Below are 57,671 nucleotides of genomic sequence, written 5' to 3' on the forward strand. Positions count from 1 at the left end.
TTTCATTTTAGTCGCAACGATTTTAAGACCAGCTTTTTCGAAACGAGCAAAGATGTCACCGATGTGGTTTTTAGCAACAGCATCTGGTTTTACGATAGATAAAGTACGTTCAATAGCCATGATTGGCTCCTTAAGTCAATGTTGACGCGAAAATTTTGCCGCATTATACCGAATAATGGGCTATTTTCTGCTTTTGATGTGTAAAAAAATTGCTTTTTTCGATATGAAGCGCATTGTGCAGGACCTTGATCGGCAAATCAATCTTGCTTCACACCGCTAGATTAACGTGCTTCGTCAATCCACGCCATTTGAATGGCTTCTAAGATGCCTTCAGTCGATTTTTCGGGATCATCTTGAAACTCTGGCAAAGCACAGACCCAAGCGTGCAAATCGGTAAAACGAATCCATTGCGGATCGACATCGGGATGCGCCTCATATAACTCAATGGCAATGTCGATGCTGTCCGTCCAACGTAAACCCATGTGTATTCCCTATTCTAGTCAAGACAGCGACTACTTTAACAAATTTCGCATGGGCTGCCTGCCATTACTGCACTGAATTTTCGATTTGGTTTTATCCAAGCTTATAAAACAATATTTACATAAGGTGCAGCCAAAATAATCGCACTCGCCACTGAACCGCCAATCATCGCCCCGACCGCCACATCACTCGGATAGTGCAAGCCTAAAATCATACGAGAAATGGCCACCAAAATCGTAAAAGGCAACATCAACATCAACAATACTGGCTGGATATAACCCAAAACCGTTGTGGTCATGACTGCATGCAAAGTGTGACCTGATGGGAAGCTAAAATGATCTAAGGGACGTTCACCCAAACGGATCACTTGGTGTACCTGATACGGACGTGGACGGACGGTTTTTTGTTTTAAATATTTATAAATACCTGTGCCGACAGATCCGCCTAACAACAGATAAATAATTTGTAAACTATAACCAATGCCCTGCATCATCCATGCACTTGCGAGCATGACATACCAGAACACACCATCGCCCAAACGGCTAATAACTTTAAAAAATTGTGCCACCCGCTGAGAGTGGGAAAAATGGTTAAGATACAAACAGCCTTTTAAGTCGAGATCCAGCATTCTTATTTTTGCATTTTTAAACTTCATCAGTTCTCTCCTCTTTGGCGTATAGCTAAGATGGCATGTGTAGCTCCTTCGCCACCAGATATAACGCCTGCTCAAATTGTTGGACTGGATACTGCCAGCCAATATTTAAAGTCGCTTTGCGGGCGTGTTCGCCCATCTGTCTAAGGGTTGTAAGATCGGGAAGTCGGTGGATATGACCGACCAAATCTTCTGGCTGACCGAGTGGACTCAACCAGCCTGTTTCATTCGGTTTTAGATGTAAACGTGCGCAAGCATAGTCATAAGCAATGACAGGCAAGCCACTGGCCATAGCTTCTAACACGACATTGCCAAAGGTTTCGACCTGACTGGCAAAAGCAAACACATCGGCACTGGCATAGGCTTGTGCAAGTGCTGTGCCACTTAAACTACCTGTAAAAATGATATCTCCCTGAGCGTTCATGGCTTCTAAACGTTCACGGTCTGGCCCATCTCCAACAATCACCAATTTCACAGGCTGTTCGGTATTTTTTGGCATACGCTGATAGGCATTAATAATAAGATTGACTTCTTTTTCAGGTGATAAACGCCCTACATACAACATCACCCGCGTATTTTCACTCGCACCCCAGCTTGCTCGCAGTTGGGTAGAACGAAAATCTGGTGAAAAATATTCAACATTGACACCACGCCCAACCACCACCAAAGGCCCTTGCACACCAAACTGACGCAATGATTTTTCAGTATGGCTACTTGGCACACACGTCAGCGAGGTATTGTTATGAAACCATTTTAGATAGTGCTGAATTGGCTTGAGTAAAAATGCCAAATCGAAAAAACGGCTAAAATCTTGAAATGCGGAGTGAAAACCACTTGATACTGGAATATTTTTTGATTTTGCAATATGTAAACTGGCAAGCCCTAAAGGGCCTTCAGTGACGATATGCACCACATCAGGTTGAAACTCATCTAAAGCCTGCGAAAGTTTAGACCACTGCGGCCAGCCAAATTGTAAATTATGATATTTAGGAATGGCTTGTGCTTTTACCAGACATTCTTGATACGGTTGGAATTGAGTGCAGGCTTGTTTTTGTTCAGGGCGAATCAATAAAATTTTGTGTCCAAGTTCCTGCAATCCTTTGCAAAGCTGCAACAGTGAACGTGCCACACCATTAATTTCAGGTGGCCAAGTTTCTGTTACAAGGGCAATTTTTAAACGTGGGCGGACAAGGTCTGAGAGTTCAGAGGTAGGCTGGCTGCTTTTTTGTTTTTGATCTTGTTTGAAATGAAATTTAAATGCATCGCTGTAACGCTCTAATTTACTGCTCTGCTTTGCCAATACATTGCTCATCGCCTTATGCTCAATTCTTATTTTATGCTTGCTAGCATAGAGCAGCAGCATTGCAGTAATATGATGCTTTGGTGACACATTTGTCATTTTTTAAACAACTAGATGACCACTCATACCTAGTTTTATGTATATCCTTTGCTGTCATTCAGCAAAAAATAGATAAAAAAAGCAGATATTGTCTACCTGCCTGCTGAATATCTTGTTTGCTGAATACCTGATCCGCGGCGCATTTTGTCTGGAACTGCCGCACATCTAAGCCCTCTAAAAAAGTAAATTAATATACAACTCATCGGTATAACGCCCTGCTGGCGTTGTCAAACTCGGTTGTTCATCCAAGCGTACCGCGACACTGTATTTATGTCCTGTCGTAGAAACATGCCCTGCTATAGGCGTGTTCCACAAATTTGTTTTTGCTCCCATAATACTCATACTGGTGCGTAAACGGTGTGAACCATTATTCACAAAGCTGCTGCCATGTTTGTCACGTAAATTACGACTGCTGAACTGAATGCTATAACCACGGTCACAGCGCACATTAAAACTGGTTGCGGTCTGGCTACGGTATTGTGAACTCATTTGCAATAAAGATTCACTGACCGAACCAATGGTGCAAGCCTGTGCAGGAAAACAAATCCAGCATCCACACAGCACTAGACTTAATTTTTTTACCATCCCTAATTTTTTCATGTTCTCATCCTCAATCATCCTGCTGATATACTTACTGACAAATCAAATCTAACTGTCTGGTTTGTGGAACAGTGCCTGCTTTAATTTGAGGGACTTCAAGTGAACTATGGCAAACTTTTCCACCTTTGGTTTTAACCTTCAGCGTATAACTGCCTGCTTTCACACCATATAAATGTACTTTTCCATCGCTGCCCACAGGTACAAATTCGGTTGCATCATCACTTAAATACACTTCACTGCCCTGCACAAAGGTCTGCTGATCGGGCGTGAGTAAACGCAATATGATCAATCCTGTACGCTGAACAGGGAAATTCACTTTATAGCCGCGTTGATTCATACCAATCACTTTTTGGCTTGAATATTCAAAGCTGTCATACAAATCTAACTGGTCTTGATCAAAAGACACGTCGTAATTGACGTAAGGCACAATGTCGTGCACAAACACATAACCGTGTTGATTGGTTTTACCAACAGGTGTTAAGGCACGTTGTACTTCCACATTTGGAATATCACCAACATTCACCAAAGCAAAAGCATTATCTACATATTTGGTCATGGCCCATTTACGGTCTAACCACACTACTGCACCCTGATAATTGGCTTGACTGTAGCTAAAGCGTTCACTTTCATCGTGGCTTAAATATAAATTACCCATCGGCATTTTCAGGGCGGTATAGGCATTTACTCCTACATCCCCTTCTGCTTGTTGATGACGCACAGCAAGAGTGTAATCCACACCATTTTGCGTCAGGCTGCTCTGTGCATAACGCAACTGGGTTTGCTCATCAAAATTATGCGAAAGCTGCGCACTGCGGCGTTGGTCAAATTGATAATTCAGTGTTAAATATGCCCCGTCACTATCCTGCACTTTCAAATCTTTATAATAAGAAAACGACAGTGAAGTTTGACGCCCAAACATACGAGAAAAACCAACTGTAAGCATTTGGCTATCTGCAAAGCTATTATTTGCATTGGGATGATAACGGCGCTCTAGATAGTTCACATTTAAGGTATTGATTAAAGGAATATTGAAAATACTGACATAAGCTAAGTTGTCGTATTCCACTGTTTGTGTCATATCGCTATAACCCAAACCACGATATTCAGGACTGTAGTATTTATGACTTGCACCAAGTGCAAGCCGACTTCCATTACGGCTTAACGAAGCGCCAAAGGTATAACCATCGCCCCAATCACTGTGGCTAGACGCAGCATGCGTATCTAACAAGGCATATTTGCTGAGAGATTGCGTCCATAGCAACCCGACATTCTGCATATCTTTGCTATAACTTAAATTGGTTCCTAAAGTCGTGCTGTCTGTAATTCCACGTCTGAAATAAAGGTTGCCAAAAAACTCCCGATAATCATCCGACACGTAGTCGTAGTCATAACGCAGCTTTCCTGCAGAAAAGTTGTATTCGTTCAGTCCTGGTTTGAGTAGTTGCGTGGTGACATAAACTGGAAAAGATTGCACGGTACGATTTCCCAATACATCTTCCACCACCACTTGCGCCTCGCCCGACTGCTGAATATTTGCACCCGTATTTAAGGTATAGTGCCCAGGCGTCACTTGTTGCTGATATAGATTGATGCCATTAATGTATAAATCGACGGTGGATGGCAGTACAGCACTGCCTCTTAAGGTGGGTACATTCCAATAAATAAAGTCTGGATAACTGCTAAAATTTGAACCAAAAGACACACCACCAAATCTGAATGTATCTAATAAAGGATTGTAAACGCTAGTGTTATCACCCAAAGTTAAACGCTGATAACGAGATGGAAATTCTATTTCAAAACTGGTATTCAAACGCAGCAGCTTATCTTGATCTTGTTCTGCCTCTTTGCGATACATCATGCCATTTTTAAAAATCCAGTAATCTTTAAAAATACCAAGCTCCGCCAAGCCATTTAATTCATTGTAATTATCATAACGTGCATACAGCACATCATAATTTAAAAAACCGCCCAACTCTGCTTTAGACGGAATCGCATGGGTTTGGCTCAATTGTGCATCTATAAAATAGCTGGCAGGTACAGTTAATTTAATCGCTTGCAGCGCAAAATCTTGCTCAGACTGAATTTCATTGGTGGTTACAGAACAGAACTGAGTTTGTGCGCTGTGTTTTTGTAAACGGTCTTGCTGTAAACCGAGTTGTTGCAAAACCTCGCATTCCATATAGCGTTGCCCATCCTGCTGCAACACTAGACTTTCAATGACACGATCTACGCCATTTAGCCAGACACTATTCAATGCCATTTCAGTATTGGCAGCATTGGCGGGTAATGGTATCCCCCACAGGACACATTGCAGCGCAAAAAACAGTCGAGTTCTATGCATGATTTAGCCCTTCATTTTTAACTCAATGGCTTGCTCACTTTTATCTGTTTCAAGTTTGAGTATGTAATTTTTCAAATCACTGAGTTTGATTTGCCCCATATCAAAGCTGTGTTTTTGTTGATTTAACAAATATTTCATTTCACGTGTGGTTGCGATGGGTTGTTTTTGTTGGTTTAAAATGCTGATTGAAGAAATTTGCACATGCGATGCAGCATGATTTTCTATCTCTAAAAACAAATGGTCGTTTTGATAACGCGGGGTTGCAGTCACCTGAATGGCATCTTGCTTACCCACAAATAAAGGAACAGAAATCGTAAATAAAAATTGGAGAGCGTCTTCTTCCACCACAGGGGCAATTTCTTTAAAAACAATACGCCAAGTTTTTTCTTGCGCCATTTCTTCCTTAGAAAGTGGTCGGCTAAAACCTACGCGTATCACTTGTTGTGCATTCGGTTGTAAAACAAAGTTTTTAGGATTAATTAAGATGTCTTGTTCTGGTTCTAGCACATCTTCACCCTGTGCATTTTGCGACCATTTGTAGGCAGACATTTCAAAGCTTTTCGGTTCAGTAAGGTCTGTGGCTTCCATGACCACCGTTGCACTGCGTTGTCGTGCTTTATCGCCCAAATACATTTGAGTCGGTGAAATCACCAAATTTGCATAAACTGCCTCTGCACATAAACAACTTGCGACCAGCACATATTTCAATAATTTTTTCATGCATCCCCCAACAATGTCTGATTACGCTTGTCTTTAGACTAAAAAGTTGACTCCACCCTGTCGGTAAAGCCAACTGATTCAGATTGCGTTCAAGTGAATTAGAATGACACTCGAATGTTGTATTTATCGGTATAGGTACCCGCTGGTTTAGAAATACCTACACCGTCACTTTTAACCAAGACATTGTAAGTACTCCAGCCATTGTTGCCTGGCGCAATATTGGTTTGCTGATCGTTTAACTGAATCAAAGATGGTGAACCCGCACGTTTGGTTTCAACCGTTAAGCCCACTGCATGATTACCTGATTTGGCTGCAGATTTGGTTGTTTTGCCTCCACCAACACGGTTGTCGGTATCGACCAATAAGTTGTAGTTTGCATTCGCCCCAACCATAAATTGACCAGAAGCTTCTGCACCATCTTTTAATGAGATACTTGGTGTTTTCACTTTCAGCTCACAGCGCTTAGGCACAATCACTTGAATTGGAATACTTCCTGTACATGGCCCTTCGTTACATACTGGGGTTGGCTTAGGGTCTGGTTTAGGATGATGATTACCACCCGCCATTGTTACCGTTGAAAAAGCTCCGAAAACCATCAAAGCAGCAGCAGTTTTAATAAATTTAGACATGTCACTTCTCCATAACTCTTATAAAAAACCATTTTTTAATCATTCACTCACTTGAGATATCGTTAGAATTATTGAAACTCAATCCTTAGCGAGCTTCTTCATTTTAGGTATTTCTCACAAAAAGCCATCTATACGCCCTAATTCACACAATATTAAATAAACCTTGGAATTCAGCTAATTAGGAGATTAAAGTACTGTTTTAAATGACATCGCAAAAAACTAGGGAGCAGCCCACTCCCTAAAACTTGTGATACCAATTCTAGGGATACCCAAAAAATATATTTATTTACATTTAAACCAACACATTGTTTTTATTTAACTTTAATAACATTTTTATTTTAACTTTTGTTACATTTTAAGTGGATTTATTTTTGAAAGAATGGTCAAAATTCGGTTTCTAGTCTAATTTTTACTACACTTTTCACGTATTTGATTCACTATCTCCTATCACATTCAACAGACTGAGCGTTTTTTAACATCAAATCTCACCAATTACAGGGATTGCCTCTCGCTATAAAAAAGCCATGTTTTGGGCGGCTGAATCTATCCAAAAGATCAAATTTGCACACCACCAACTCAACGAAGAAACAGTTGATCATTCATCTATATCTGTAACGTGAGAGATAAACCTCGCAAGATGTTTAGCTAACTCATAACGCAATAGCAGACAAAATAAAACCCCATTCAAACTATTGCCTGAACGGGGTCATCACACCTGAGTCAATCATGTTGACTCAGGTACACACGCGTGACTTATTTAACGTAAGTCAACCAATGTGCATATTTGTCATTCTTGCCTTGAACTGCGTCAAAGAAAGTTTTTTGAATTTCAGTGGTAATTGGGCCACGTGAACCACAGCCAATTACACGGTCATCGTATTCACGAATTGGGGTAACTTCTGCTGCTGTACCTGTAAAGAAGGCTTCATCGGCAATGTAGAATTCATCACGCGTAATACGGCGTTCAACTACCTCATAACCCAAGTCTTTAGCAATGGTGATCACCGTTTGACGCGTAATACCATCTAAAGCACCGCCTGCGATGTCTGGTGTATGTAAAACGCCATCTTTAATTAAGAATACGTTTTCGCCAGAACCTTGGCATACATAACCTTGTGGATCCATCAACATCGCTTCGTCATAGCCTGCTTGCGCTACTTCTTGGTGTGCAAGAATAGACAAAGTGTAGTTACCAGAAGCTTTAGCTTTACACATGGTCACGTTTGGATGATGATGCGTAAACGATGAAGTTTTAACGCGAATACCTTTAGCCATCGCTTCTTCACCCAAGTATGCACCCCAACCCCAAGCCGCAACAGCAGCATGAATGGTGTTATTGGTTGCAGCAATACCCAGTTTTTCAGAACCAATCCAAATTAATGGACGTAAATAGCACGATGAAAGTTTGTTTTCACGTACCACATCAATTTGCGCCTGTTCTAAAGCTGCTTGATCAAATGGTACTTTCATTTGATAGATTTTTGCAGAGTTTAACAAACGCTTAGTATGGTCCTGAAGACGGAAAATCGCAGTTCCGTTTGGCGTTTCATAAGCGCGGACACCCTCAAACACACCCATACTGTAGTGTAAGGTATGCGTTAAGACGTGAATTTTTGCATCACGCCAGTCAACCAATTGTCCATCTTGCCAAATAAAACCATCACGATCAGCCAAATTCATGGCACACACTCCAAATGTTTATACAATAGTCATTTTAATCCAACGCAGACATTGCAGTCGGATCAATTAATCTTTGCCATAACTTGCAAACGACCTCACGGGTATCGTACCAGTCCGCAGCATTGACTTGCATGGATTGATTTGCAAGGGCTAAGCGGTGGCTTTCGGCTCGTTCACGGAGATAAGCTTGAATCAATGCTGTCGCATCGTCGCTGGATAAGCAACCTGTTCTTGCGGCATCTTCAAGGATTCTTACGTTGTCGGAATAATGGGCGAGATCAGGATTCGACCCACTCCAGGCTAATACCGCATACTGTGCCATAAATTCGATATCAACGATACCACCTGCATCCTGTTTTAAATGAAAAATTCCATCTTTTTTTTGCTCTTTAGATGAACCCAAATGATCTTTCATTTTTTGACGCATTTTCAGCACTTCGCTGCGGACATAAGCTTCGTCACGCGGCTGGGTTAGAATCTGACAACGCAACACTTCAAACTTGTCACGTAAACATTGTTCGCCTGCAATACTGCGTGCACGAACCAAAGCCTGATGCTCCCACAGCCACGCACTTTTCAGTTGATATTGCTCGAAAGCGCGTAAACTGGTCACCAGTAAACCCGCATCTCCCGAAGGACGTAAACGGGTATCGACATCATAAACGCGACCATCTAAAGTTTGCGTGGTCATTAAAGATACAAATTTGCGTGCCACCCGCATGGCAAACTCAAAGCCACTGATCGGTTTAATGCCATCGGTATCGGCTTGTTCATCCATGTTGTGAATAAAAACCACGTCTAAATCTGAGCCGTAACCCAGTTCGATGCCACCCACTTTGCCATAACCAATAATGGCAAAAGCGTTATGCTCCAAACCACAGCGCTGTCCTTCACTGTCTAGCGGATAACCATGTTTTTTGACAATCATCTGATAGGCCAGTTGTAGGGCTGCATTTGCGGTCACTTCGGCAATATCGGTTAACGCATCTGACACTTTCATTAAGTGACTTTCTGCCAGTACATCGCTGGCCGCAACTGTTAATACGTTGGATTTTTTGAATAAACGTAGCACCCGCATGAGGTCTTCAACTTCATCCAGTTCAATGCGCAGCAATTGTTGGCGCAAAGAATCTTCCAAATCGCTGCGTTTTGGCAATTCAAAATCCATAGATAAAAATTCATCCAACAACACAGGATATTGCGTCAATTCTTCACAAATCCACGGGCTGACTGTGGCCATTTTTACCAAGCGTTGCAGTGCCCCCTTGCTTTCAATCAGCATGACCAAATACACGGTACGACGCAGAACAGATTCGACCAGTGGCATTAAACGCATCAATGCCATTTGTGGATTTTCTGACTGCAACACTGCTTCAATCAAGTGTGGCCAAAAGGTTTTTAAACGCTGTAAAGCTTTGGCGGTGAGTTTTTTAATGGCATGTCCATACCAGAACTCATGCACTAAATTTTTCGCTTGATCGTCTAGTACCGCATCGAGCTGTTTTTCTAGCTGACTGTAATTTTCCAGCAAAGAATCGGGTTCATTTTCTTTAATTAAATGCTCAAACTGATAAATGACTTTGACACGCTTTTCATTTAGGGTCTGCATAAAGCTGTCCCAATCGGCAAAGCCCAAAGTATCGCTAATGCGTGCGCGTAACTCAGGTTCAGTCGGTAAAGCTTGGCTTTGCTGATCATTCAAGGCTTGAATGGCATGTTCTACTCGACGCAGGAATAAATAGGCATCTTCCAAATCCAGTACGGCTTGTGGCTCTAGCAATTCAGCTTCGCCCAAATGGCGCAAACTCACCAAACACTGGCGGTCTTGTAATTCTAGTTTTGAACCACCGTAAATCAGCTGAAAAACCTGCACAATAAATTCAACTTCACGAATACCGCCCGCGCCCAATTTAATATTGTCTTCAATATTACGACGCTGCACTTCGCGCTCAATCATGGCTTTCATTTCGCGCATGGCTTCAAAGGCGGTGTAATCGACATATTTGCGGAATACGAAAGGTCGGGTCATTTCCAGCAGTTCATAACCTTCTTGCCCACCTGTGATAATACGTGCCTTAATCCAAGCATAGCGTTCCCATTCGCGTCCATGCTGGCTTAAATATTTTTCCAGTGCGACATGGCTAATCGCCAAAGCAGAACCATCGCCCCACGGGCGTAAACGCATATCGACGCGGAAAACAAAACCATCGGCGGTGATATGATCTAATAGATAGATCAGTTTTTGTCCCCATAAAATGCAGAATTGCTGCACTTCAATACACTTGCGTCCATTGGTTTCGCCTTGTTCATCAAAGGCAAAAATCAGGTCGATGTCGCTGGATAAATTCAGTTCCTGCGCGCCATGTTTGCCCATGGCGACCACAATCAGGTCTTGGACTTTACCGTTATACCCCATCGGTTCGCCATGCTTGGCGACCAACGGAATCCGAGCAAAATCTTTGGCTACTTGCACACAAATATCAGCAAAGTCTGAAAGTTCCTGCGTCAACGTCACCACATCGGTGAGTTGGTTGGCATCTTGCCAAATCCAGCGGAACATTAAACGCGCGCGTAAAATTCGCAGGGTTTTCATCCACAAGGTTTCATCTTGAATGTCTTGTAAAGTCGAAATCACCAATTGATGAATATAGTCTGCGCTCAGCGGTTTTAGAAATTGGTCAATTGCATAATCCTGCTGTAACAGGCTTTCGTGATTTGCCAAGACTTGTTCTGCATATTGACTGGCATGTAACGTTTTTTGCAATTGTTCCGCATTCATTTTTAAGACCTAAAACCCAGTTTTATTTTGAAATATTGTCAACCCATCTATTTATAGCAGCAGATGCGTCAAAGAAGAAAATAAAATTACAGCAATCTGCAAAATACCTCTTACTTAAAATGCAGCGATAAAAAAACCGAAGCCTAAACTTCGGTTTTATCTGCTTGATGCAATGCTTATTCAGCATCTAGCATTAATTCTGCGCTCATACCAACCGTGTTAAAACCTGCATCGACATACAGAATTTCACCAGTAATACCATTCGCCCATGGTGAGCAAAGGAATAATGCCGCATTACCAACATCTTCAATGGTCACGTTACGTTTTAAAGGTGCAACTTTTTCATTCAGGTCTAACATTTTACGGAATGATTTAATGCCCGATGCGGCAAGCGTACGAATCGGACCTGCAGAAATTGCATTCACGCGAATACCGTCAGCACCCAAGCTTGAAGCCAAGTAGCGTACACCTGCTTCTAAAGATGCTTTCGCCATACCCATGACGTTGTAGTTTGGCATCACACGCTCAGAACCTTGATAAGTCAAAGTCAATAAGCAACCTTGGCGTGCTTGTAATAATGGTTTTGCAGCACGTGCCATCGCAATAAAGCTATAAGCACTAATGTCATGCGCAACTTTGAAACCATCACGATCTGTAACATCGGTAAAGTCACCATCTAAAGTATGCGCAGGCGCAAAACCAATCGAGTGAACCAAACCATCCAAACCATCCCAGTGCTTTGCCAAGTCAGCAAAAGCTTGCTCAATTTCTGCATCTACGCCTACATCGCAAGGCAATACAATGCTTGAGCCAAATTGTGCAGCGAAGTCATCAACACGTTTTTTGAGTTTTTCATTCGGATAAGTAAATGCTAATTCTGCACCTTCACGATGCAATGCTTCTGCAATACCAAATGCGATAGATAATTTACTTGCAATACCAGCAATTAAAAAACGCTTACCCGCCAAAAGACCTTGTGCCATGTGAAACTCACCTTGATATATTTCGCAATATCATGCCAATTCTGAACGCATAGTGAAATTGCATAATGCGCCTTTTTTTGCCGTTTATGTAAAAACTCAATGGCGATTCAAGTGAGTGATAGATGACGTCACATGATGATCTGCAAGTGGTGACGTACAATCTTGGTTAAAAACTTGCCCTACCACTTGGCATAATGCTGTTCAAGCAAGCCGTATTCGTTTAACAAAATAATTTCGGTATCGTCTTGTTGAATAGTACCACTAATTTTAGCTTGCCATTGGCTGAACTGACTGCCGACTAGACGCAAATTCAGGTTTTCATAACGGCGCCAACCTGTGCTGACAGTTAAATTCAAACGATGATCCAGTGAGCGAATGCTCCACGAGCCATCATCCTCAGGTTGGAACAACACATCTGTTAAGGGATACAGCACGCCATTAATCCACAAACAGTTTTCGTTGCCAAAACTTTCATTCACACCAGAAGCCAGATTCAAGCCTACACGACGGTCTTCGGTATCCCAAAAGTTGCACGACAACCAAAACCATGCTGTTTCAGGGCGTAAAAAACCGCAGGTATCATCTAAAGAAGCAAAGGTGCGTTCATGGAATTGAATGGTTTGTCCTGTTTTATTAACAAAATAGCCTTCACAGCCGAGTGTGGTCAGTTTTTGGGTGTAAGTCCAACCATTAATACCTGTTGGGCTACACATACTTAGCGGGTCTGTGCCTGCACAAAATATCCGCGCACTGAGTTTAATTTCACCATATTTGGTCACGCGGATATAACGCACACCATTGGCATGTTGAATTTCAATTTGAAATGGCGATTTTTCAAAAAAACTTTGATTAAATAACGGTTGCTCATCTAAAACCGTATTACGCGATAAAAAATTAATCGCATTCCATTCCTGCACTTCGCCCGTCATGTGATTATAAATATAGACAAAACCGTGCCCTGCCCAAGCAATATCGGCAATCGCAAGCCCAATGGTATAGTGTTCGTGCTGAATACTACAAAATTTAAACTTTTTATATTTTAAGCGTTTACGCCAACCCGACAATACTTCACCATACGGTGATTTATATTGATAAGCCTGATAATCAATTTTTTTGGGAAGTTCACTAAAACGTCCATAATGCGGTTGTCCATTCGCCTGAATTAAATCCATTGAAGACATTCCCTATTGTCTAAAAACAATTCATCTTTGGTCGTATTATGCCTACAAATGCATGTACAAAAAACCCGCAGCTTATGATTTTGTTCAAAAAATTATAAAAGCATAGATTGTTTTACTATTTTAAGGCTTGAGCGTTCACTAAATATACAAAATATAAATTAATAGATATCTTCCCCTCAATATTCTGAAGGTATTTAAGCATCAGCATTCAAAGTCAGATAGGTATTTTCCCAACGATTGCCTGAAAATGAGCCTTCAACCAATTGCACATAGCGACCATGCACCTGATCTATCGCAATACAATCATCTACCTCTAAGACCCGATCGGTATGTTGTTTTTGCCAGTGCTGGGCAAAATAGGCTTTACCACGCTGTTTTGCCACCATTGGATTTTGCGCCACCACCAGTACATAACGATGTAACTCGCCAAACTCACGCGGGTCATATCCACCCAAATTAATTAAATACAGTCGGTTTTCTGCCTGATTCGGCTGTGCATCGGTAAATTTTAAATAGTAGGATTTACCTTCAAACTCAACACCATTAATTTGCGCCCATGCGTCAATATGTAAACCTTTCGGCTCTGCAAACCAAGCCTGCTTGAGTTGCGGATAGGTCTGTTCTAAAGAATCACCTACCGCAAGTACCACATCATGCACTTCAGTATTGGCTCGCGCATGACGCCCGCCTAACATCACGATAAATAAACTGGGCATATCCGACTCCTACGCAAATTTCCTAAGCATGATGGCTTTTAAGGTTGATGCTTTTTAAGCATGATTGTTTAAAGTAGCGAGAATTTTTCAATCCTCCAAATAAAAAATCGTGCCGAATTGCTTCAGCACGATTGAATTGAAATGTAGCATGCTTTATTTCAAGCAGCTTGCGATTTACATATCGACCATTTCCACGCCATCAATGCGGGCAACAGTCATTAAGTCTTTATCACCACGACCTGAAACAGTCGCAATAATGATTTGGTCTTTATCCATCGTTGGTGCAAGCTTGCTTACATAAGCCATAGCATGCGAGCTTTCTAAAGCAGGAATAATCCCTTCAATGCGGGTTAAATCACGGAAACCTTGCAAAGCTTCTTGGTCATTGATTGGCACGTAATCGACACGGTGCATATCTTTCAGGAAGCTGTGCTCTGGCCCTACACCTGGATAATCCAGACCTGCAGAAATAGAGTGGGTTTCAATGATCTGACCTTGTGCATCCGACATTAAATAAGTACGGTTACCGTGTAATACGCCCACGTGTCCTGCATTCAATGGTGCAGAGTGTTTGCCTGTTTCAATGCCTAAACCTGCGGCTTCAACACCGTACATTTTCACTTCGGCATCGTTTAGGAATGGATAGAACAAGCCCATGGCGTTAGAGCCACCACCGACACACGCCACAAGTGCGTCAGGTAAACGACCTGCCTGCTCTTGAATTTGACGACGTGCTTCACGACCAATAATAGATTGGAAATCACGTACCAATTGTGGATACGGATGTGGGCCTGCCACAGTACCAATCACATAATACGTTGAATCGACATTGGTCACCCAGTCACGCATAGCTTCGTTCATGGCATCTTTTAAGGTTTTAGAGCCACTTTCTACAGGTACAACAGTTGCCCCGAGTAAGCGCATGCGGTACACGTTCATGGCCTGACGTTTGACGTCTTCCGCACCCATAAACACCACGCATTCCAGACCTAGGCGGGCTGCAATCGTCGCGGTTGCCACACCATGTTGACCTGCGCCTGTTTCGGCAATAATGCGTTTTTTACCAGACAACTTTGCCAGTAATGCCTGACCAATGGTGTTATTCACTTTATGTGAGCCTGTATGGTTCAAATCTTCACGTTTTAAGTAAATTTGCGCACCACCCAACTCTTTAGACCATCGCTCAGCATAATACAAAGGACTAGGACGACCTACATAGTAGGCGAGATCGCGGTCGAATTCTGCCAAAAACTGCGGATCATCTTTCATGCGGAAATACAATTTCTCTAAATCTTGTAAAGCCGCCATCAGCGTTTCTGACACAAAACGTCCGCCATGGATACCAAAATGCCCTTTTGCATCTGGGAATTGGGTATAGTCAATCACTGGGTTATTGTGATTTGTACTTTGCTGATCCACGTTGGACTCCTTGCATGAAGTTTTCTATGAGTTGTTGGTCTTTAATACCTTTTGCAGACTCAACTCCGCCACTGACATCAACGGCATAGGCTTGAGTCGTCTGAATTGCATCTTCAATATTTTCAGGGTTTAAACCACCCGCCAAAATTAAAGGAATATCGAGTTTGGGGAATTTTGACCAGTCAAAACTGTGTCCTGTTCCACCTTTGAGTTCAGGATGCCACGCGTCTAATAATACTGCGCTTGCACCTGCTTGTTGATAGCTTTTTATCGCATCCAACACATTTAAATCGGGTTTGACCTGAATGGCTTTGTACCATCGACGTCCAACTTGCTGTGCTATTTGCTGACATTGCAAGGGTGTTTCATCGCCATGAAATTGCAAAATATCTAAAGGCACTTGTTTCAATACAGTGGCAATTTCATCTGCCGTTGCATTGACAAATAAACCGACCACTTGCACATAAGCGGGAATGTGTTGCAGCAAGCCTTGTGCTTGTTTAATGCTCACATTGCGCGGACTTGGAGGATAAAACACCAAGCCAATTGCATCTGCACCCGCATGCACAACACTGTTTATATCTTGAATTCGCGTGATTCCGCAAATTTTGGCACGGGTACGCATCGTTTTGGACTCTAATCCTGATTTTCAATCTTCATTTTGCTGATCTTGCTGTGCGTGACTTTAAAATTGTCTGTTCACACTAACAAAATCAGATATTGGGGCGAATCATTGTAATGCAATTTTAAGGGGTTGAGTGAAGTTCAGGCGGATTATTCTGCATTTCCGTTGTTTAAATGGCATACAGACTTTATACTTCGCGCAAATGCAACGAGTCCTAGCTTTGAGCTTTAGGGAAGTTGGTGAAAGTCCAACACTGCCCCCGCAACGGTAACCATGAAACGTATATCAATTTAAATCTTATGATTTACACCACTGTATGAACAATATGGGAAGGTGGATATACAGCGAAGCAATCATTGATTAAAAGATGCTTGGCACATTGAAGTCCGGAGACCTGCTTGTTGTGCCCTTAACTCAATCATTCACGTGGGGTGAATGTATGGAGCAAAGTCATGTCTACTCTTTTTCAGCCTACTGCTTTAGTGGGCGCAATTGCGCTTGCAATGGGTTTTTCAACTTCAGTTTTTGCTGCAGAATCGCAAGATCAGCGTGTGGTGAATGCTGCTTTAGATACGCTTGTTGTTACGGCAACTCGTTCTGAAGAAAAAATTGGTAATGTGCCTGCGCGGATTAATATTATTGAGCCAAAAATTTTGGAACAGTCGCCAATTGCTGAATTACCTCATTTGCTTATGAGTGATGCATCTATTGATATGATGCAATATGGTGGGTATGGTCAAACGGCTTCAATTTTTACTAGAGGGACAAACTCAACTCATACTTTAGTACTTCGCGATGGGGTTCGCCTCAATACAGGGTCTGCTGGCTCTGCCTCCCTTTCATTTATTGATACTACCGACATTAAACAAATTGAAGTACTCAAAGGTCCTGCGTCTGTTCTTTATGGTACAGATGCTATTGGTGGTGTCGTGCAACTCATTTCAAAGACTCCTGAAAAAACAAGTGCTTTTATTACAGGAGAAATAGGTGAAAATAATACTTATAAAGCTGTTTTAGGTGCTGACTTGGCTGAAAATGGTTTTTATGCACAAGTTCGTGGTCAGCATTTAGAATCAGACGGCACTCAAGTTACCGATTTTAAAAATTCGAATGCTAAAACCGGTGCCTATGATCAAGAAGGCTTTAGTGCAAAATTTGGTATTGAACAAAAGCAATATGCTGCATCTATAGACTATTCACAAAATGAAGGCACTTCAGTCTATACAGATGGTATTTTCAACCCTTCTTATACTCAATTACTAGATTTAATCAATAAGTCCCAAGACTTTAAAAACGAAATCATTAATTTAAAAAGTCGTATAAATATCAACGATACAATTTCAGTCAATGCTCGTGTATCGCAGTTTAAAGATAACCTTTCTCAAAATGAAACTGCTGATTTTATTCATAATAAAACACAAGAAGCAGAATTATATTCTAAATGGCAATTTACCCCTCATCAAAATATGATGGCTGGTGTGTCACATCGAAATACTAAAACTGATTTACTTTCGCTAGGTTGGAATACAGTTCAATATGATAAAGATGCTAGTAGCACAGGATATTTTATCCAGCATCAATATCAGAACAATCATTTGAATACTCAGGTGGGTCTTCGTGTTGAGGATAATGAAGCTTTTGGTACACATACCGTAGGTCAGGTTGCAGCACGATATCAAATTCTCCCAGCCACAAGTATTTATACCAATATTGGAACAGCTTTCCGTGCTCCAACAAATAATGATCTTTATGCGATTGGTTGGGGAGCAAATCCTGAACTCAAACCAGAAGAAAGCATTTCTTATGAAATTGGTCTAGATCAAAAAATTACAGATAGTCTTACAGTGGGATTATCTGCGTATCGTAACGAAGTTAAAGACTTAATTACTTATATAACTGATCCAGTAACATATAAAGGTCAATTATTAAATGTTAAAAAAGCGACTTTTACTGGTGGTGAGTTCAATTTAAACTGGGCACAAGATGATTTAGTTTTAGATCTTTCTTATGCTTATGTTCAGCCAAAAGATAAAAGCAATGATACAGATTTAAGCCGTCGACCACGTCAAAGTTTGACACTCACTACAGGTTTACAAAACGAGATGTATGGTATTAGTACCTCTTTATCGGCCAAATCTAAACCTAAAAATGGATCGGGTGTAACTGGTTATGCCACTGTAAATGTGAATACTTACTGGAATATCAACCCTAATGTGAAGTTATTTGCCAACATTGAAAATATTGGTGATGTGCAATATAAAAATGTTTCATATGGCGGTAATCACTTTTACATCAACGGTGGTCGCCTCGCCTCAGCAGGAGTCACTTTCCGTTATTAATTTAACGCAATGGCTTAAAAAAACAATTTAAAACAGCGCAGTTTATGGATAATGTAATGACCGACATTATCCTTTTTTTCATTTCAACCTAAGGAAAAGTTATGGGCCACCGTTTAAGCAAAATCTACACCCGCACAGGCGATTCAGGCACAACAGGACTGGGCGATGGCTCACGTGTCGCCAAAGACGACTTACGCATTCATGCACTGGGCGATGTCGATGAACTCAATGCCTGCATAGGCGTATTGCGCTCACAAATTACACATAGCAACATTCAAGACAAAAACACTTGGGACAAATCGCTTAGCCTGATTCAGCACTGGCTATTCGATTTAGGCGGTGAAGTCTGTATCCCCAATTACCATCTCGTACAACCACTTGCGATTGAGTTCCTAGAACAAGACATTGACCGCATGAATGAAAGCCTGCCAATGCTCAAAGAATTTATTCTGCCTGCAGGTACATTGGCATGCAGTTATGCACATCAAGCCCGTGCCGTATGTCGTCGTGCAGAACGTAGTTTAATGACCGTACACAACCGTGATCAAAATATTCAGGCACCATCTTTGCAATTACTGAACCGACTGTCTGACTGGCTATTTGTGGCATCTCGCAGCTTGCAACGTGCCGAAAGAGGCAGCGAAGTGTTATGGCAAAAGAACATCAACGACAGTATTGGTAACTGACATCACACTCTAGAATCGGAAACTAAAATAAAGCCCTGATTTTGCATCTAAAAAATCACGTCGGATGCTGCTTGAAATTTCACACCATCCGACCAAAATAAGAAATGTCATCTCTTTGTCACGTCGTACTTGCAAAATGAAAGCAAACTTTCAATTCATGGGCACATTATGCGCATAATTGGTCATCGTGGTGCGCGTGGCGAAGCGCCTGAAAACACACTCGGTGGTTTTGAATATATTCAAAATATTGGCATTCGAGCGGTTGAGTTTGATGTGCGTCAACTCAAAGACAATGCCTTAGTGGTTATGCATGATGATCAATTCATTCGCACCACAGGACAAGACAAAGCACTGTATGAATGTAGTCTGGAAGATTTAAACCATTATAACCATGCGGTGATGTGGTCGGACTGGAATAAAGTCGAAACCACGCCCCTACTCAATCAAACCATGACCATTATTCAAAATTTTGATCATATTGAAGTAGAAGTCAAAGCGGTCAACTCGCATGCCGCTGCCGAAAAAATTACCCAAAGTTTAGAGCAACATTTGAAGGGTTTTGAACACAACGCCATCATCACCAGTTTTGATCCGAAAATTCACTGGGCTTTGCAACAACAAAAATCACGCTTTAAACGCGGTTTATTGGTTGAAGATGATCTGCAATATCAAGCCATTGATCAGGCTTTAGAATTAGGTTGTTGCCAAATTGGTTGGATGAACGAACTCGCAACCGGTGCGCTCATTCAAGCCACACAACAGGCCAAACTGAATATCAGCGTTTGGACAGTCAACCAGATTGAACGCGCCAAACAGCTTAAAGATTTAGGGATTCAGGGTTTAATTACCGATTATCCTAAACTGATGATGCAACACTTGTAAGCAGCACAACCTCAAATATTTTGATGGATAAATAATTGATTTATTGTGCTTGTTTGGCTGCCGAATACCATATCTCCGTAAAATCTCGCAGATACCATTATATTCTGTTACCACCCAGTACAATACAACTGTACAATAATGCTGTGATCGTGAATACGCTCATGCTAATATGCGAAAAATTAATCCCTAAAAAATTTAATACTATGATTTCAATCTATAGATCGGTCATAGCGTTATAACGGATTAAGCGTCCATTTATACCTCCCAAGGTTCTAGGAGTGCTGTTGGAGATGAATGCTCCCTTACCCAAAGCCCCAATCAACTGGATTGCCATCTTTGCACTGGTTTTCTTACCTATTGTTGCAGTGATCGCGATTCCTTGGTATGCCTATCACCATGATTTTAGCTTAGCCGCTTGGATCAGCATGTTTGTATTACTTGGCGTAAGTAGCTTGGGTATTACAGCAGGTTATCACCGTTTATGGGCACACCGTGCTTATGAAGCTACCCTTCCCTTGAAAATCATTTTAATGATTATGGGAACATTTGCCGTTCAGAACAGTATTTTGTTCTGGGGTTCAGGTCACCGCACCCATCACCGCCATGTTGATGATGTCGAAAAAGACCCATATTCAATTAATAATGGTTTTTGGTTTGCGCACATGGGCTGGATGCTACGTGACTACCCTGCCGCAGAGCCAAACTTTAAAAATGCGCCAGACTTGTTAAATGACAAACTGGTGATGTTCCAACACAAATACTATATTCCGCTCGTAATTGCAGTTCACGTTGGCATTTTGGTGCCAATTGGTTGGGCTGTGGGCGATATGTGGGGCGTGTTGTTATTGGGCGGTTTAATGCGTCTGATTTTAAGCCACCATGTTACCTTCTTTATTAACTCGCTGTGCCACATGTGGGGTTCGCGTCCTTATACTGACGAAAATACCGCGCGTGATAACTTCTGGTTAGCAATTGCCACTTGGGGCGAGGGTTATCATAACTATCACCACATTTTCCAGTATGATTATCGTAATGGCGTAAAATGGTGGCAATATGACCCAACTAAATGGTTAATTTGGTCATGCTCGAAGTTGGGCTTAGCGAAAAACTTACGCCGTATTCCAAGCTTTAATATTAAAAAAGCAGAATTGGCGATGCGTTTTAAATATGCAGAGCAAGACTTGGCGGTCTATGGACACAATGTAAATGATGACATTGGCCAAGTTAAAAGCCGTATTTCGCAAGAATATGATGCCTTTACCCAAACCCTGAACGATTGGGCAAAGTTAAAAGAGCAAGAAATTCAGGCGAAAAAAGCTTCTGTAGCAGAAAAAATTCACCAAATGGATGACAAATTGAAAGTTGAATTCCAGTTGGTTGAACAGCGTCTTTCACACCATCGTGAAACCTTGAACTTGCTGATGCGCAACCTGAAAAAGAATCCTGTATCTGAATAAACCTCTGTTCTGATGCACTGCGAAAGCCCTGACCTGTTCAGGGCTTTATGCATTGTTAGGCTACAGTTTTTAAAGTCTAAGTTTGCTATAGTGAAACTCACTTTGTGCCAAGCGCTTCATCATCATGCAATTTAATCCGCGTTATCCGACCCTGCCCGCCCGTCTTTATCACATGCAGCAGCCTCTCCCCTTAAAAGGCGCAAAAGCAGGACACTTTAATGCAGCATTGGCAAAAGAACTGCAATGGACAGCCGAAGAACAACAGCAATGGGTGGAAGTTTGCAGTGGTCAAAAGACGTTTAAAGAATTTCCTGCTTTGGCAATGGTCTATGCAGGACATCAATTTGGTCAGTGGGCAGGTCAATTGGGAGATGGACGCGGTTTACTCATTGCGCAAGTTTTGGACACACATCAACGTACAATCGACCTGCATTTAAAAGGTGCGGGGGAAACGCCTTATTCACGTATGGGGGATGGACGTGCAGTATTACGTTCCGTGATTCGTGAATATTTGGCAGGTCATGCTTTAAATGCGCTGGGTGTGCCATCAAGCAATGCCGTTGGATTTACCTCATCTACTCAAGGTGTACAACGTGAAAAATTAGAACTTGGCGCAATGCTATTACGCACATCAGACTGTCATATTCGCTTGGGACATTTTGAATGGATCAATCAGTATCAACCTGAATTACTGCCTGAATTTGTGCAGAAGTGTATTGAATGGCACTACCCAGAATGCTTGGCAACCGAACAGCCGATACTCGCTTTTGCTACGAAAGTCATTCAACGTACCGCTGTCATGATTGCAAAGTGGCAACTGGTCGGTTTTGCGCATGGCGTGATGAACACCGACAATTTAAATATCACAGGTTCAACTCTCGATTTCGGTCCTTATGGCTTTATGGAGCGTTTTCGTCCTAACTGGATCAACAATCATTCGGACTATCAAGGACGTTATACCTACCAACAACAACCCAGCGTAGCACACTGGAATTTATGGGTCTGGTTAAATAATTTAATTCCGCTTGAGCAAAGCCCTGATCAAAAAGAACACTGGAAACAAGCACTGGCAGCATGCTTAGAACATTTTGAACCCACTTTTTTGGAGCATTATAAACTCGGTTTATGTGAAAAAATGGGACTGCCAAGCTTCCATAAAGACAGTTTTGACTGCGCAACCAACTTCTTACGTATTTTGCAAAGTGAGCAACTGGATTACACCCAAAGTTTTATCCGTCTACAAAATAAACAATACACAGAAATATTGGATGATTGTTTGGATCGTCGTCAGTGGGAAAGCTTTTTGGCGCAGTATTTACAAATTCGTGAACATCAGGATACCGATGCCTTAGATATTGCTATGCAGCAAGTCAACCCTCAGTATATTTTGCGCAATCACATGGCACAAAAGGCGATTGAGCAAGCAGAGCGTGATGATTTTTCAGAAGTTGAGCGTTTATTTAACTTGCTCAGCCAACCCTATATTCAGCAAACAGCATTGGAAAAACCTGAAGATTTAGCACCTTTACCAAGTGATGTGCCAGAAGTGATGGTGAGTTGTTCATCTTAATACCAACGCACTCGCCAAAGGACGTTTAAAATTCCAACAAAGTTATACACATTTTCTGTGGAAAAAGCTGTGGTTATCCACAGGATAAACTTTTTAGGAGAAAATAAGTGGCACAAACACAGTCATCACTGCATCAAATTGCAGCAAGTGTTGCAACATAACTGTCTGGGATTAGCCTGAGCGAACCTTTTGGTGATGGCTGTTTGGTGCATAAGGTATTTGATAAAAATTTTTTAAAGCTATTTGCTCTGCACTTTTTCAACATAATATCTAACTTAGAAAACAAAAGCGAACCTTCCAATATTCGCTTATTGAATTTTTAAACTTATTCTTCTGGATACTCAAAACGATAGCCCACGCCATACACTGCTTGAATCCATTCATGACGATTTCCCGTTTCGGCAGCGTCAGAAATTTTACGGCGCAAGTTTTTAATGTGGCTATCAATTACACGATCTGCCACTTCAAAACTGTCAGGGTTAATATGATCTAGCAACTGCGCACGTGAATACACCTGCCCGACATGCTCTAAAAACAATTCCAATAAACGGAATTCGGTTGGGGTCAAATTCAAGGTTTTTTGCTGATACCAAATACGCTGCTGTGCTTTATCCATACGGAATAAATCATTACTTTCTGGCTCATTTTTACGTTCCAGACGGCGCAATACTGCCTGCACACGAGCCACCAACTCTTTCGGGCTAAAAGGCTTACACACATAGTCATCTGCGCCCATGTTTAGACCTAGTACCCGATCAATTTCTTCAGTACGTGCCGTGACCATAATAATAGGCACATCGGACTGTTCACGCACTTTGCGGCAAATGGTCAAACCATCCATACGCGGAATCATCAAGTCTAAAATCATCAGGCTCGGTTTACGCTGCAAAAAGCTGTCATAGGCCTCTTGTCCATCATGAAACATACTGACTTCAAATCCAGCAGCTTCTAAATAATCTCGCACCAATTGGGCAAGTTCAATTTCATCTTCAACCAGCAAGATATGTTTCATGCACGATTCCTTAAAGTCCTTCAAGATTTGATTTTTGGAAAACTTAATTTGCAGCGTAAACCACCCAACGGTGAATGTGCAAAACTTAACTCTCCGCCCAATGCTTTGGCAATTTTGACCGATAAAGCCAGACCTAAACCTGTCCCACCTGTGGCGCGTGTACGTGAATCATCGGCACGATAAAAACGCTCACCCAAACGTGCCAATTGTTCATCACTTAAACCAAACGGACTGTCATCTACATACACTGTCCATTCTGTTGCACTTTGACTGGTGTGAATATGCACCTGCCCACCCGCTTCGGTATAACGAATACTATTACTGAGCAAGTTGAGCATAATTTGTTTAAAACGGTCTATATCCAATTGTAATTGCGTGCCTTCACCCGACACGATCAAGTCCAACTGCGCCTGTTCAAATTTCGGCTTAAAGCTTTCGATTTCCTGCTCAATCACTTGCCATGGATCAATGCTCGAGAAATAGCATTTCAGCTGCATGGCTTCGGCTTGCGCCAAGTCCGATAAATCCTGTGTGAGTTTTTTCAGATTATTGACCTGATGCATCATCGCAGCCAAATGCTCTGGTGTGGCTTTGCGGATACCATCTTGCATGGCTTCAATTTGCGCCTGCAACACCGCCAATGGCGTTTTTAATTCATGCGAAGTATCTGCCACCCACTGACGACGTGAAGTTTCATGTTGATCTAAAATCACCGCCAAATGATTCAATTCGGTAGATAAATCACCCAACTCATCATTACGATTGACCTTGACCTGATGCTGATAATGGCCTTTGGTTAATTCACGTGTGCCATTTAATAAGCGCTGAATTGGCTTTTTAAAATAGGTCGCCAACAATAAGGCAGCAATCAAGCTCGCCAAAATACTTAAAGCATAAGCCAATAATAAATAACGAGTTTGTTTACTAAAAAAATTAATACTTAAAGCATCTTCCTGATCTAACACAGGTTTTAAGCCCAGATAACCCACGATTTTTTCACCGACCATAATTGGACGAAAGGAAATTTGAGTTTCAGCAGGCTCTCCCACTACAAATTGCCGCTGGGCATCATATAAAGATAAGCGTGAACTCAAGCCTAAACGGTCAGGCATCGAAATAAATTGTTTTTTTCCAGATGATTCTGTCGTGTTTTGGTGTCCTTCATTTTTACGATCAGGACGGAAAGCATTCTGATTGGCACTCAAAGGAAACACTAAACCTTCAAATGGCTGAAATTGTGAAGGTAAATTCAGCTCTAACCAGCGAAGTTCTTCCGCATTGGCTTGTCGTTTGCCTGGCTCAGGCTCGACTACACTTGAGTTTACATTGGCTAAGGTAGGTTCCTGAAAATAACGCTGCTGCAAGGCAATGTCATATTGACGGCGCAACCACCACCGCGATAAACGGTCATAATCATCGGGTGCAGCCTCACCTTCAATTTGGAGAATTTGCGCCTGAATGGCGTTGCCCCAATCGTGATATACCGCATAGACTTCTGCCAAGTTTTGAGTGAGCAAGTCCAGCTTTTGCATTTCGACATCGGCCACATATTTGCTGAAGTTTCGCTGCATATTGACATGCAATACCCCCAAGCTGACCGTGGTAATCAGCAAGGTCGTCAGCAGCACTGTTAAGAACAGGCGTAATGCGATGGGTATACGGCGAATTTTCAAAAGCGCAATCTCAGCTTTTCTTATTGATTTTGAGCATTGTAACCAACAGTGCTAGAAAAAACTCTCCATTGTTTCTTCATCTTTATTATTTAATCTTAACTGAGTGAAGTTAAAAGCAGGTTGGGGAGTTTGAAGATGAAACAGATGACGAAAATCGCATTACTTGGGGCAAGTGTTTTGGGCATGGGGATTTTAACTGCATGCCAAACCAGTAATGATCTGACCGAACGACAACAAACACGTATGTTTAAACAACATTATGCTCAAGATGGACAACGCTTCAGTCCTGAACAACGCGAGCAATATCGTGCCATGCGTGCAGAACACCGCGCATTTCGTGGGCAGATGCAACAGGCTTGTGACAACAAAGCAGTAGGTACAAATCTACAATTAAAAGTAGGTGATCAAACACTCGCAGGTACCTGTACGATGCGTTTCCAGCCTGATCGCCAGTCATTTAAACAACATCGCCAATATGCGATGCAACAACACCAAGCCATGCGTGCAAAAATGCCGCGTATGCAACAACGTGGTGAAGTGCTGACCGATGCGCAACGTGCTGAAATGACCAAACGGTACGATCAACGATTAGCACAACATCAAGCGCATCAAAAGGCCATGCGTGCTGCCTGTGAAGGAAAAATGCATGGACAACACGTTCAAGTGAAACTGGGCGAACTACAACTCAAGGGACAATGCTTGGTTCGTTTTCAGCCGAATCAACCTATGCAACAAATGAGAATATCACCTACTTCGCGCTAATGCATTCAGGTGAGCACACACTTACACGACTCTAAGGCACTCGATTGAGTGCCTTTTTATTTACCTTTTTATCCACTTCACTTAGACATATCTCTTTACGCTTTTTGACTATTTGTATCATTTCAAATTCAGCAAAACTGTTTACACTCAAGTAACTTAGCCATTTCAAGATAAAAATCTTTGACTTTGCAGTCACCAAGAAATGCTATGCAGATGCTTGTACCGAATTAGAAGATGTTGCACGATTACAACCATTCCAACATGGCATGTCTGAGAAGGCATGCGCTGAAATCCATTTAAAATATAACGCTGGTCAAACCAGTATTGAGGAAACCGATATGCCACAATACAAAGCGCCTTTACGTGATATGCAATTCGTTTTGCATGAATTATTAAATGCCGAAGATCACTATGCAAAATTACCTGCATTCCAAGAAAACGTAAGCCGTGAATTGGTTGACCAATATTTGGAAGCTGCAGCAGATTTCTGTGAAAACGAATTATCTCCGTTAAACCAAGTGGGTGACCGTGAAGGTTGTACTTGGAATGATGGCGTGGTGACTACACCAACGGGCTTTAAAGAAGCGTATCAAAAATATATCGAACTTGGCTTCCCGTCTCTTTCTGCTGAAGAACAATACGGCGGTCAAGGTCTACCTGTTTCTCTAGGAAACGTGATTTCAGAAATGGTAGGTACAGCAAACTGGGCATGGGGCATGTACCCAGGTCTTTCTCATGGTGCTGTACGTACTTTAGAACACCACGGTTCAGATGAACAAAAAGCAACCTATCTGCCAAAGCTTGTTTCAGGTGAGTGGACAGGTACCATGTGTTTAACCGAATCTCATGCAGGTTCTGACTTGGGTATTATCCGTACTAAAGCTGAACCTCAGGCCGACGGAAGCTATGCAATCTCGGGCGAGAAAATCTTTATCTCTGCTGGTGAACATGACATGGCAGAGAATATCGTGCACATCGTATTGGCACGTTTACCTGGTGCACCTAAAGGAACTAAAGGTATTTCTCTGTTCATCGTTCCTAAGTTCAACCTGAATGCAGATGGTTCTTTAGGGGAGCGTAATGGTGTACGTTGTGGTTCAATCGAACACAAAATGGGGATTCATGGTAACGCGACTTGCGTGATCAACTTTGATAACGCGAAAGGCTTCCTAATTGGCCCTGAAAACCGTGGTCTAAACTGCATGTTCACGTTCATGAACACTGCACGTATCGGTACAGCGGTACAAGGTCTTGCAGCATCTGAAGGTTCTTTCCAAGGTGCGTTGACTTATGCCAAAGACCGTTTGGCAATGCGCTCACTTTCTGGTCCGAAAGCCCCTGAAAAAGAAGCAGATCCAATTATTGTGCATCCTGCTGTACGCAATATGCTATTGACTCAAAAAGCGTTTGCTGAAGGTGGTCGCGCACTAGTGTATCTGTTGTCTCTACACGCAGATATCGTTGAACAAGGTGCAACTGAAGAAGAACGTAAGTTCTCTGACAACATCTTGTCTTTATTGACGCCTATTGCAAAAGCATTCTTAACTGAAACAGGTTCTGAATCTGCAAAACATGGTGTGCAAGTCTTCGGCGGTCATGGCTTCATTTCTGAGCATGGCATGGAACAAATTGTGCGTGATACACGTATTTCATGCTTGTACGAAGGTACAACTGAAATCCAAGCACTCGACTTGTTAGGTCGTAAAGTTTTGGGTACACAAGGTGCAATGTTGAAAGACTTCACCAAAATCATCCATAAATTTGCAGAAGCTAACAAAGACAACGCAGCAATGCAAGAATTTGTTGAACCGCTTGCAGCGCTCAATAAAGAATGGGGCGATTTGACTATGCAAATTGGTATGCGTGCAATGCAAAACCCTGAGGAAGTAGGTGCTGCAGCAGTAGACTACATGTACTTCTCTGGTTATGTAACACTAGCTTACCTATGGGCACGTATGGCATTGGTCGCTCAAGAAGCACTTGCAGCAGGCACAACCGATGTAGACTTCTACAATGCTAAAGTGACGACTGCACGTTTCTACTTCAAGAAAATCTTGCCACGTGTTCGCTCACACGTAGACGTGATTGCAACAGGTGTAGAGCCACTATTTGCATTAGATGCTGAACACTTTGCTTTCTAAGCGAAAATTGAAACTCGCTAAATATTGAACATATTTAGCGGGATATTCAAAATGTTGTACTCTTGAGTACAGAAATTGAGAAAGGACGGTCATAGCATTGACAGTCCTTTTTCTTTATAAATAAAGCATTCTTTCGTTTTAGTCGCCTACAACATTCACAATTGTAGATTACACTGAACTCAACGAATCAAGATTCAAACAATAAACAGGTGAACTCACATGCCAATTTATAATGCCCCACTTGCCGATATGAAATTCATCTTAAATGATGTATTCAATGCAGAACAATTCTGGCAAAACAATGAAAACCTCGCTCACCTTGATGCTGCAACGGCTGAAGCAATTTTGGAAGAAATGGCAAAATTTGCCCAAAATGTGACGTTGCCTATTAACCGTAGCGGTGATGAAGAAGGCGCGACCTATAACAATGGCGAAGTCACCACACCTGCTGGATTTAAAGAAGCATTTAAACAATATGCCGAAGGCGGCTGGATTGGTTTAGGCGCAGATGAAGAATGGGGTGGTCAAGGCATGCCAAAAATGCTGACAGTATTGTCAGATGAAATGCTGTTTGCCACCAACCCATCCTTCATGTTGTATCCACTGCTATCTGTCGGTGCAGGCATGGCATTAAGCAGTTATGCATCACAAGAACAGAAAGAAACCTATTTACCTAAAATTTACTCAGGTGAGTGGTCAGGTACCATGTGTTTGACTGAACCACATGCAGGAACAGACCTCGGGATTATTAAAACCAAAGCAGAACCAAATGCAGACGGTACGTACAACATCACAGGGACTAAAATCTTTATTACAGGTGGTGATCACGACCTCGCAGAAAACATCATTCACTTAGTTTTAGCGAAAACACCAGACGCTCCTGCAGGTTCACGCGGTATTTCTTTATTCATCGTGCCAAAATTCTTGGTGAATGAAGATGGTTCGTTGGGTGAGCGCAACCCAGTAGGTCCAGGCTCAATCGAACACAAAATGGGCATTAAAGCCTCTGCAACATGTGTGATGAACTTTGATGGTGCCAAAGGTTACTTGGTCGGCAAAGAAAACGAAGGCTTGGCTGCCATGTTCGTAATGATGAACTACGAACGTCTGTCTATGGGAATTCAAGGTTTAGGTGCATCTGAATTTGCCTATCAAAATGCTGCGCAATATGCGACTGACCGTATTCAAGGCCGTAGTGCATCGGGCGTAAAATCACCAAACAAAGCAGCGGATAGCATTTTGGTGCATGGCGATGTGCGTCGTATGCTGCTCAATGCACGTGCCAATAACGAAGCTTCACGTGCATTTGCGGTATATGTGGGTCAACAATTGGATATCACTAAATTCTCTACCGATGCAGAAGTTGTGAAAAAAGCCAATGACCGTGTTGCATTGTTAACTCCAATTGCCAAAGCCTACTTAACCGATACTGCATTTAACGCTGTAATTGATTCACAAATGGTCTTCGGTGGTCATGGTTATATCCGTGAATGGGGTATGGAGCAATGTGTTCGTGATTTACGTATCGCCCAAATTTATGAAGGCACCAACGGCGTACAATCGCAAGACTTGATTGGTCGTAAAACCATTAAATGTAATGGCGAATTTATTGCAGAATACATTGCAGAAATCCGTGATTTCACCAATGGTTTAGATGCAGACCTCAACTTCATTAAAGATGCAACTTTAGATGCAGCGACTGAAGTTGAATCCGTGACTCAATACGTTTTAAATGCAGCCAAAGAAAATGTAGATTTCCCGAACGCAGCAGCGGTTGATTATTTACATGCGGTAGGTTTGCTCAGCTTCTCATATATGTTTGCGCGCATTGCCAATGCAGCCAAGCAAAAAGAGGGTGAGTTCTATCAAAACAAATTGTCATTGGCACTGTACTTTGTACAACGTATTTTGCCAGAACTGACTTTACGCATTACCAAAGTGAAAGCGGGTGCAGAAGTGGTGATGAACTTCAGCGAAGATTACTTCACTAACCAGTCTTAATTAATACATTATCGCAAAAACGCCTGAATCATCAGGCGTTTTTTTGTACTAAATTTTATATCCCTATTCTAATTTGTGCATGAAATTTGCATCACCTTTGTTGAAGTCTGAATATCCATACTCAAACAGGAGGTGAAAATGGCAGTACGTCGTTCAAAAATAGATAGAAATATTCAAGCAGTTGAAAGCCTATTAGACAAATATGGCAATTGGGCAGTAGAAAGTTTTCATTATCTTGCGCTCTTTATCATTGGCTGTATGGTCATTTGGTCTGCTGGACATACGGTAATTGATATTTTCACCATCAAACAATATGCCACTATTGATGACATCTTATTGCTTTTTATCTATTTAGAACTAGGAGCAATGGTTGGTATTTATTTTAAAACCAATCACATGCCTGTACGTTTTTTAATTTATATTGCCATTACCGCACTAACCCGTTTGCTAATTTCAGATATTCAACACGACCATAAAGCTGATCTCGATTTAGTGATTATTACTGGTTCAATTTTAATTTTAGCCGCTGCAATTTTAGTGGTGCGTTTTGCATCTTGGCATTACCCTTCCGTTATTCGAGACAAGCACAGTGAAAAGCCTTTAGCACAAGGCAAAACCCCTCGCCCAGAAGATGATGAATTGGCGTAAAAATCTAAAATAGGTCAAAAAAATGCTTCTAGATACTCAATATCTAGAAGCATTGATGTCTATGATTTCACTTTTTTCTCAACGATTTGCCACCAACACATAACGCCCATGTTCAAAAATCCAGTACATACCTCGTGGCGGAGCGGGTAAACCCAAGTGCTGCCAGTCGGTCACCACACGATAGGTCGAACTTTCAATATGTGCGCTACTTGGCTCACCATTTACCCAACTGTAACTTTGGTGGTTATATTGCACGGTACTTGGCGCATTGTATTGAATATTGATGCCACTACGAATGGTTGGCTGCCCCCACTGCGGTACAGGTCGTTGATGGTATGGATAATATGGTGGATAGGAATAAGGTTGCTGTGAATAATAAGGTCGATGCTGCGGATAAGCAGGATGATGCTGTGGCGAATAAGGACGATGCTGATCACGCTGTGTATTGACGCCTGTATATCCTGCCCAACGATTGGTTTCGGCCAAGCTCTGCATCGACACACCTAAAAATAGCATGCCACTCAATGCAGTTAAAATCGCCACTTTCATATCTAGCACTCCTATTTTCATATTTTTATTCTAAGCTCAAATTAAGGATAAACAATGAATAAAAAATCAGCAATTTTAAACTTTCGTCTCCGCAGATTTCACCGACACGGCTCGCCATTTATGAAATATCTATAGCCCCTATGCTAAGATACATTTTTTTTGAAATTGGATGAAACCTCGTGCCTGAATTAGATTTTGACCGCCTTCATCAGTTTTTCTGCAAAGTTCCGAGTGTACAGCAAGCCCGTGTAGACGCTTATGGTTCAGACGGTCAGCATGCATGGTGGTTCAAATTTCAAATTGATGTAGAACATCCGTTAGCATGGCAAACTGTGCAGGAATTGGGACATGTGCTGAATTATATTTCCAGAGATGAGCGCTTGCCGACTCAATTCTTACCTGTTTCACCGCCACCGTATATGAATGGTGAAGCCAAAGATTTTTTATCGTGGGTAATTCAATGCAACCATCCAGAATTTAGCCCAGATGTGGTTTGTGATTGGTTAGAAGCGCGTTTACCGAATCCTGTGGATGATGAAGCACAATGGAAAATCAAAACCGATATTGCCGAGTTAGATCAAATGAGTGATAAAGATTTGGATGAAATGGTGCCGCCAAATCCTGTAAAGTAATATTCGGCTCAAAAAAATCCCTCTTTCAATAAGAGGGATTTTTGAGTTCAAGGCATACAATTAAAAAATCAAAAGGTCGATAAACCACTCCATTCCATAAAGCGATACAGCGCATATTTCCACTTCGACTCATCGGCATAAACCGCATAATCCACACTCATATTTTTACCCTCAAGGTTTGACCATGCGGTATTAAAATAGTGTTGAGCATCCTGAAATACAGGGTCTTGCACCTGTCCGACCACACGCAAGTTGCTTTCTAAATTATAGTTTTTTAAATTACGTGCGGTGAAATTAGCAGAACCTAAAATCAACTCAGCCTGTGTGGCATTCGATTTCATCAGCATTTTATTGTGGCATTGCTCACCTTGGGTATTACACCAACGTACCTTCACCCCTGCAGCATGTAATTCTGCCGCCACCTGTCGGTTTGGAATGCCATTTTTTTCACGTCCAAAAGCATCTTTATTCGGGTCGAGTAATACCCGCACCTGTACGCCACGTTGCTGTGCAGCAATCAGTGCCTTGATGATTTGTCGCTCCGATAAATAGAACATCGCCAAATCCAGATGTTCTTGCGCTTTGGTCTGCCGAATCAGTGTCAAACTGCCCTCTAAAATGGCTTGTTCAGTGATGACTTGCACTTGAGGATAAGACGAATCTGCCTCAAACTCCCCCACAATCACCCCAGACAGATTGCCCTGCGACATACGCGCGACGGCTTGTTCTGTTTGCAACACATCTACTGCGGTATTGCCCGTCACCAATAAAGCGCTGTTAGAATGACGTGAACTGCCATCATGTGGATTAAACGACGTGACCAATGCTTTCCAGCCTTCGGCGGTATCGACCACCATGGTTTTACGATGGTTGGCTTTAAAATTAAGCAAGCTGAAATAACTACGTAAGGTAATTTTATCTTTGCCGAAAGGACTGGGTAGCCAACCCTTTTCAGCATTATTTGGAATGCCCTGACAGCAGAGATACCAAAACCCCGACCACAGCGGATTCGATGCGCGTAGCGGGGTTAAATCTGTTTCAATCACATCAATACCTGCCTGACGCAATTGACGATAATGTTCAGGTGCAATGCCACCATATACCGAATTAATGGGATCAGTAATGACTTTGATTTCAATATTTGGCTGCAGCTGACGTTTATGAATTAAAGCATCGGTGAGTTGCTGTGTCAGTGGCTGATGCTGCTGTTTAGATGTTCCCACTTCAGGATTAAACAAGAACATATCCAATACAATGGTGCTTTGTGCTGCATCAACCAGCTCTAAAATTTCATTAAAAATTTGATGCTGTTGTTGCTGAACACCTTGCGCGTCGATATAGGTCTGATCGGCAATAAATTTAATAGGCGCATGACGTAACTTTCCAGTGTAATTCAGCCCTTCGGGCAATGGTTTTAAGCTGTGGTAGGTCGCAGACGCCAAATAACCTAAAGCCAGAAAACTTATAATAAGTCCCACATACGCCCGAGGCGACCAATTCAATTTTTGATGAATTCGCTGAAAGATACGCATAACAAAAAACCTAGTCCGATGCGCTCAGACTAGGTTTAATTGTTTGGATTTTCAAGAGGATTTCTGTGTTTTCACGCAGACATCCTGCTCAAAGCAAATTGAATTTTAGAAGCCAAATTCCACGCCTACTGTAAAGTTACGACCCACTTGTGGAATATTCGACAAGAATGAGGCATGTGAATACACTTCATCATCGAGCAAGTTGTTGGCTTTAAAATACACACGGTAATCTTGTTTGTTGGCATAGTTGCCCGCATAAGCGACACCAACATTGACCATATTATAGCCTGCTGTTTCTTGCTCTAAATAAGCAACCTTGTCTTGTTTGAAGACACGATAGTATTCCGCCATACCCGACCAACCATCGGCAAAGTTGGCATCTACTTTAGTCCCTAAACGCCCTGCAGGTACGCGTGGTGCGTTTTGATTGTCAATTTCACCACGCACATAATCACCAAACACACTGAGTTTATAATCTGAGCTAATCTGATACCCTAGCTTAGCTTCTGTACCATAAAACTTGGCTTTGTCTTGTTGATAATCAATTAAACGGAAAGTTTCTATATGGTCGGTGGTTGCACCATAAATATAGTTATCAAACCAGTTATGATAGACATGCAACGAATAATCCAGTTTGTCAGCTTCATAGTGCAAACCAAGTTCTAAATTATTCGATTTTTCCACATCTAAATTTGCATTGCCACGCTCATAGGTGTTGGTTGCAAAGTGGATGCCATTTGCATAAAGCTCTTGTGCCAACGGTAAACGCTGTTGGTGTGAACCTGTAAGGGATAGTTTATAGTTAGGTGCAAACTGCCAGTTGGCTGCGGCAGAAGCAGATACACCTGTATCTGAATAATCTTTTTTCTGAGCATCGACATCAATTTTTTGATGTTCAACCCGTGCACCGAGTTCAACATGCACATCGCCAAATTGTTTATGCTCTAAACCGAATAAACTATATTTTTGAGTTTTGGTATCAGGCATAGGTACGGTTTCGTGAGAATGATCGCCGTGTTGTTCTACTTGTCCAGTTAAATCAATTTTTTGCTGACTATACTGTGTACCAAACACCCCTTCCCAACCCGCAATAGGTTGATGAACCAACTCTAATCGAGCATCGTAGCCTTTACTTCTAAAGTTACTGATGACTTTATTTTCTTCTAATTCATCATGCTCATAATCGGTAAAGCTGGCATGCGCACGAAGTTTCTCAAAGCCTGCAAAGGGCTGATCAAGTTCAGTACGCAAATCATAACGGTGTGATTCCAAATCAATCCACGGGCCACCATGTGCATGTTCATCGTCGTCTCCCTCATGAGAAGGGCATTTAATGATATTTCGATTGTCATGATCTGGTCCACAACCATGATATTCATGACTATGCCCAGGCAAACCATATTTGTCTTGACGGTTACTGTACGACAACCCCACAAAACCACGGTCATAAATCCATGATCCACCAATATTCACTGTTTGTCCTTCGGCAAAGGTATTGTCTACACGACGTTCTTTTACCAACTCTTCATGTTCATGTGTATGGGTTGAGCCATCTGGTTCAACATGTACTTCTGTATGATGATGCTCTACCCAATAGTTTGGGGTAATGTAATCATTGGCTTTACGTTTTGAACCTTCAATACGCAGCGCAAACTGATCACTCAATGCGGCAGTTACCCCCGCACTCACTAGCTTTTCATCGCTACCTGTGTTGTAACGTAAACCTACCTGTCCTTCTAAACCATTATTTGGCATTTGAGTTGGAATTTTTTGATCGGTCACATTGACTAAGCCACCAACCGTTCCTGCACCATAAAGTAATGTTGATGGGCCACGAATAATTTCAACTTGTTTGGCTAAAATTGGATCGACAGTGATAGCATGGTCAGGTGAAAGTGTAGAAACATCGGCAGTTTCTGAAGCATGTTGCAGTACTTTAACTCGTGGGCCATCTTGTCCACGAATTACTGGACGGCTAGAGCCTGAGCCATATTGATTGGAATATACACCTAGCTCATCTGCCATCGCATCACCAATGGTGGTACTGCGCTCTGCCAAAGTTTTTTGATCAATCACATGATCGGCCACTGCAAAATCTGCCGCAGTTTGCACCAAAGGATGTGCTTGTAACTGAATGGTTTCCAGTTGTGTACTACTGCTTTCAGTATTGGCAAATGCTGCAGGTATCAGCACTGAAAAAATGGAAAGTGTTATTAAATTTTTATGGAACGACATGACCCATGCTCAAATTAGCAAAAATAATTGATGTTATAATATAACACTTCATTAACATTGCAATAAAAAACATTGTTCCTCTGTATTCTCCATTAAGCTGTTCATCACAATTTATTCTGATTTTTTATATTCTTTACTTTGAATTGATATGCCCTTTACGCTCTCACATGCGGTACTTGCCCCACCACTCGCCAAGCTTTCAGGACAACGTCTGCCTATCGCTGCACTCGCTATAGGTACGATGTTGCCAGATTTACACCGTCTGTTTACTTTGCGTCATGATCCCACTCCACATTTATGGTCAGCATTGCTGTATCCAAATTTATTATTGGGTCTTGTCTTTTGTGCGCTGTGGTATTTACTCTATCGCCCTGCATTGTATCGCTTTGTGGGCGTGCATCACCCGTTAAATCTAAACACGATAAAATCTGTACTTGGGTTTGTATGTGGCTTGATTCTGGCCTTACTGATTGGCAATGCCACCCATTTAATTTGGGATGGTTTAACCCATCACGACTTTCGTAGTTTTGCCTTTCAGGATTTTTTAGCGCAATCGGTACAATTAGGCACAGGTATTTATCCGATGCATCGCGTACTACAAATTGGCAGTTCTATTTTGGCGTTGCCTTTTTTGTTATGTATGAGCCTGCATTATTATCGCAAGCATCGGCAGGTCAGTTCTGTAAGCAAAAAAATTCGCGTTTATGCCATCGCTCTCATTCTCTTGTCGATTGTATGTGGTGGTTTTTCACTTTGGGATTATGCGCGTTATATCCCCGATGCGACTTGGCAAGCCGAACTATATTATTTTACAGGACGTGCCATCAATGAGTTTACCCAAGGTGCCTTACTCATGTTGAGTTTGGGCTGCCTGTTATTTTTGTTTTTAGATTTTCAAGGACGCATGGAATAAACGCTCTATCGCCCTACTTCTGTCCTCTTCTGCCTACATTCTTCAGTTTGAAGCAGATTCCTGCTAAAAACCCGCTGTTTTTGCAGTAGGTTCTTGTCGCCACATGCCCAAAGAGGCATAATCCTACCTTTGCTAAAGGCGGTGCGCTGTTTACGTATTCGCTTCCTTAACCCATATAGTTGGATTTTTAACGCTATGATGCGAACTCATTATTGCGGTTCTTTAACCGAAGCTCAAATTGATCAAACCGTGACCCTGTGTGGTTGGGTACACCGTCGTCGTGACCACGGTGGTGTAATTTTCCTAGACATGCGTGACCGCGATGGTCTTGTGCAAGTCGTAATTGACCCAGACACTCCAGAAGCATTTGCAACTGCAGACAAAGCACGTTCAGAATTTGTATTAAAAATCACAGGTCGTGTACGTCGTCGCTATGCAGGCACAGAAAATGCTAATATGGTCAGTGGACAAATTGAAGTTTTAGGCAAGGAAATTGAAGTTCTTGCAGCATCTGAAACACCTCCGTTCCCATTGAACGATGAAAATACCAACATTTCAGAAGAAATTCGTTTGAAATACCGTTTCTTGGACATCCGTCGTCCAGAAATGTTAGATCGCTTACGTTTCCGTTCTAAAGTCACCAACCTAATTCGTAACTATTTAGACGATCATGGTTTCTTGGATGTTGAAACACCAATTTTAACACGTGCAACGCCTGAAGGTGCGCGTGACTATTTAGTACCAAGCCGAGTATCTAACGGTAGCTTCTATGCCCTGCCACAATCTCCACAATTATTTAAACAATTGTTGATGGTGGGTGGTATTGACCGTTATTACCAAATCGCTAAATGTTTCCGTGACGAAGATTTACGTGCAGACCGTCAGCCAGAATTTACTCAAATCGACATTGAAACATCGTTCATGAGTGACGATGACATTATGGATTTGATGGAAGGCATGACCGTGAAGATGTTCGATGAACTTCTAGGCGTGAAATTCGACAAATTCCAACGTATGCCATATTCGGAAGCGATGCGTGATTATGCGTCTGATAAGCCAGACCTGCGTATTCCACTGAAATTAGTAGACGTTGCAGACTTGATGCAAGACGTTGAGTTCAAAGTATTTGCTGGCCCAGCGAAAGATCCGAAAGGTCGTATTGTTGCGCTTCGTGTTCCTGGCGCGGGTTCATTGCCACGTAGTGCAATTGATGAATACACCAAATATGTTGGCATATATGGTGCAAAAGGTTTGGCGTATATTAAAGTCAATGAGCTTGAAAAAGGCATTGAAGGCTTACAATCTCCAATTGTGAAATTTATTGAGCCAATCGTGCTTGATTTATTAAAACGTGTAGGCGCTGAAAATGGCGACATCGTATTCTTTGGTGCAGATAAAGCCAAAGTGGTCAACGATGCAATGGGCGCACTGCGTGTCAAAATCGGTCACGATTTAAACCTTGCAACTTGTGAATGGGCACCGCTTTGGGTGGTTGACTTCCCAATGTTTGAAGAAACAGATGATGGTAAATGGACCTCTGTGCATCACCCATTCACCTTGCCAAAATCAAGCGTTGAAGATGTAAAGAGCAACCCAGGTGAAGCTTTATCTGTTGCGTATGACATGGTATTGAACGGTACCGAAATTGGTGGTGGTTCACTGCGTATATATACTTTAGAAATGCAAAAAGCGATTTTTGAAGCTTTAGGTATTGAAGAAGAAGAAGCCGAAGAGAAATTCAGTTTCTTGTTGAATGCATTGAAATACGGTGCGCCTCCGCACGGTGGTTTGGCATTTGGTTTAGACCGTTTGGTGATGTTGATGACAGGCGCATCGTCTATTCGTGATGTGATTGCCTTCCCGAAAACCAAGACGGCTGAATGTCCATTGACTCAAGCACCTGCACCAGTTGAAGCGACTCAATTGCGTGATTTAGGTATTCGTTTACGTGAAAAACCAAAAGCAGAATCTCAAGAATAAGTTTTGAGAATGTGAGAAGAACCCTGCAAATTTGCAGGGTTTTTTATTAACTTCAATTTGGATAAATTCCAAGTTGAACAATAAAAATAATAATTACTTTACTTGGCTAATAGCAAAACGATTACACTGCACTATGCTAAACTGGCTAATTATGAATAACATTGAATAATTCAATTTCATACCTCATTTTATTTTGTTTTAAGGCTTCTGATCATTTTTCTTGTGGAACAAGCACGTTCGGGTTCACAGCAAAATTCATGCTTCATTTGTGCCTTATATTTTGAGATCGGCTGTCTGATGTACTTAATTTTAAAAATAATATCTGTCTTTCCATTACGCCTGCTGCAAGCAATTGCAATGATGGCTGCTGGTCTTATTTATTATTTTAATTTATCTATCAAACGCATCACTGCAATTAATATTAAACTGGCTTATCCAAAGCTTTCATCTGCCGAACAAGAACAACTCATAAAAAAGAGTGTACAAAGTCAATGTCTCAGTTATCTAGAGTTTATTAAATGCTGGGGAATGCCACCAAATTACAGTTTGAATCTGCTAAAAAATGTTTATGGTGAAACGGTTTTAACTGACGCTCTTGCAAATAAAAAAGGAGTTATCGTGGTAGTTCCTCATTTTGGTTGCTGGGAGTTACTCAATGCATGGCTCAGTGTATATACAGCCCCCATGATTATGTATAAGCCCAATAAAAACAAAGGGATAAACCGATATTTACTAGAAGCTCGAGAAAAATTTAATGCCACTTTAGTACCCACCAATGAAACTGGTATTCGTTCTATTTTTAAACATTTGAAACACGGCGGTTTAACAGTCATTTTACCAGATCATTTACCCAAGCCATCTGGTGGTATATATTCTGCTTTTTTTGGGAAAAAGACTTTATCCCTCACGCTAGTTTCTAAGCTTGCAGCAAAAACACAGTGCAATATTATTGGTTTAAGCTGTATTCGAAGTCCAGATTTAAGATATTTCAATATTCACTGTCAAAAATTGCCAGATGCTATTCTGTCTCAAGATTTACAACACTCTGTAGACTGTCTAAACCTTTCAATGCAAAATATGATTGATCAAGCACCTGAGCAATATATTTGGTCATACAAGCGCTTTAGAAATTGCTTGGGCAATGTCAATATGTACCGTAAAGAGTAGATTTTTTTAATACGTTTGCTCTTTTTGCACGTGTAAAACCAAGATTTAGGTTATTCAATTGAGATCAATTTTCAACAATGGCATAATAGTGCTTCATTTTGAATTTTGAGTTGAGCGTTATTATGGCTATGCGTCCTGCAGTTCGTAATCGTGGCATTATGCTAATTGTATTTGCTGTCGCTCAATGGTTATTCATGCGTTATATTCTGGCCAATAACCTGTTTGCCTTAGACACCAATGACCGTATTTTGTACTTTAGCTTAAGTTCTATTGGCGGTGCCTTTGTGATTTTTGTGGGGCTGATTTATATGGTGTTAGCGGGGAATGCGGATAAAGAGTGATAAAAATTTAATTTACTTTGTAACAGATATTTTTATTCTAATAGTGTTTTTATGCATCCAAAATTTTATTTCGAATACCCGATCGACTGGATTAAAGATAACAAGCAATATCAAATTATCTTTATTCAAAATATTATTAAAAGTTGTTTAGAGTTAGAAGCTGAACTTACATGTATACCTACAAGCTTCCCATCTTATGGTATAAAGCGCCTTACCCCTCAAGACCTACTTATTTCATTCCACTCTTTCGAAAATCCAGAGAATGTACTAAGTTATAAAGAAGCTCCTATAAATGGGCTATTTAGTTTTGATAAAACAGGATACGCAGGGTGGAGCGATATAGTCAAAAATTTTGATCAACATAAGGATAATATTGATAAAATTAGTATTAACGATGCAGATAAAACTATTCAGCATTATAAAAAACAATTATTAAGCGGTGACTCTAAGCACCCTCAAATAGTAGATAATACTCCTCTTCCCGATAACTATATATTATTCCCTTTACAAGTTCGTACGGACAGTGTAGCTATTCATGCTAATTTGGATATGATTGAAGTTATTCAATTTATATCTATTCTTGCAAAAAAGTATAAAAAAAATATCGTTGTTAAAACTCACCCTTATTGTAATTCTGAAGCAGTAAAATCTATACAATTTATTGAAACCGAAAATAATCCCTACTTTTATAGCAGTAACGCACATATCATCAAATTAATTGAAAATGCTGATAAAGTTTTAGCTTGTAATTCTGGAGCTTCGCTAGAAGCTCTCATTCTAGGTAAAGATGTTTATTGTTTTGGACAAAGTGAATGGTATGAAATTACGAATAAAATTGAAAGCTTAGAAATACTAGAAAATATTTTTAAACTACCTACTAAAAAAGAGCTAAATCACTTCCAAAAAAAATATATAGCATATCTACTAAAATATTACTGGATAAAATATGATGATATAACTTCAATAAAAAATATTCTTATAAAATTTAAAACACCGTTAGGAAAACTTCCCAATAATCACGATCTTTATAGCGAGTTAACTCAAAATCTTTTAACTAAACAAATTGATCTTGCAGAAAGAGAAAAGAAAATTGAAATAATTGAAAAAGACTTTATCTACATGCAGAAAATTCTCAATTATTTCAGACGCAGACCATGGAAAGTTATAAAATATTACATCTTATCTCGAATTCATAAACTTAGAAAGAAACAATGACTCTGATATTTCCAAATATGATTACACTTCCAAATCTACTTTTTGAAAAGGAGCTATTAAATCTTATAAGTTTCATATTTAAATTTAGCTAAATTCTTTCGTATCCCTGAGCCATATTTACTTTTCAGCGTTGATGTATTATCAACTCTTTCATTCTCAATCAAACTTAAACTTTTATTACCCTCACCTTTCTCAATAACTGGGTGATCAACAAGATAAGTCATTAAAATATTTGTAGATGAGTCAAAATCATATAGATAACTCCAATCATCTGCACGTCTAGCTGGTTTATGATATTCCAATAAAGTTTTCGCCATTTTTCGATCTACAATATAAGATACTGTATAATTTACTCGATGATAAAAATCAGGAACTACCTTTAAAACTTTTTTATCTAATAGACTAAAATCACAAAATTCCCCTCTAACTTTACGGCATTCTTTCATTTGAATACCACCTATACTTAATAATAAATTTTTGGGTAAATCTATCTTATTTAGTCCGTCACTCAGCATTTGATATGAAAGATCATTTTTCAAAATAGCATCATCTTCTAAAATTAATGCAAACTCATCACTAGTTTCCAAGAACCTCTTTAATGCTGCCAAATGTGATAAGGTACAGCCTAACTCACCTGGTGTTAATGGCTTATCACGCCCTTTAACAGCTAATTCAAAATATTCTTTTGCGGAAAGTTCTCCCCCCTTCACCCCAACTTTTGTATATTCTAAATTTCCATTCTGAAAAAAAGACTGACATAAAAATGTATTTAGTCTTAGAGAGTTTTCTTCTTCGATACTAATAACAAAAACTTTCATACATATAAGCCAATACTGTATTGCTGAACATAATATCTAATGTAGAATTAGATAGATAGTCTTATATATCCAATTTTTATGATGCGTACAATTTTAAAGAAATGGTATAAATTTCAACAAAACCAACAAGCAAAAAAATTTAATTCACACTGGTATATGCGTTTTGGTTGGTTAGACGAATCCTTTAACAATCAAAAACAGCTAAAAGATCTTTTTGAAATTCATTCACCTCAAAAATTCACTTTTGCTGATTGTTTTTATGCACAAGAGAATAATCAACACTTTATATTTTTTGAAGAAGTAGATGATGTTCATCCCGTGGGCTTTTTATCAGTCTTAGAGGTTTTTAAAGATGGAAGCTACTCAAAGCCACAAACTATTTTAAAATTGGACTATCACCTATCTTATCCTTGTGTATTTAAGGTAGAAAATAACTGGTACATGATTCCTGAAACCAGTGCTAATAAAACTATTGAACTATGGAAATGTACTGATTTCCCTCTCAAATGGGAAAAACATTCAAACTTATTTGAAAATATTGATGCTGTAGATACCACTCCTCTTCATCATGACGGGATGTGGTATTTATTGACGTCCACACGTAGAAACTGCAAAAAATTTGGTGACCGTTTAGATATTTTCTTTACTGAAGATATTTTAAATCCTAACTGGCAAGAACACCCACAAAATCCAGTCTGCAAAGGTCATCAGCAATTCAGAATGGCTGGTAAGCCTTTTATTTATAAAGAAAAACTTATACGACCTAGTCAAGACTCATTAAAGCGTTATGGTGGAAATATTGAATTCAAAGAAATTCTTGAACTTAGCCCAACCTCATATAAAGAGCAACTTTTAGAAGTTGTTTTACCCACATGGAACAATAATGATGATGGTTGCCATACAATAAATGTTGAACATAATTTTGTAGTTTTAGATGCAATACGCTTATCAGTTAAAAAGTAAATAAGCCCAAAACAACTATTTTAGCAAATGCTCATAAATATTGAGCGTTTGCTGTGCCATAGCTGTAACAGTTAATTCTTGCTTTGCTTTCATAAATAAAGGGGAGAAATCTTCTTGTGCTTGTACAGTTAAAGCATTTTCTATTGCTTGTTGCAACTCTTTCGCTTGTCCAATATTTGCAAGATATGGCTCTGGCAACCATTCAATAACACCATTTACACGAGTAGATGCCATCGTTTTATTTGCTTGTAAAGCTTCAACCATCACTAATGGAAATCCTTCACGATCCGAGGACAATACAACAACATCAGCGATTTGGATTAAATCACGAGCATCTGTCCTAAAACCTAAAAAAGCAACACGATCTTGCATTTTTTGTGCTGCTGTTTGTTGTTCTAAATCTGATCGCAATGACCCATCACCAACAATAAAAAGATGTGCATCTATATTAGACATTGCGTGAAGTAGTAAACTTATATTTTTTACAGGCTCTAAACGTCCGATACACATTACTATTTTTTTAGAAGAATTTAATAAAGAATGTTGAATGTAGATTTCCGACTTTAGTTGTTGTTTTTGCTCGTCAGATAAATTTGGTTGTGTATATACCCCATTATAAACCACATACGCTTTTTCACTAGGAATTCCCTGCGTTAAAGCCTGACTAACTGCAATAACGGCATCTGCAAAAGTATAAATTGATTTGTTCTTTTTCGTACCATGGACTGTTGTTACAAATTTAACAGGTTTTAGCCATGTTCTTATTTTAGAGATCAATTCAGCAGCTTTTCCTGCTTGTGCATGTACAATATCTGGCTGAATTTTATTAATAATAGATTTTAGCTGGCAAAGTAAAAATATATTCCAACGACTACGAGAAAAATCTACAGCATGAAAACATACATGCGCATTAAATTTATCCGCGTAGCAAGGGTGTGCAATAATATGTACTTCATGTTGCTGAGATAATTCATTAACCAAGTTAAAAGTGTGTTGTTCTAAACCACCAACACCACCACTTGTTGCCAAAACTTGAACAATCTTCATAGATTATCCTGTTTATTTTTCATTTTTTGATGTTGCTCAAATAATTTAGCTTCCTTTAAAAATGCATAAAAAGCATTTACCATGCTGTTTACAAAGCCTCTCCACCCATTTAAGCAGCTACGTCTAATAAAATAAGACTTTATAAAAGTAAGAGGCATAACTAAAACCAACTTTAATAAACTCGGCACTTTACCTTTTTGGTATTTTTCTTGTGCTTTTAATTCAGAATATTGATTATTCTTTTCAACTTTAACAAAAATACTTGATTCACCATAATGGTAAATATCACCTTCTGCACGAACACTCTGACCATCTACAATCACATTTTCATGCACTTTATTTTCCAAGTCATATCGCCCTTTAGATTTACGAAAAAAACGTACCTTGGCATGCTTTTTTGTATATTTACTATTGGGAACACCTAAAAACACATCGTTAATTGGTGTAATTAAAGCATCCAATTGATTACTTTGTATCGTTTGCTCAATTTCAGCTTTTAATTCAGAAGATAAAACTTCATCACCATCTAAATTTAAAACCCAATCATTTTTACATTGCGCTAAAGCTAAGCTTTTTTGACCCGCATACCCCTGCCAATCTTGATGAGAAATTCGCGTATTGGGAAATGATTCTGCAATAGCATAAGTAAGATCTGTACTGCCTGAGTCTAAAATAATGACCTCTGAAAAGTCTTTTACACTTTCCAGTGTACTCTCAAGCCATTCAGCACAATTTAAGGTTACGATATAAACACTACACGGAATCATAATTTATAACGTCCTTTGGCTAAAGCAATACGCATTTGCAAAGCATTCATTGCGCCATGTGTACTGACACGTGGAATATTAAATTGGTTAGTTTCTGTATAAGCTTCTACTTTTTTACGTGTAGATACAGCATTTTTAAAACCAATTTTTTTTGCCATTTGTTGATGTTTGTCATTAAAACGCCCAAATGGATAAGCAAAGCTTGGACATTTCCCTACTAAAACTTCTACATCTTTTTTTGATGCCTGCATTTCTGCAAATGCTTCCTCATCAGATAATTTCAACAAATTTACATGATGCTGAGTATGTGCACCAAACTCAATTAAGCCCGAAGCTGACATTTCTTGAATTTGTGCTGTATCTAACTTCTCAATACCTTCAATTTGTGTTGCTAAATAAATTGTTGCTTTCGCATTATATTTTTTGAGTAAAGGAAATGCATATTGGTAGTTATCCTGAAAGCCATCATCAAATGACAGGGCAAAAACATTACTCTGCCCCTCATACTGGTCAAGTTCGGAAACGAAACAAAAAACAGCCTGTTTTTTTACCAAATACTGCAACAACTGTTCAAATTTAGCCGGTGGCATATTCATACCTGAAGCTTCTGCATGGGGAGTTACTTGATGCAACATCACAATACGTGGCAATTTCGCACTGCGTAATGGTAACCAAAAGGTATAATTACCTAATAAGTAAAGTATTGCAGCAAAAACAATTAAACCAAGTACCACATAAATAAACCACATTAGATATACACCTCATGTGCCCACTCATATGCTTCAGATAAAGGCTGATCAAAAGTAACTTCAAGCATAAATTGAGTAATACGTTTAGCATTAAAACTATGACGCGTTTTGCTCCAACCCAATTCTGCAATTTTTCTTGCCTCATCAGGATGATCTGCATAGTACTTAATTTTTTCAGCTAAATCATTTTGGTCGTTAAAATAGACAATTTCTTGTTCACTATACAGTTTTTCAAAATCAGGGATACGAGGGCTAAAAGTCAATAGGCCATTACCCGTTAACTGCACAATACGATCTGAACTGTATAAAGTTACATCGTTTTTACGTGAATAATTTAACCCCATACGCGCTTCTGAAAGCACTTTATAATAACCTTTTCCATACACGCCAGCTTGCTCAAAACAACCATAATATTGGTATTTCAATGAATGTGCTTGGAGAGTATTTGCCAAGTCTTTCAAAAATTTTTCACGTTCTGGCTCTTTATAAACAACACCACAGAATATAAATTCTTTATCAATATTTGTAGATTCAAATTGTTTTAGTATTTCAACATTTGAATGCCCGACGTTAGGAAAATAAGCTACTTTTAAATTTGGCTGTTTCAATTTTTGAAGATATTCTCCACCAGTCGTACAAAAAATAGCATCTAAATATGGAGAAAATTCACGAACAAAACCAAGTTTTTGCTCCAAATACAAAGGATCAACATACCAAAATGCAATTTTTGTCTTTGGGAATTGTTGCTTTATCTCTTTTAACACCGTTGGACTCATTAAATCGCTATGTCCAATCAAAACTAGATCTGGTTCTAAATTAGAAACTATTTTAAGAACTTCTTTATTTGCCCAATTTGCCCCTAATTTTTTTGTTTTAAAAATAGTTCCCATTCTAGCCATATCACGAAAACTAAAGTCATATACAAAATGACCATTTTCAATCAAACCCGCAGAAATCTTACGGTCAGTACAATAAAAATGAGAACCTTGTTTGTTAAACCCAAAATTTGCAATATGTAATATTTTCATAAATCACTCAAGAAACAAATGAATGTTCCATTTATAGATTGGTATATTTTAATCATTGTTAAAAAAGAATAATAGGATATAAACTAGTCCATCATAAAAATTTAAACAACTACATCTCATTTACCTAGCATCCTATTCGCCACACGCTCAGCTTCTTTAAAAGCAGTAGTAGAATATAATTCAGCAATTTGTCTAGCATTCGATACAAGTTTCTGATCAATCAAATGCTGTACCGAACGCGTGATACGATCCTCTTTCGCTCGATCTATCTGAATAAGCCCCACTTTACAGCCTGCGGTGAGTGCCTCGTATATCATAGATACACTATCTTCAGTCACCCATACAGCTTCCGCTTTTTGCATCTCTTCAAAAATCCAACCCTGCGGCGTTTCTTCAACTGGAAAAATTTGTAGTCGTGAAGCAAAACTTTGCTGAGCCAATGTCGCTAAAAAATCTGCAGGTGTACGCCTAGAACTCGTCAAAATAATCTCACACTGCATATTCTGCTGCACGATCTGCTCAATCGCAGACAACACCTTATCTGCATTCCATACATGCCGTTTAGATGAACCACCTAATGCAATCAAAATACGGTTTGCTATGTGTCGCTGCTCATTTTCAATTGGATTCAGCGCACCTTGTGTAACAATCACATTGCCCTGTTCAGTAAGACCATCATGTTCAGGAATAATCACATGATCAAACCAAGACAATGGAAAATTTGGCTTCATTAAAATTACAGTTTTCGCTTGCGGAAAAACCTTGCCCATCCAAAAAACACGGAATTGCGTATGACTGCCTACCCCAAAAATATAATCAGGTGGCTGCGATACTGCAGCATGTTTTTGTTTTTTATATGCAGTCAATAAACTCAAGAGTGGTAGCTGATCAATTGAAATTTCTTCAAAAGTTAACTCAATATTTGTTTGCTTGTGCATTGCCTTAAAAAGACCCAATGCTTGAGAGCGATGACCTGCCTTGCCATCGCTCACATATACAATATGCATATTCACCCACCAGATCTAAAGCACGAATAGCATCATTTTACTAGATCAAAGCATTTAAAGTAAGCAAAGCTACATATCCTCAATGACTCGAAATATAAACTTCATTGAACTGTCACAAGGCTTGAATCCGCCTTTTCAGATTCAATGAGTAATTGAACCGCTCTTTCTCTAATTTCGGGGGTATAGTTTGGTTTTTTCATCGGAATAGTCTCTCAGAATATTGAGTCTCCGACAAACCCGGTACGGTTCAAATTGCCTTAATAGATTGACCTTGTTGATGAAGTATTTGGATTGTCACTGCTTGCTCCAAAGTTAACATGTTGAGCAGTCCAAAAAGACCACTATATTAACCAAGGGGGTCAATTTTCAAATGCTGTTGGGGGGTCATTTTTACATTGCCGCTAACAGTAAATTCCATGAACTGCATGTGACCAGGAAAAGTCAGGTCGCTGAACAGGCATTAGTGCTGATTCAGAAACTGTATGCCATAGAAGCAGAACTCAGGAAAAAGACGGATGGTACAGCGGAAGACCGCCGCGAATACCGACAACAGCATAGCCAACCAGTGATGCAACAACTATATGAATGGCTCAACCAACATCATCTGACGGTGCCATCGAGTTCTCCCACCGCCAAGGCCATCAATTACACTCTGAAGCGTTGGCCAGCTTTAAGCCGCTATCTGGATGATGGCAATCTACCTATTTGCAATAATTGGGTCGAGAATCAGATGCGTCCCTGGGCGTTGGGGCGCAAGAACTGGCTGTTTGCTGGCTCGCTGCGCAGCGGCCAGCGAGCGGCGAATATCATGACTTTAATCCAGTCAGCAAAGCTGAATGGCTTGGATCCGTATGCCTATTTAAGTGATGTGCTGAAAAGGCTGCCGACGCATAAAGCGACCCAAATAGAAGAATTACTGCCACATCGCTGGAAATCCAACTCAAATTAAAAAATAGGCATGGGGTTCAGCGGACGCTTACAGCGCAAGGAGTGAAAACACAGTTCTGAGCGAAGCGCAAGGCACGTAACATCCTTTACTTCACTCATAAAAAAACCCTTATATACAATAAGGGTTTTTTAAAGATTAAACTAAAACTTAGTTTTTCTCTTTGTCTACGATTTTGTTTGCTTGGATCCAAGGCATCATCGCACGTAACTTGTTACCCGTTACTTCAATACCGTGAGCCGCGTTTTGACGACGACGAGCAGTCATTGATGGGTAGTTCAACGCACCTTCTTGGATGAACATTTTCGCATATTCACCAGATTGAATACGTTTAAGTGCATTGCGCATTGCTTCACGTGATTGTTCGTTAATCACTTCAGTACCCGTTACATACTCGCCATATTCAGCGTTGTTAGATACTGAATAGTTCATGTCAGCGATACCGCCTTCGAACATCAAGTCAACGATCAATTTAAGCTCGTGTAAGCATTCGAAGTAAGCCATTTCTGGTGCATAACCAGCTTCAACAAGAGTTTCGAAGCCCATTTTAACCAATTCAACAGCACCACCACAAAGAACTGCTTGCTCACCAAATAAGTCAGTTTCAGTTTCTTCACGGAAAGAAGTTTCGATGATACCTGTACGACCACCACCTACACCTGAAGCGTAAGAAAGTGCAACGTTACGTGCATTACCAGAAGCATCTTGATGAATCGCGATAAGATCAGGAACACCTGAACCACGTTGGAATTCAGAACGTACAGTGTGACCAGGTGCTTTAGGTGCAACCATGATTACATCTAAGTCTGCACGTGGAACAACTTGGTTATAAAGTACAGAGAAGCCGTGAGCAAATGCTAAAGTTGCGCCTTGCTTGATGTTTGGCTCAATCACGTCACGATAAAGTTGTGATTGGAACTCATCTGGAGTCAAAATCATAACTAAGTCAGCTTGAGCAACAGCAGCAGGAACTTCAGAAACTTTAAGACCCGAATTTTCAGCTTTTTTCCAAGAAGCAGAACCAGCACGTAAACCTACAGTTACGTCTACGCCAGAATCTTTAAGGTTAAGCGCGTGCGCGTGACCTTGTGAACCGTAACCAATGATCGCTACTTTCTTAGATTGAATGATAGATAAGTCGCAGTCTTTATCGTAAAAAATTTGCATTGCTGTCTCCGCTAAAATGCTTAGGATTCCTATCTTACTCAAGTACTTGTCTATTCAGTACTTCAGTAAGCTCTCCATCCTTTGAGATGGAATGAATTCGATGAGTAAAATTAACTATGAAATTTAGTTAAATGGTTAAAACTTTTTCGCCGCGTGCGATACCAGACACACCTGAACGCACAACTTCTAAAATGGTGTTTTCAGCAATCGCGTCAATAAAACCATCTAGTTTTTCAGTTGTACCCGCAAGCTGCACCGTATAAGTCGTTGGTGTGACATCCACAATTTGACCACGGAAGATGTCTGCAGTACGTTTAATTTCAGCACGTGCAGCACCCGATGCTTTGACTTTAATCAGCATCAATTCGCGTTCAATATGCGGGCCTTCTGACAGGTCGACCACTTTAACCACTTCAACCAATTTATTCAGTTGTTTGGTGATTTGCTCAATTTTATGATCATCACCATAAGTTGTAAGCGTTAAACGTGAAAGTGTTGGGTCTTCGGTTGGCGCAACGTTTAAAGTCTCAATGTTATAACCACGTTGAGAGAATAAACCCACTAAACGAGAAAGCGCACCTGATTCGTTTTCAACGAGAACGGAAATAATGTGTCTCATTCTGTGCGCTCCCCTTTACCTAACCACATATCTTTCATGGATTGACCCGCAATTTGCATCGGATAAACATGCTCTGTACGGTCAACCATTACGTTAATGAATACGCATTTGTCATTAATCGCCATCGCTTCTGCAAGCTTAGACTCAAGCTCATCGGCATGGTTAATTTGAATACCAACGTGACCATAAGCTTCCATCAATTTAGGGAAGTCAGGCAATGAGTCAACATAAGAACTTGAGTGACGACCTTCATAATTCATATCTTGCCATTGTTTAACCATACCTAAAGCTTGGTTATTTAAGCATAAGATCTTAACGTTTAAACCATATTGCTTACAGGTAGAAAGCTCTTGGATACACATCTGAATAGATGCTTCACCTGTAATACATACAACCTGTTGATCTGGATAAGCCAGTTTAGCCGCCATAGCATACGGTAAACCTACACCCATAGTTCCCAAACCACCAGAGTTCAACCATTGACGTGGACGCTTGTACTTATAGTAGTTCGCGCCAAACATTTGGTGCTGACCTACGTCAGAAGTAATGATCGCATCACCATTGGTCACTTTGTCTAAAGCTTCAACCACTTGTTGCGGCTTCATCGTGCCATCGGTTGGTTTGTCATATTTCAAACCATGAACTTTACGCCATTCATTGATCTGATTCCACCATGCAGCAATCGCTTCAGGGTTTGGCTTGGACACATTTAATTGCTTCAATTGAACCAACATTTCCTGAAGTACAGGTTCAACCGCACCTACAATTGGAATGTGTGCCATGATGGTTTTTGAAATTGTCGCAGGGTCAATGTCAATATGAATGACTTTGGCATTTGGACAGAATTTTGCAGGGTTATTGGTTACACGGTCATCAAAACGTGCACCAATACACAAAATCACATCGGCATTGTGCATGGTCATGTTGGCTTCATACGTACCATGCATACCCAACATACCAATAAATTGTGGATCATTACCCGGGAACGCGCCCAAGCCCATTAATGTATTGGTTACAGGGAAGCCCAAGATGTGTGCAAGTTCAGTCAATTGCTCAGAAGCATTGCCTTGTACAACACCACCGCCTGAATAAATCACAGGACGTTTGGCATTTAATAGCTCATCAATTGCTTTGCGAATTTGACCTGAGTGACCACGATGCGGCGGTTGATACGAACGCATCTTCACTTTTTCTGGGTATTCGTAAGCAAATTTTTCTGCTGGGTTGGTTGCATCCTTAGGAATATCAACCACCACAGGACCAGGACGACCTGAAGATGCAATATAGAATGCCTTCTTAATCACTGAAGGAATTTCGCTTGCATGACGCACTTGGAAACTGTGTTTTACAATCGGACGTGAAATACCCACCATATCGGTTTCTTGGAAGGCATCTTCACCAATTAAGTGTGTTGCAACCTGACCAGACAAAATCACCATTGGGATTGAGTCCATATAAGCTGTTGCAATTGGAGTTACCGTGTTGGTTGCACCTGGACCTGAAGTCACCAGTACCACACCTGTTTTACCTGTTACGCGCGAGTAGGCATCTGCCATATGACCAGCAGCTTGCTCATGGCGCACAAGGTAATGATTAATTTTGTCTTGTTGAAAGAACGCATCGTAAATATGAAGTACTGCGCCGCCTGGGTATCCAAAAACATGTTCAACGCCTTCGTCCGCCAATGCGCGAACGAGCATTTCACCACCAGATAAAAGTTCCAACGTGATTCACCCTAGTCTTGTCACTGCAAAATGGGAGACACCTGCAGTGTTTTGTTCATTAATTCCTGCACTGTTATAGCACACATATTTCATAGTTTTCATGGCAATAGGAAAAATTTCTGATCTGATTACCGTATAAGCAATATGAGATCTAAAATGTGTTGGGGTAAACACATTTTATAAGCTTTGTTCAGCTTCTCGGCTAGAGAAGTTGCCCATTGCATGACATGACACTTATTCGAAGGGTGATCGATCTAAGGCACATAAAACTAAAGTGTGCATTTTTGTAGTTTACCCGACTAAAGTCAAGTTTAAAAATCGGCTTTTTCTGCTTTATTGATAAACTGGGCATTTTTTACGCTTTTGTCATCCATCACAATTTAATCCAAAGTCCAATATTTCCATATAAAACAAATAACTTTCAGATATTTGCTGAATTTTTTATAATTTTTTCATATCACATACATAAAAATAAAGAATGAATTAAAAAATATATAAATCGCTTGGTTATGATTCACCAACGCATTTCAGCTTATTTTAACTTGCAAATAGACAAGTCAATGCTCCAATTTTAAATAGGCGATATTGCAGATAAAAATCATCGAAAAATTGTCAATAAATCCTAGCTTCATGGGGAATTATTGCTAAAATTTAGCCAACATGATTTTTTGTAATTGGTTTTCTGCCATTTACCCTTTTTGCTCAGGACTTCCAAACATGAAAACGCCAATGATCCGCTTGAGTTGTCTTTCTGCAAGCTTGATTTTAATTTTTGCCACTAGCTCAGTTTCTGCAAAACAATATTACAAGTGGGTCGATGCAAATGGTTCAACCCATTACACCACGACACCGCCGCCAAAAACTGCCAAGAAAAAAGGCAAAGTCGACACCTATGGCTGGAGAAATTCAGCACCAACCGTTGCCACTCCTGCAAATCCTGCTGACAACCCTGCACCTACTGCTGCAAATACAACAAACCAACATGCGACACCTACCACAAATCATCCTGCAGGAAATCCAGCTATGGATCAGCAACAACGTGAAGCCAATGCAGCTTTAAATCAGGCACAACAAGAACGTGCCAACCCACAAGTTTTTTAAGTTTTAAGCCATAAAGTACGACTCGCTTAAATTTTCCTGCACAATCCAACGCGCAAAATTCAATTTAGCTGCATTTTGCGCTATGCTGTGTGACACACTTTTTTTAACCGTTTATTCCTGATTTAACCTTATGACTACTCACATTGACCCTGAATATCAAGCCAGTGCGATTGAACCCCAAGTCCAAAGCGACTGGGAATCTCGCAAAGCCTTTAAAGTTGCCGACACAGTCGAAGGTCCACATCGTTATATCCTCTCGATGTTCCCTTACCCAAGCGGCAAACTGCACATGGGTCACGTGCGTAACTACACCATTGGTGATGTAATTAGCCGTTTTCACCGTTTAAAAGGTGAAACCGTCTTACAACCTATGGGTTGGGATGCTTTTGGTTTACCTGCAGAAAACGCAGCGATTGCGCATCAGGTTGCCCCAGCTAAATGGACTTTTGAAAATATCGCCTACATGCGCGACCAATTGAAAAAACTAGGTTTGGCAATAGATTGGGATCGTGAATTTGCCACTTGTACTCCAGAGTATTACCACTGGGAACAATGGTTATTCGTGCAACTGTATAAAAAAGGGTTAATTTATCGCAAACTCTCGACAGTCAACTGGGATCCTGTCGATCAAACAGTTTTGGCCAATGAACAGGTCGAAAATGGCCGTGGTTGGCGTTCAGGTGCATTGGTAGAAAAACGCGATATTCCAATGTACTACTTCCGCATTACCGATTATGCCCAAGAATTATTAGACGATTTAGAAACTTTAAAAGATGGCTGGCCACAGCAAGTCTTGACCATGCAACGCAACTGGATTGGGCGTTCGCAAGGGATGGAAATCACATTCCCATCGGCAAATCCTGAAATTTATGCAGATGGTCTGACTGTATTTACAACGCGTGCTGACACGTTAATGGGTGCAACTTATGTGGCTGTTGCTGCAGAACATCCAATGGCGTTAAAAGCAGCAGAAAACAATGCACAATTAAAAGCCTTTATTGAAGAATGCCGCATGGGTTCTGTGGCAGAAGCTGACCTTGCCACTGCCGAGAAAAAAGGCATGGCGACTGGCTTATTTGTGAAGCATCCAGTAACAGGTAAAGAATTACCTGTGTGGATTGCCAACTATGTGTTGATGTCTTACGGTTCTGGCGCGGTGATGGCTGTACCTTCACACGATGAGCGTGATTTTGAGTTTGCCAATAAATTCCAATTGCCAATTATTCAGGTGATTGATGCCAAAGGTGCAGACGATGCGGACTTTGACACAACCCAATGGCAAGAATGGTACGGTTCTAAAGAAGGTAAACTGGTCAATTCAGGCGAATTTGATGGTTTAGATTTCCAAGCGGCTTTTGATGCACTTTTAGCGAAATTAGAGCCACAAGGCTTAGCCAATGTAAAAGTACAATTCCGTTTACGTGACTGGGGTGTTTCACGCCAACGTTACTGGGGCTGCCCAATTCCGATGATCAACTGTGAAAAATGTGGACAAGTTCCAGTTCCAGAAGATCAGCTTCCTGTCATTTTACCTACCGATGTTGTGCCAGATGGCTCAGGCAACCCGTTAAATAAAATGCCTGAATTCTATCAAACTACTTGCCCATGCTGTGGTGGCGAAGCACGTCGTGAAACCGATACCTTAGATACTTTTGTAGAATCATCTTGGTATTATGCACGTTATGCATCTCCAGATTTTACAGGTGGTATGGTCAAGCCTGAAGCTGCGCAAACTTGGTTACCAGTTAATCAATATATTGGTGGTGTAGAACACGCCATCTTGCACTTATTGTACGCGCGTTTCTTCCACAAACTTATGCGTGATGAAGGCGTGGTACAAGGCAATGAGCCATTTACCAACTTGCTGACTCAAGGCATGGTCTTGGCTGACACCTTCTACCGCGAAGCAGAAAGCGGCAAGAAAACTTGGTTTAACCCTGCCGATATCGAGCTTGAAAAAGACGAAAAAGGTCGCGTTCTTTCGGCTAAATACATAGGCGATGGTCAAGCGGTGATTGTTGGTGGTCAGGAAAAAATGTCGAAATCGAAAAACAACGGTATCGACCCGCAAGCGATTATTGACCAATACGGTGCAGATACTGCACGTGTGTTTATGATGTTCGCAGCACCACCTGATCAGTCTTTAGAATGGTCAGATGCAGGTGTAGAAGGTGCTAACCGCTTCTTAAAACGTGTATGGCGTTTGGCGGCAGGCTTCCTTGAAAAAGGCAGCAATGCAACGACTATTGAAAGCAGCAAACTTGCCACAGCAGCGCAGGACTTACGTCGCAAAACCCATGAAACCATTCAAAAAGTGGGCGATGATATTGAGCGTCGTCATGCGTTCAACACTGCAATTGCAGCATTGATGGAACTCTTGAATGCTTGCAACAAGTTTGAAGCGCAGAACGAACAAGACCTTGCGGTTGAACGTGAAGCAATTGTGACTTTATTGACCTTGCTTGCGCCATTTGCACCACACTTGAGCCAAACCTTATTGGTAGAGTTCGGAATTGAATTAACCTCTACCCTATTCCCTGTGGTCGATGAGTCTGCATTAACCCGCAATACTCAAACTATTGTGGTGCAGGTAAATGGTAAATTACGCGGCAAGCTTGATGTAGCGGTAGATGCATCTAAAGAAGACATTCTTGCACTTGCCAAAGCGTTACCAGAAGTACAACCATTCTTGACTGGGCCAACCAAGAAAGAAATTGTGGTACCGAATAAGCTAGTGAATTTGGTGGTTTAAGTGCTTTTAAACCTCCCTTTTTTAAAGGGAGGTTTGGAGGGATTTTATAAAACAATCCCCCTAAACCCTCCTACAAAAAAGGAATTAAAACAATTTCCAAACAAAGCCCGTTGTCAGTCAACGAGCTTTGCACCTACAATCAAGATATTCTCAACTTCCGCTTTTAAACTTTCAAGAATATTACAGAGGACAGCACATGCACTTTAGCCAACGTCTAGCAGTCATTGTTTTAACTTGTGGACTCAGTGCTAGCTTAGTCGGCTGCGGTTTTCATCTTAAAGGCACCAATCCAAGCATTGCACCTGTGGCTTATTCAAAAATGAGTCTGGCTTTACCGAGCAATGCTGAAGAATTAGAAGAAAAACTTTCCATTCACATGGGTACAGCGGGCGTACAACTCAGCAATGACCCTAATGCCTATGTACTGCGTGTACTTGACTATACGCCACGTCGCTTGGAATTGAATGGCAAACTGGTAGAAACCTTATTGCGTTTGAGTGTGACTTTCCGTATTGAAGATGCGCAAGGCAACCCGATCACCGAACCTCGTACCGTCATGGCAACGCGCAGTTATCAATACGATGTCGCAACTGTGAATACCGATGATCAGGAACAAAAATTCTTAAAAGAAGTCATTATTGATGATGTAGCACAGCAAATTGTGCGTCAAATTTCATCTAATCGTTTACCTTTGGTCAACCCACCTGTGTATTCAAACCCTAAATAAGTTTTCGAGTGCGAATTTTTTATGAAACTTGACTATCTACAAGCCCTCAAACGTGTCGATGAAGCACGTGGCGTATGGATTTTGCATGGTCAAGAACCCTTACTCGAACAAAACTTGCTGGATGCTTTTCGTGCCAGTTGGCAAAAACAGGATATTGAACGTCAGCGTTATGATTTAAATAGCGTTAGCGATTGGAAAAATGTATTCAATGCCTTAAACAGTCTGTCACTGTTTTCGAGTCAATTGGCGGTTGAAGTACACGGCAATATCAAGCCCGATGCCAGCACACTAAAACAACTGAAAAGTTATATTCAGCA

Annotated in this window: 49 protein-coding genes, 1 pseudogene and 1 riboswitch (2 of these 51 cut by a window edge); of the genes and pseudogenes, 21 read left to right on the plus strand and 29 right to left on the minus strand. The window is 40.7% G+C overall.

What is annotated here, in order from left to right; genetic code table 11:
- The 15 genes from ndk to FTT78_RS07125 all read right to left on the minus strand — a co-directional run.
- Positions 1-120 carry the 5' portion of a nucleoside-diphosphate kinase gene (gene ndk, locus FTT78_RS07055; RefSeq protein ID WP_004975092.1) on the minus strand. The gene continues 312 nt to the left of window position 1, outside the view, so only the first 120 of its 432 coding nucleotides appear in the window; the start codon lies at positions 118-120; the stop codon falls past the left edge of the window.
- A gap of 161 nt (positions 121-281) precedes the next feature.
- Complete coding sequence (gene iscX / locus FTT78_RS07060; RefSeq protein WP_004975089.1) at positions 282-482, minus strand: Fe-S cluster assembly protein IscX; 201 nt, start codon at positions 480-482, stop codon at positions 282-284.
- 101 nt (positions 483-583) lie between these two features.
- The gene (locus FTT78_RS07065) at positions 584-1,135 is read right to left on the minus strand and encodes a phosphatase PAP2 family protein (RefSeq protein ID WP_180037452.1); all 552 of its coding nucleotides are present in this window, start codon (positions 1,133-1,135) and stop codon (positions 584-586) included.
- Positions 1,136-1,160: 25 nt separating this feature from the next.
- Complete coding sequence (locus FTT78_RS07070) at positions 1,161-2,444, minus strand: glycosyltransferase family 1 protein (RefSeq protein ID WP_180043967.1); 1,284 nt, start codon at positions 2,442-2,444, stop codon at positions 1,161-1,163.
- A 261-nt stretch (positions 2,445-2,705) separates the two neighbouring features.
- The gene (locus tag FTT78_RS07075; RefSeq protein WP_179990495.1) at positions 2,706-3,131 is read right to left on the minus strand and encodes a hypothetical protein; all 426 of its coding nucleotides are present in this window, start codon (positions 3,129-3,131) and stop codon (positions 2,706-2,708) included.
- Between the two features lie 31 nt (positions 3,132-3,162).
- Positions 3,163-5,472 carry a fimbria/pilus outer membrane usher protein gene (locus FTT78_RS07080; RefSeq protein WP_180043965.1) on the minus strand — a complete coding sequence of 770 codons (2,310 nt, stop codon included), beginning with the start codon at positions 5,470-5,472 and terminating at the stop codon, positions 3,163-3,165.
- Between the two features lie 3 nt (positions 5,473-5,475).
- Entirely contained in the window at positions 5,476-6,192 is a 717-nt protein-coding gene (locus tag FTT78_RS07085) for a molecular chaperone (RefSeq protein WP_104852477.1), read from the minus strand.
- Positions 6,193-6,290: 98 nt separating this feature from the next.
- Positions 6,291-6,821 (minus strand): hypothetical protein, encoded by a 531-nt coding sequence (locus FTT78_RS07090; protein ID WP_131260765.1) that lies wholly within the window; start codon positions 6,819-6,821, stop codon positions 6,291-6,293.
- A 753-nt stretch (positions 6,822-7,574) separates the two neighbouring features.
- Entirely contained in the window at positions 7,575-8,501 is a 927-nt protein-coding gene (locus FTT78_RS07095) for a branched-chain amino acid transaminase (RefSeq protein ID WP_004975074.1), read from the minus strand.
- A 34-nt stretch (positions 8,502-8,535) separates the two neighbouring features.
- Complete coding sequence (gene glnE / locus FTT78_RS07100) at positions 8,536-11,280, minus strand: bifunctional [glutamate--ammonia ligase]-adenylyl-L-tyrosine phosphorylase/[glutamate--ammonia-ligase] adenylyltransferase (RefSeq protein ID WP_004975073.1); 2,745 nt, start codon at positions 11,278-11,280, stop codon at positions 8,536-8,538.
- 176 nt (positions 11,281-11,456) lie between these two features.
- A complete protein-coding gene (locus FTT78_RS07105) occupies positions 11,457-12,263 on the minus strand; it encodes an enoyl-ACP reductase (protein WP_004975071.1) in 807 nt (268 codons plus the stop codon).
- Between the two features lie 179 nt (positions 12,264-12,442).
- Entirely contained in the window at positions 12,443-13,435 is a 993-nt protein-coding gene (locus FTT78_RS07110) for a DUF2804 domain-containing protein (protein ID WP_004975070.1), read from the minus strand.
- 203 nt (positions 13,436-13,638) lie between these two features.
- On the minus strand, positions 13,639-14,160 hold the full coding sequence (locus FTT78_RS07115; RefSeq protein ID WP_096901526.1) for a DUF1543 domain-containing protein: 522 nt from the start codon (positions 14,158-14,160) through the stop codon (positions 13,639-13,641).
- A 174-nt stretch (positions 14,161-14,334) separates the two neighbouring features.
- On the minus strand, positions 14,335-15,579 hold the full coding sequence (gene trpB / locus FTT78_RS07120; protein ID WP_096901527.1) for a tryptophan synthase subunit beta: 1,245 nt from the start codon (positions 15,577-15,579) through the stop codon (positions 14,335-14,337).
- Positions 15,551-16,204, minus strand: coding sequence for a phosphoribosylanthranilate isomerase (locus FTT78_RS07125; RefSeq protein ID WP_131260767.1), 654 nt, complete (start codon positions 16,202-16,204; stop codon positions 15,551-15,553). The genes trpB and FTT78_RS07125 overlap by 29 nt, the downstream gene beginning before the upstream one ends.
- A 192-nt stretch (positions 16,205-16,396) precedes the next feature.
- Positions 16,397-16,621, plus strand: a riboswitch (cobalamin riboswitch).
- A gap of 35 nt (positions 16,622-16,656) precedes the next feature.
- On the opposite strand from FTT78_RS07125, the gene FTT78_RS07130 reads away from it, so the two are divergent.
- The 5 genes from FTT78_RS07130 to FTT78_RS07150 all read left to right on the plus strand — a co-directional run bounded on the left by FTT78_RS07130 (position 16,657) and on the right by FTT78_RS07150 (position 23,138).
- Positions 16,657-18,543, plus strand: coding sequence for a TonB-dependent siderophore receptor (locus tag FTT78_RS07130; protein WP_180043963.1), 1,887 nt, complete (start codon positions 16,657-16,659; stop codon positions 18,541-18,543).
- Positions 18,544-18,644: 101 nt separating this feature from the next.
- On the plus strand, positions 18,645-19,229 hold the full coding sequence (locus tag FTT78_RS07135) for a cob(I)yrinic acid a,c-diamide adenosyltransferase (protein ID WP_004975056.1): 585 nt from the start codon (positions 18,645-18,647) through the stop codon (positions 19,227-19,229).
- 168 nt (positions 19,230-19,397) lie between these two features.
- Complete coding sequence (locus FTT78_RS07140) at positions 19,398-20,111, plus strand: glycerophosphodiester phosphodiesterase (RefSeq protein ID WP_004975054.1); 714 nt, start codon at positions 19,398-19,400, stop codon at positions 20,109-20,111.
- Between the two features lie 290 nt (positions 20,112-20,401).
- The gene (locus FTT78_RS07145) at positions 20,402-21,568 is read left to right on the plus strand and encodes an acyl-CoA desaturase (protein WP_096901530.1); all 1,167 of its coding nucleotides are present in this window, start codon (positions 20,402-20,404) and stop codon (positions 21,566-21,568) included.
- 124 nt (positions 21,569-21,692) lie between these two features.
- Positions 21,693-23,138 carry a YdiU family protein gene (locus FTT78_RS07150; protein ID WP_180043961.1) on the plus strand — a complete coding sequence of 482 codons (1,446 nt, stop codon included), beginning with the start codon at positions 21,693-21,695 and terminating at the stop codon, positions 23,136-23,138.
- 325 nt (positions 23,139-23,463) lie between these two features.
- On the opposite strand, the gene FTT78_RS07155 is transcribed toward FTT78_RS07150, so the two are convergent.
- The gene (locus FTT78_RS07155) at positions 23,464-24,150 is read right to left on the minus strand and encodes a response regulator (RefSeq protein ID WP_131260771.1); all 687 of its coding nucleotides are present in this window, start codon (positions 24,148-24,150) and stop codon (positions 23,464-23,466) included.
- Positions 24,151-24,170: 20 nt separating this feature from the next.
- Positions 24,171-25,823: a sensor histidine kinase efflux regulator BaeS gene (baeS, locus tag FTT78_RS07160; RefSeq protein ID WP_180043959.1), complete on the minus strand. Its 1,653-nt coding sequence runs from the start codon at positions 25,821-25,823 to the stop codon at positions 24,171-24,173.
- Between the two features lie 135 nt (positions 25,824-25,958).
- Here baeS and FTT78_RS07165 point away from each other — a divergent pair, with 135 nt between their 5' ends.
- The 4 genes from FTT78_RS07165 to FTT78_RS07180 all read left to right on the plus strand — a co-directional run bounded on the left by FTT78_RS07165 (position 25,959) and on the right by FTT78_RS07180 (position 31,375).
- Positions 25,959-26,585 (plus strand): hypothetical protein, encoded by a 627-nt coding sequence (locus FTT78_RS07165; protein WP_004975043.1) that lies wholly within the window; start codon positions 25,959-25,961, stop codon positions 26,583-26,585.
- Positions 26,586-26,923: 338 nt separating this feature from the next.
- Complete coding sequence (locus FTT78_RS07170; RefSeq protein WP_180043957.1) at positions 26,924-28,726, plus strand: acyl-CoA dehydrogenase C-terminal domain-containing protein; 1,803 nt, start codon at positions 26,924-26,926, stop codon at positions 28,724-28,726.
- Between the two features lie 219 nt (positions 28,727-28,945).
- Positions 28,946-30,727, plus strand: a complete 1,782-nt coding sequence (locus tag FTT78_RS07175; protein WP_154320360.1) for an acyl-CoA dehydrogenase C-terminal domain-containing protein — start codon at positions 28,946-28,948, stop codon at positions 30,725-30,727.
- A gap of 138 nt (positions 30,728-30,865) precedes the next feature.
- A complete protein-coding gene (locus tag FTT78_RS07180; protein WP_019836466.1) occupies positions 30,866-31,375 on the plus strand; it encodes a phosphate-starvation-inducible protein PsiE in 510 nt (169 codons plus the stop codon).
- A 78-nt stretch (positions 31,376-31,453) separates the two neighbouring features.
- Here FTT78_RS07180 and FTT78_RS07185 read toward each other — a convergent pair whose 3' ends face one another.
- On the minus strand, positions 31,454-31,924 hold the full coding sequence (locus tag FTT78_RS07185; protein ID WP_154320359.1) for an RcnB family protein: 471 nt from the start codon (positions 31,922-31,924) through the stop codon (positions 31,454-31,456).
- Positions 31,925-32,103: 179 nt separating this feature from the next.
- Here FTT78_RS07185 and FTT78_RS07190 point away from each other — a divergent pair, with 179 nt between their 5' ends.
- Positions 32,104-32,556: a hypothetical protein gene (locus tag FTT78_RS07190; protein ID WP_180043955.1), complete on the plus strand. Its 453-nt coding sequence runs from the start codon at positions 32,104-32,106 to the stop codon at positions 32,554-32,556.
- 68 nt (positions 32,557-32,624) lie between these two features.
- On the opposite strand, the gene FTT78_RS07195 is transcribed toward FTT78_RS07190, so the two are convergent.
- Together FTT78_RS07195 and znuD are read right to left on the minus strand one after the other, a co-directional pair.
- The gene (locus tag FTT78_RS07195; protein WP_131260775.1) at positions 32,625-34,088 is read right to left on the minus strand and encodes a phospholipase D family protein; all 1,464 of its coding nucleotides are present in this window, start codon (positions 34,086-34,088) and stop codon (positions 32,625-32,627) included.
- 105 nt (positions 34,089-34,193) lie between these two features.
- Positions 34,194-36,323, minus strand: a complete 2,130-nt coding sequence (znuD, locus tag FTT78_RS07200; protein WP_180043953.1) for a zinc piracy TonB-dependent receptor ZnuD — start codon at positions 36,321-36,323, stop codon at positions 34,194-34,196.
- Between the two features lie 148 nt (positions 36,324-36,471).
- Here znuD and FTT78_RS07205 point away from each other — a divergent pair, with 148 nt between their 5' ends.
- The 5 genes from FTT78_RS07205 (at position 36,472) to FTT78_RS07225 (ending at position 41,939) form a co-directional block, all read left to right on the plus strand.
- Positions 36,472-37,236 carry a DUF4184 family protein gene (locus tag FTT78_RS07205; RefSeq protein ID WP_180043950.1) on the plus strand — a complete coding sequence of 255 codons (765 nt, stop codon included), beginning with the start codon at positions 36,472-36,474 and terminating at the stop codon, positions 37,234-37,236.
- Positions 37,237-37,431: 195 nt separating this feature from the next.
- On the plus strand, positions 37,432-39,216 hold the full coding sequence (aspS, locus tag FTT78_RS07210; RefSeq protein ID WP_131260778.1) for an aspartate--tRNA ligase: 1,785 nt from the start codon (positions 37,432-37,434) through the stop codon (positions 39,214-39,216).
- A gap of 297 nt (positions 39,217-39,513) precedes the next feature.
- Positions 39,514-40,383: a lysophospholipid acyltransferase family protein gene (locus tag FTT78_RS07215; protein ID WP_180043990.1), complete on the plus strand. Its 870-nt coding sequence runs from the start codon at positions 39,514-39,516 to the stop codon at positions 40,381-40,383.
- A gap of 122 nt (positions 40,384-40,505) precedes the next feature.
- Positions 40,506-40,724 (plus strand): hypothetical protein, encoded by a 219-nt coding sequence (locus FTT78_RS07220; protein WP_104852495.1) that lies wholly within the window; start codon positions 40,506-40,508, stop codon positions 40,722-40,724.
- Between the two features lie 51 nt (positions 40,725-40,775).
- Positions 40,776-41,939: a hypothetical protein gene (locus tag FTT78_RS07225; protein ID WP_180009020.1), complete on the plus strand. Its 1,164-nt coding sequence runs from the start codon at positions 40,776-40,778 to the stop codon at positions 41,937-41,939.
- Between the two features lie 56 nt (positions 41,940-41,995).
- Here FTT78_RS07225 and FTT78_RS07230 read toward each other — a convergent pair whose 3' ends face one another.
- Positions 41,996-42,757 carry a glycosyltransferase family 25 protein gene (locus FTT78_RS07230; protein WP_180009018.1) on the minus strand — a complete coding sequence of 254 codons (762 nt, stop codon included), beginning with the start codon at positions 42,755-42,757 and terminating at the stop codon, positions 41,996-41,998.
- A gap of 78 nt (positions 42,758-42,835) precedes the next feature.
- On the opposite strand from FTT78_RS07230, the gene FTT78_RS07235 reads away from it, so the two are divergent.
- A complete protein-coding gene (locus FTT78_RS07235; RefSeq protein ID WP_180009016.1) occupies positions 42,836-43,720 on the plus strand; it encodes a hypothetical protein in 885 nt (294 codons plus the stop codon).
- 15 nt (positions 43,721-43,735) lie between these two features.
- On the opposite strand, the gene FTT78_RS07240 is transcribed toward FTT78_RS07235, so the two are convergent.
- The 5 genes from FTT78_RS07240 to FTT78_RS07260 form a co-directional block, all read right to left on the minus strand.
- Entirely contained in the window at positions 43,736-44,767 is a 1,032-nt protein-coding gene (locus tag FTT78_RS07240; RefSeq protein ID WP_180009014.1) for a glycosyltransferase, read from the minus strand.
- Positions 44,764-45,534, minus strand: a complete 771-nt coding sequence (locus FTT78_RS07245) for a glycosyltransferase family 2 protein (RefSeq protein WP_178318719.1) — start codon at positions 45,532-45,534, stop codon at positions 44,764-44,766. The genes FTT78_RS07240 and FTT78_RS07245 overlap by 4 nt, the downstream gene beginning before the upstream one ends.
- Positions 45,531-46,283, minus strand: coding sequence for a polysaccharide deacetylase family protein (locus FTT78_RS07250; RefSeq protein WP_180009012.1), 753 nt, complete (start codon positions 46,281-46,283; stop codon positions 45,531-45,533). Before FTT78_RS07250 ends, FTT78_RS07245 begins: the two co-directional genes overlap by 4 nt.
- Entirely contained in the window at positions 46,283-47,311 is a 1,029-nt protein-coding gene (locus FTT78_RS07255; RefSeq protein ID WP_180043948.1) for a glycosyltransferase, read from the minus strand. Before FTT78_RS07255 ends, FTT78_RS07250 begins: the two co-directional genes overlap by 1 nt.
- Before the next feature lie 116 nt (positions 47,312-47,427).
- Entirely contained in the window at positions 47,428-48,318 is an 891-nt protein-coding gene (locus FTT78_RS07260; protein ID WP_180043946.1) for a mitochondrial fission ELM1 family protein, read from the minus strand.
- Between the two features lie 400 nt (positions 48,319-48,718).
- On the opposite strand from FTT78_RS07260, the pseudogene FTT78_RS07265 reads away from it, so the two are divergent.
- Positions 48,719-49,267, plus strand: a pseudogene (locus FTT78_RS07265) (IS66 family transposase); the annotation flags it as partial.
- A gap of 147 nt (positions 49,268-49,414) precedes the next feature.
- On the opposite strand, the gene ilvC reads toward FTT78_RS07265, so the two are convergent.
- The 3 genes from ilvC to FTT78_RS07280 form a co-directional block, all read right to left on the minus strand.
- Positions 49,415-50,431, minus strand: coding sequence for a ketol-acid reductoisomerase (ilvC, locus tag FTT78_RS07270; protein WP_004974988.1), 1,017 nt, complete (start codon positions 50,429-50,431; stop codon positions 49,415-49,417).
- Between the two features lie 127 nt (positions 50,432-50,558).
- Positions 50,559-51,050, minus strand: coding sequence for an acetolactate synthase small subunit (gene ilvN, locus FTT78_RS07275; protein ID WP_004974986.1), 492 nt, complete (start codon positions 51,048-51,050; stop codon positions 50,559-50,561).
- Positions 51,047-52,774 carry an acetolactate synthase 3 large subunit gene (locus tag FTT78_RS07280; protein ID WP_096902629.1) on the minus strand — a complete coding sequence of 576 codons (1,728 nt, stop codon included), beginning with the start codon at positions 52,772-52,774 and terminating at the stop codon, positions 51,047-51,049. The genes ilvN and FTT78_RS07280 overlap by 4 nt, the downstream gene beginning before the upstream one ends.
- Positions 52,775-53,503: 729 nt before the next feature.
- Here FTT78_RS07280 and FTT78_RS07285 point away from each other — a divergent pair.
- The 4 genes from FTT78_RS07285 to holA all read left to right on the plus strand — a co-directional run.
- Positions 53,504-53,875, plus strand: a complete 372-nt coding sequence (locus FTT78_RS07285; RefSeq protein ID WP_373682945.1) for a DUF4124 domain-containing protein — start codon at positions 53,504-53,506, stop codon at positions 53,873-53,875.
- A gap of 130 nt (positions 53,876-54,005) precedes the next feature.
- Positions 54,006-56,627, plus strand: a complete 2,622-nt coding sequence (gene leuS, locus FTT78_RS07290) for a leucine--tRNA ligase (protein ID WP_180043944.1) — start codon at positions 54,006-54,008, stop codon at positions 56,625-56,627.
- A gap of 196 nt (positions 56,628-56,823) precedes the next feature.
- Positions 56,824-57,354, plus strand: coding sequence for an LPS assembly lipoprotein LptE (lptE, locus tag FTT78_RS07295; RefSeq protein WP_180043942.1), 531 nt, complete (start codon positions 56,824-56,826; stop codon positions 57,352-57,354).
- Positions 57,355-57,375: 21 nt separating this feature from the next.
- Positions 57,376-57,671, plus strand: partial view of a DNA polymerase III subunit delta gene (gene holA / locus FTT78_RS07300; RefSeq protein WP_154320342.1) — the start only. The gene runs 703 nt beyond the window's last position; 296 of the gene's 999 nt are visible here — the first part of the coding sequence; its start codon is at positions 57,376-57,378; the stop codon falls past the right edge of the window.

The sequence above is a fragment of the Acinetobacter sp. YH01011 genome, assembly GCF_013420785.1.
GTDB lineage: Bacteria > Pseudomonadota > Gammaproteobacteria > Pseudomonadales > Moraxellaceae > Acinetobacter > Acinetobacter towneri.

Bases quoted from the DNA above. Each gene is read 5' to 3' on its own strand.
- FTT78_RS07250 (WP_180009012.1), bottom strand. From the start codon at position 46,283: ATGTGGTTTATTTATGTGGTACTTGGTTTAATTGTTTTTGCTGCAATA.
- FTT78_RS07150 (WP_180043961.1), top strand. From the start codon at position 21,693: ATGCAATTTAATCCGCGTTATCCGACCCTGCCCGCCCGTCTTTATCAC.
- aspS (WP_131260778.1), top strand. From the start codon at position 37,432: ATGATGCGAACTCATTATTGCGGTTCTTTAACCGAAGCTCAAATTGAT.
- FTT78_RS07225 (WP_180009020.1), top strand. From the start codon at position 40,776: ATGCATCCAAAATTTTATTTCGAATACCCGATCGACTGGATTAAAGAT.
- FTT78_RS07095 (WP_004975074.1), bottom strand. From the start codon at position 8,501: ATGAATTTGGCTGATCGTGATGGTTTTATTTGGCAAGATGGACAATTG.
- glnE (WP_004975073.1), bottom strand. From the start codon at position 11,280: ATGAATGCGGAACAATTGCAAAAAACGTTACATGCCAGTCAATATGCA.
- FTT78_RS07115 (WP_096901526.1), bottom strand. From the start codon at position 14,160: ATGCCCAGTTTATTTATCGTGATGTTAGGCGGGCGTCATGCGCGAGCC.
- FTT78_RS07130 (WP_180043963.1), top strand. From the start codon at position 16,657: ATGTCTACTCTTTTTCAGCCTACTGCTTTAGTGGGCGCAATTGCGCTT.
- FTT78_RS07090 (WP_131260765.1), bottom strand. From the start codon at position 6,821: ATGTCTAAATTTATTAAAACTGCTGCTGCTTTGATGGTTTTCGGAGCT.
- FTT78_RS07240 (WP_180009014.1), bottom strand. From the start codon at position 44,767: ATGAAGATTGTTCAAGTTTTGGCAACAAGTGGTGGTGTTGGTGGTTTA.
- iscX (WP_004975089.1), bottom strand. From the start codon at position 482: ATGGGTTTACGTTGGACGGACAGCATCGACATTGCCATTGAGTTATAT.
- FTT78_RS07145 (WP_096901530.1), top strand. From the start codon at position 20,402: ATGAATGCTCCCTTACCCAAAGCCCCAATCAACTGGATTGCCATCTTT.
- FTT78_RS07085 (WP_104852477.1), bottom strand. From the start codon at position 6,192: ATGAAAAAATTATTGAAATATGTGCTGGTCGCAAGTTGTTTATGTGCA.
- FTT78_RS07105 (WP_004975071.1), bottom strand. From the start codon at position 12,263: ATGGCACAAGGTCTTTTGGCGGGTAAGCGTTTTTTAATTGCTGGTATT.
- FTT78_RS07110 (WP_004975070.1), bottom strand. From the start codon at position 13,435: ATGGATTTAATTCAGGCGAATGGACAACCGCATTATGGACGTTTTAGT.
- FTT78_RS07135 (WP_004975056.1), top strand. From the start codon at position 18,645: ATGGGCCACCGTTTAAGCAAAATCTACACCCGCACAGGCGATTCAGGC.
- FTT78_RS07065 (WP_180037452.1), bottom strand. From the start codon at position 1,135: ATGAAGTTTAAAAATGCAAAAATAAGAATGCTGGATCTCGACTTAAAA.
- FTT78_RS07140 (WP_004975054.1), top strand. From the start codon at position 19,398: ATGCGCATAATTGGTCATCGTGGTGCGCGTGGCGAAGCGCCTGAAAAC.
- FTT78_RS07165 (WP_004975043.1), top strand. From the start codon at position 25,959: ATGAAACAGATGACGAAAATCGCATTACTTGGGGCAAGTGTTTTGGGC.
- FTT78_RS07070 (WP_180043967.1), bottom strand. From the start codon at position 2,444: ATGAGCAATGTATTGGCAAAGCAGAGCAGTAAATTAGAGCGTTACAGC.
- ilvN (WP_004974986.1), bottom strand. From the start codon at position 51,050: ATGAGACACATTATTTCCGTTCTCGTTGAAAACGAATCAGGTGCGCTT.
- FTT78_RS07215 (WP_180043990.1), top strand. From the start codon at position 39,514: ATGTACTTAATTTTAAAAATAATATCTGTCTTTCCATTACGCCTGCTG.
- FTT78_RS07255 (WP_180043948.1), bottom strand. From the start codon at position 47,311: ATGAAAATATTACATATTGCAAATTTTGGGTTTAACAAACAAGGTTCT.
- FTT78_RS07185 (WP_154320359.1), bottom strand. From the start codon at position 31,924: ATGAAAGTGGCGATTTTAACTGCATTGAGTGGCATGCTATTTTTAGGT.
- FTT78_RS07155 (WP_131260771.1), bottom strand. From the start codon at position 24,150: ATGAAACATATCTTGCTGGTTGAAGATGAAATTGAACTTGCCCAATTG.
- FTT78_RS07235 (WP_180009016.1), top strand. From the start codon at position 42,836: ATGATGCGTACAATTTTAAAGAAATGGTATAAATTTCAACAAAACCAA.
- FTT78_RS07195 (WP_131260775.1), bottom strand. From the start codon at position 34,088: ATGCGTATCTTTCAGCGAATTCATCAAAAATTGAATTGGTCGCCTCGG.
- FTT78_RS07285 (WP_373682945.1), top strand. From the start codon at position 53,504: ATGATCCGCTTGAGTTGTCTTTCTGCAAGCTTGATTTTAATTTTTGCC.
- FTT78_RS07125 (WP_131260767.1), bottom strand. From the start codon at position 16,204: ATGCGTACCCGTGCCAAAATTTGCGGAATCACGCGAATTCAAGATATA.
- FTT78_RS07170 (WP_180043957.1), top strand. From the start codon at position 26,924: ATGCCACAATACAAAGCGCCTTTACGTGATATGCAATTCGTTTTGCAT.
- leuS (WP_180043944.1), top strand. From the start codon at position 54,006: ATGACTACTCACATTGACCCTGAATATCAAGCCAGTGCGATTGAACCC.
- FTT78_RS07080 (WP_180043965.1), bottom strand. From the start codon at position 5,472: ATGCATAGAACTCGACTGTTTTTTGCGCTGCAATGTGTCCTGTGGGGG.
- FTT78_RS07205 (WP_180043950.1), top strand. From the start codon at position 36,472: ATGCCCTTTACGCTCTCACATGCGGTACTTGCCCCACCACTCGCCAAG.
- FTT78_RS07175 (WP_154320360.1), top strand. From the start codon at position 28,946: ATGCCAATTTATAATGCCCCACTTGCCGATATGAAATTCATCTTAAAT.
- FTT78_RS07075 (WP_179990495.1), bottom strand. From the start codon at position 3,131: ATGAAAAAATTAGGGATGGTAAAAAAATTAAGTCTAGTGCTGTGTGGA.
- FTT78_RS07260 (WP_180043946.1), bottom strand. From the start codon at position 48,318: ATGCATATTGTATATGTGAGCGATGGCAAGGCAGGTCATCGCTCTCAA.
- FTT78_RS07230 (WP_180009018.1), bottom strand. From the start codon at position 42,757: ATGAAAGTTTTTGTTATTAGTATCGAAGAAGAAAACTCTCTAAGACTA.
- ilvC (WP_004974988.1), bottom strand. From the start codon at position 50,431: ATGCAAATTTTTTACGATAAAGACTGCGACTTATCTATCATTCAATCT.
- znuD (WP_180043953.1), bottom strand. From the start codon at position 36,323: ATGTCGTTCCATAAAAATTTAATAACACTTTCCATTTTTTCAGTGCTG.
- FTT78_RS07220 (WP_104852495.1), top strand. From the start codon at position 40,506: ATGGCTATGCGTCCTGCAGTTCGTAATCGTGGCATTATGCTAATTGTA.
- FTT78_RS07180 (WP_019836466.1), top strand. From the start codon at position 30,866: ATGGCAGTACGTCGTTCAAAAATAGATAGAAATATTCAAGCAGTTGAA.
- lptE (WP_180043942.1), top strand. From the start codon at position 56,824: ATGCACTTTAGCCAACGTCTAGCAGTCATTGTTTTAACTTGTGGACTC.
- FTT78_RS07245 (WP_178318719.1), bottom strand. From the start codon at position 45,534: ATGATTCCGTGTAGTGTTTATATCGTAACCTTAAATTGTGCTGAATGG.